The sequence below is a fragment of the Geobacter sp. genome (assembly GCF_030834625.1).
Taxonomy (GTDB): domain Bacteria; phylum Desulfobacterota; class Desulfuromonadia; order Geobacterales; family Geobacteraceae; genus Geobacter.
Window position 1 is genome coordinate 57,672 of the sequence record NZ_JAUQXO010000019.1, and the last position, 55,785, is coordinate 113,456.

The following is a 55,785-nucleotide window of genomic DNA, read 5'->3' on the forward strand; positions in this document are numbered from 1 at the left end:
TGTAAGAAAGTTTGGATAATTTGCAGCGCTGCCATCTAAGAGAAATGTCTTGTTGTGTTCACCCTCAAGATCATCAAATAGTAATAAATGTCTTGGACTAATCGGCAGCTGAATATGAACCCCTCGGGTGCCAATGCCGTATCTCTTTTCTGTGTTGTGGTATGCTACCAAGGGTTTGTCTGACGTTATAAACCTAGTGCCATCTGCAATAAGAAGCGACCATCTCTTGTTGTTTATCACATCAGCAAGAGGTTTTGCAGTTTTAATAATTGAATTCACAAATAGTCTTTGCATCCCGTTTGAATCAAGTGATTCTAATTGATTCAAATGTTCACCGCTAAAAGTATGAGCTCGCCCCTCAATTTCGTACAAGACCCCCGTGCCATCAGATTTCGGTGTTGAGTTGTTTTTTATGTCCTCGCGGAATTCATGGTGAATTCTAATAGTCACTTTATTTCGCATGAAAAGAGTTACTGCAAAGTAAGAGATGAACTTTCTGAAGTTGTGATTTGAGAGATCGGCGCTTCCGTTCAGAATGGAATCAAGGTGTGGTTTGATTTTGTCTTCTAGCTCTGCAAGGTTATTTTCGACTTCAAAAGAACGATTGCCATTCTCATCAAGTGGAGAGTAAAGGTGTTTTCCCGCTGCGATGTTTATAATGTTTGTACAGAATGAGGATTTGTCAGAAAGATTGAATACGGCAATTTGAGGATCTTTTTTGTCTTGAGAATCTGGCGTAGCAAAATTCCTCAAATAAACCCTTGGCACCCAATGCTGCCTCTTTTGATTACTCATATATATTCTCTCACAATATAACTCGTAAATAATAGGTTTTCCTCTATAGGAGACTTACAGCCTCTTGAATTCCTCTGGGACTCTCGCTGCAAGCCGCCAGTTCTATCTCGCTATTTCATCCACCACCGACCCGTCCGGCGCCAGGAGGAGCACCCGCAACGGCATGCGGCCATAGGCATGGGTGGCGCAGGAGAGGCACGGATCATAGGCCCGGATGCCGTGCTCGATCCGGTTCAGAATCCCCTCGTTCACCTTCCCCCCCTTGATATACGCCCCGGCCACCTGCCGGATGGTCCGGTTCATGGCGAGATTGTTCTGTCCGGTGGCGATCAAGAGGTTGAGGCGCCGGATGAGGCCGTCATCGTCCACCTCGTAGTCGTGGAAGAGGGTCCCCCGGGGGGCCTCGCAGAAGCCGACGCCGTGCTGCCGGTTCACCCCGGCCTCGCTCCGGACGTGTGCGTCAAGGATGGCCGGGTCGTCCAGGATCTCGCCTATCCGCTCCAGGGCGTGGAGGATCTCGATGAGCCGGGCGTGGTGGTAGTGAAAGCTGCCGGTGACAACCCCTCCCCCACCCCGGAGCTGCCGGAAAATCCCGAGCTCCCGGTCTGCCTCGGGGGTGCCGGCCCGTTCGCAGACGTTGAGCCGGGCCAGGGGCCCTACCCGGAACATCCCGCCCCCGTCCCGTTCGGCGTGGTTGCGGTAGAAGGGGAACTTCATGTAGCTCCAGGGTTCGCTCCTCTCGCCGATGGCGAGATCGTAGTGGTCGGGGGGGATTTCCTCCACCAGGTTGCCGGTGCTGTCGGTGAAGCGGAGCATGCCGTCGTAGTGATCCAGACTCCCCTCCTCTCCCACGAGCCCGGAGAAGAGTGAGGGAAAGTCCCCGCAGATGCCGATCTCGCCGGCGTGGCGTCCGTAAATCTCGTCAAGAAGATCAAGGGCCGAGCGGACGATGCCGAAGCCGTCGGGAAGGAGTTCCACAATCAGGCGCCGATGGTCGGGATTGAGAGGTTCGCGGACCCCGCCGGGGACGGCCCAGGAGGGATGGACGCTCTGCCCCGCCACGAGGCTCACGATCCGCTGGCCGATCTGCCGCAGCCGTATGCCCCCCCGGGCCACGTCGGGACGGCTCTCCAGGATTCCCCAGAGGTTGCGGCGGGCCGGGTCGTGGTCCATCCCCAGGAGGAGGTCGGCGGCGCAGAGGTGGAAGAAGCTCAGGGCGTGGCTCTGGATGAGGGAGGCCAGATTGGCGATGCGCCGAAGCTGCGCGGCGGCCGGGGGGATGTCCACCCCAAGGATGGCGTCGCCGGCACGGGCCGCGGCAATGGAGTGGCTGATGGGGCAGATGCCGCAGATGCGGGCCGTGATGCCGGGCATCTCCCAGATGCTCCGCCCCGTGCAGAAGGCCTCGAACCCCCGGAATTCGGTGACGTGGAACCGGGCATCGGCAACCCCGCCGGCGTCGTCGAGCCGGATGGTGATGCTGGCGTGCCCCTCGATGCGGGTGACGGGGTCGATGGTTATGGTGCGTGACATGGTAATCCTATCCGAAGGTAAGCATATCTGATTCGAGATGCACCGGCTCGCCCCGCAGGAGACACCCGATGGCAGCCCAGATCCGGTCCGGGTCGGGGGGGCAGCCGGGGATGAAGCCCTCCACCGGTATCACCTGGTGGAGGGGGAGTGCCCGGGGGAGAAGCTCCGGCACGGCATCGTAATCCATGGCGGGAACGCCCCCTTCCCCGTCGTTCAGGAAGGTCGCCAGGACGTCGGCCACCGGGAGGTGGTTCCGCATGCTCGTGACGTTGCCGGTTATCGCACAGTCGCCCAGGCTCACCACGATGCGGCTCCGCTCCCGGACCTTCTCGGCCATGGACAGGTTGGCCCGGTTGGCGACCGCCCCCTCCACGAGGGTCACGTCCACCTTCTGGGGAAACTCCTTCACGTCCATGAACGGGCCGTAGACCAGCTCGGCCTTGCCGGCCAGCTCCACGAGCCGCTCGTCCAGATCGAGGAAGCTCATGTGGCACCCCGAACAGCCGCCGAGCCAGACCGTGGCGAACCGGATCCTTCCCCGCCTACCCATTGCATGGCTCCGCGCCATTCTTATTGTTACGACGGTTAGACATATGAACGGTAGGGGCGGCGCTTGCTCCGCCCAATCGGGGCGCGGCAAGCAGCGCCCCTACACTGGGGTTTGAATGTTTATCCACCCGAACAATCACCATCATTCCTGCCACCCCTTCTTGTCGCGCCCCTCCAGAACCCGCGCGAGCATGGCGGGGTCCTTCACCATCTCCCCCACCGCGGCCCCCTTGGTGAAGAGGGCTCCCGTGGGGCAGACCTGGACGCACTTGCCGCAGCTGGTGCAGGTTTCACTCTTTCCCCAGGGACGGTTCAGATCGGCGATGATCCGGCTCCGGACCCCGCGGCAGGAGATGTCCCAGGTATGCACCCCCTCAACCTCGTCGCAGACCCTCACGCAGCGGGTGCAGAGGATGCACCGGTTATGGTCGATACCGAAGCGCTCGTGGGAAAGGTCCATGGTGAGCCGGGGGGAGAGGTACTCGTAGCGGACATGGTCGACCCCCAGCTCGGCCGCCACCGTCTGGAGCTCGCAGTGGCCGATGGAGACGCAGACGGCGCAGTAGTGGTTGCGCTCGGCCAGGAGGAGCTCCACGATCATCCGGCGGTAGCGGATGAGCCGCTCGGTGGCGGTCCGGACCACCATCCCCTCGCTGACGATGGTGGTGCAGGCGGGGACAGGGCGCGGGCTTCCGTCTACCTCCACGATGCAGAGGCGGCACCCGCCGCGCTCGCTGAGCCCCTCCATGTGGCAGAGGGTGGGAAGCGCCATGCCGTGCTCGCGGATGACCTGGAGGAGCGTCTCCCCCTGCCGGCCGCTCACCAGCTCGTCGTCGATGGTCAGGGTTACGACCGGCATCAGGGAACCTCCTCGGGGGCACCCAGGGCGTGCCGGAGCGCCTCACCACCGAGGCCGGGTGCCGGCGCCAGGGTGCAGACCCCGGCCGCGCAGCGGCGCTGGCCGATGTGTTCCAGATACTCGTCGCGGAAATAGCGGAGCGTACTCAGCACCGGGTTGGGGGCGGTCATGCCGAGGCCGCAAAGGCTCGTGGCCCCCACCAGCTCGCAGAGCTCCTCCAGTTTTGCCAGGTCGTCCATGGTGGCGGTGCCCCCCGTGATCCGGCGGAGCAGCCGGTGCATCTCCACGGTTCCCACCCGGCAGGGGGCGCATTTGCCACAGCTCTCGTCACGGCAGAAGTCCAGGAAGAAGGAGGCCACGTCGGGCATGCAGCTCGTCTCGTCCATGATGATGAGCCCCCCCGACCCCATGATGGTGCCGACCCGCGCCATGCTCTCGTAGTCGAGGGGAGTATCCAGCTCCAAAGCCGGAATGCACCCCCCCGAAGGCCCCCCCGACTGGGCCGCCTTGAAGCGCTTCCCGCCGGGAATGCCGCCGCCGATGTCGAATACCACTTCCCGCAGAGTCGTCCCCATGGGAACCTCGATGAGCCCCGCCATCTCCACCTGGCCGGCAAGGGCGTAGACCTTGGTCCCCTTGCTCCTGGCCGTTCCGTGGCTCGCGTACCACCCGGCCCCCTTCCCCACGATGGCCGGCACGGTGGCCAGAGTCTCCACGTTGTTGATGAGGGTCGGGCACCCCCAGAGCCCCCGCTGGGCCGGATAGGGGGGGCGCTGCCACGGCTGGCCCCGCCTCCCCATGATGGAGGCCATGAGCGACGTCTCCTCACCGCAGACAAAGGCGCCGGCGCCGGTACGGATATCGATCCGGAAGTTGAAATTGCTCCCCAGGACCCTGCTCCCCAACAGCCCCTTGCGCTCCGCCGACCGGATGGCCGCCTCCAGGCGCCTTCCCGCCAGGTAGTACTCGCCCCGCACGTAGATGAACCCCTGCTCGGCGCCGATGGCGAAGCCGGCCAGGGCCATCCCCTCCAGCACCCGGTGGGGGTCCGACTCCATAATGGAGCGGTCCATGTAGGCGCCGGGGTCCCCCTCGTCGCCGTTGGCCACCACGTACTTCCGCTCGCCCGGGGCCTTGCGGGCCAGGTTCCACTTGACACCGGTGGGGTAGCCTCCCCCTCCCCGCCCCCGAAGGCCCGAGGCGGACACTTCGCGGCAGACGTCGTCGGGGGTCATCTCGTGAAGGGCATGGGCCAGGGCGCCGTACCCGCCGGCAGCAACGTAATCCTCGATCCGCTCCGGGTCGATGGAGCCGCTGTTGGCCAGGACCACCTTCTGCTGGCGGGCCAGAAACGGAAGATCCGCCGGCAGGGCCGAAGCCGTGGGTGGCCGGCGCCCCTTGGCGAGGGAAAAGAGTATCTGCCGCGCCAGGTCGGGAGTGACCCGCTCGTAGATGATTTCCTTCTTCCCCTGCTGGCGGACCTTCACGAGCGGTCCCCGGCTGCACGGCCCCATACACCCGCTGGCCACCGCCTCGATCTCGGCGTCGAGGCGGCTCTCTTCCAGGGCATCCCGCAGCGACTCGAGCACCGTCAGGGCACCCGCCGAAAGGCATGGGGTACCGGCGCAGACCATGATCCGGCAGCGGAGCCGCTTCTGCCGCTCCCGCTCCTCCTCGGCCATATGCCTGAGTTCGATCCTGTTCATGGGGTGCCTCCCCCTCCCCGCGTGCGCCGCGCCCGCTCATCCAGGGCTACCGGCGGTTGGCCGCTCTCCAGGAGCACCTTCACGGCGGCGGTGCCCGAATCGGGGGTACAGCGCCCCACGGTCTCGCCGTCGAGGACCATCACCGGGGCCTGGCCGCAGGTGCCGAGGCACCGGACCGTGGAAAGGGTCAGCTGACCATCCTCGGTGGTCTTGCCGGCCTTCACGTCGAACTCCCGCTCCAGGCGCGTCACGATCTCGGCCGAGCGTTTCACGTAGCAGACCGTACCGGTGCAGACGACGCAGGTATGGGCACCGCGGGGCTCCAGGGAAAAGAAGTGATAGAAGGTGGCGACGCCGTAGACACGGCTGAAGGGGATCTTCAACTGGCGGGCCACATGCCCCATCAGCTCGTCGCTCAGGTAGCCGAAGGCCTCCTGGGCCACGTGGAGTACCTCGATGAGGGCGTCGGGGCGGTACTGGAACTGCTTGAGGGTCCGCTCGACCGCCAGGAAACGGGTGTCGGAGGCCAGTTCGGGAGGGATGCCGGCGCTATTTTTCCTCTCTGGGTTGTGCACGATGGTTTCTCTCAGAGACTCGTTGAGACGGGACTCAATAAAAATACTCCCGCCGCGGCGGACGGTAGAGGTGGGCCACATACTCGCCGTAGCCGTTGAAAATCACTGTGGGGCGTCGTTCGCCGGTGCCGAGCATCCGCTCGCTTTTCTGGGACCAGCGGGGGTGGTCCACCTCGGGGTTCACGTTGGCCCAGAAACCGTACTCGTCGGGACCGAGGGAGCTCCAGAACGTGGGTGGCTGACGGTCGGTGAAATGTATCTCCATGATGGACTTGATCCCCTTGAAACCGTACTTCCACGGGGTGACGAGGCGGATGGGGGCGCCGTGCTGCTTCGGCAGCTCCTTCCCGTAGACGCCGACGGCGAGGAACGCCAGCTCGTTGGTGGCCTCGGCGATGGTGAGCCCCTCGTGGTAGGGCCAGAGGTCGGTGGTGAAGAACCCGCCCTGGTTAGGGGCCTGATCCTTGCGGAGAAACGAGAGGAAGCGCACGTGGGTGGCGCCGGCAAGGGGCTCGGCCCGCTTGACCAACTCGGCAAGGGGAAAGCCGGTCCAGGGGACCGCCATGGCCCACGCCTCCACGCAGCGGTGGCGGTAGGTCCGCTCCTCAAGGGGCATGGTCTGGATCAGTTCATCGACATCGAAAACTTGGGGCTTTTTCACCATGCCGGTCACCGCCACCTGCCACGGGCGAGTAATGAACCGCTCCACGGACCGCCAGACATCCTTGCCGGAGGTGAATTCATAGAAATTGCAGTACTTCGCCGCCTCCACCCGGTCGGTGAGGGGACGATCAAGGGGATACCGGTCATTCCTGGGGGCGGGAAGAGTCTTGAGATTGACAAAGGTGCCGCCCAACTCGAGCTTTTCCGACGCAAAGTTGGTGCAGGCGTTCAGGAGGGGCCAGGCGTTCAGCCCCGTAAATCCAAGGGCCTTCAGGAAGGTGCGGCGGTTCCAGAAGACGCTTTCTGCCGTGACTTCCGATGACGGGAGATTGAAACGGTTATTATGTGCCATCTGTTGTGCCTCCTTCTCTGTAGTAAAGCACTACCTGCGACAATTTCAATGGAGACATAAAAAAACCCCCGCCAAAGCGGGGGTTTTTTCTGCATACGCAGGTTATCAACGTCAATTACGGACGAGTTGCAACTCCCGCAACGGCATTGAACCAGGCCGCTGCAGCCGGGTAACCGGCTGGGATGGTAATCGTGCCGTCAAACGTATGATTGTCAAGCCAGTCGATGGAGTCGAAGATCAGGCGCTTGACATAGTAGATGTTGTGGGCATACCCGCCGGGGTCCTCGGAGGTGAGGAGCGAATTCTGGAACGCACCGTAGGTGTTGACATGCGCCGCATTGGCCTGGGCGGTGGTCGTGATAACGATCGGAGCACCGGTATAGTTGGGCACGGTGTTGGCCAGGTAGTCAATCACAAGCTTACCGGCATTCTGGTAGCCGAGGGACTGCTCTTCGAGCGTGGCAGCATTTATGGCGGAAGCGCCGGTGTGGCAGGTGTTGCAGACAGCCTGGGTGTTGATGGCGGTGATGACGCCGCTGGCATTCTTGGTGACGGCATCAAAGGTATGGCTCTTGGTCGACTTCATGTGACAGCTGACACAAGGCCCAGCCCCGGTGGCAACGCCGATGGAGTCGTGGACGTAAGCGGCCGGCTTGGTATAGTCACGTCCAGCGAATTCGAAGCCGAAATGGCTGTTTGCCGCGAAGAGGTCAGCGCCGGTCGCGGCGTGGTGACCCTCAAAACGGGAGGCCCGCTTCGACTGGAAGTTGCCGCGGCCGCCATGGCAGACAAGGCAAAGGTTGGAGTCGCCGACGTCCGGAAGGACAACGGCCGTTTCCGGAGCAGCACCGTTTGCTGTTGCCGGAGCAGCACCGGCAAAGGCATCGGAGCCACCGCCAGGAACGAGGTCCGCGTCATAGGTATACTCCATGGTCCGGGCACCGATGGAACGCCGCTTCCAGCTGTAGTCCTCGTGGCAGGCCGAGCACATGATGGCCTCGTTCTTCTTGTTGTTGCTCATGTACGGACCGGCAGTGATTGTCGACACGCCTGCATTGGTAGTAAGGGTGGTCGTGCCGCCAACGACGTGCTTCAGATAGCCGGTGCTGGTGTGGCACTTGGCGCAGGAGTCACGGCCGGCAGTCGTCCACGGATAGTGGGAGTTGACGCTGCTGGCGCTGGCGTTGCCGGGAACATAGCCGACATTGCCATGGCCGGACTCGGTCCAGTCCTTGTTGTACTGGATGAGGGAGGTGGTATCATGCGGATTGTGGCACTGACGGCACTGCACGCCGGCGGCATCGGTCTGGCTCACGTACTGGGCCGCGAGGCTGGTCGTGTAGTTTGCAAAGTGCGGATATCCCAGCGATGCGACCGTGTGGCAGGTGGCGCACTGGGTATCCTCGACTGCTGCGACGATGGAACCGCCGTTCGGGTGGCCGCTGTTGGTGTGGCAGTCGGTGCAGGCTGCACCGGCATTGGTGTTGTGAACAGACTTCTTCCACTCCTCGACGATAAGAGCGCCGGTAACCGGCGAGGTCTTGTTCGTGGCGTGACAGCTGATACAGGCCGCTGACGCCTGGAAAGTGGCAGTCTGCTGATCAATATTGCTTTCGCGGTTGTCGCTTCCGCAGCCGTACATGGCAAACATGGCCGCTGTTCCCAGCAACATAGTCAAACTTTTGGACAACTTCATGCTGCATACCTCCTTGTGGACTTTTTCTGAGACTAGAGATTGTGGCACTTCCGGCAGGACCGGTCGCTCCGTTCGATAATGTTGTCACCCTTGAACTTTCGGGGGTGAGGGTTGATGCCGGAACCTCCCTTGTTGCTGGTGGCGTGGCATTTGATGCAGACGTCGCCGTCGGGATGACAGGTCTGGCAAGACTGCAGGTTCCTGCGGGCCTCAGTGGCATGGTCACTGTTCCAGATGTAGGACTGGGTGTTGCCGCTTCTCATGTGGGACTTGATCCGCATGGACCCTTTGGGGAACCGGCTGTGGCACTGGTTGCAGTACGACGGCTCGTGGCAGCGGTTGCAGCTCTGGGGATTGTCCAGGGCCTTGATCGGATGGATGCTGATGAAGTCGCTGCGGTGGCTCTTGGGAACGTAGTCGCGGTTGTAGTTGCGGGTTCCGAGATCCCGTTCGATGCCGCCTCCCGCGTGACAGTCGAGACACCACGACTGGGTGTGGCACTGGGCACAGTTGTTCCCCGCCTTGCTGGCGAGCACCCGGTGGTGGCGGAGCCAGTCGCCGTCGTGGTTCGGTGCGACCCCTTCGCCCTTGTGGCAGCTGTTGCAGTCGGCAATGGGAGTCGAGGCGTATTCTTTGTGGGCCACCTTCTCAGCAAGGGCCATCTGCACAAAGAAGGTCGACACGGTCAGAAGCAGCAGTGCTATAAACCATTTCTTCACAGATTACCCCCTTTCTAAAAGTCGTAGTCGAAAACGAAGCGCCCTTGGGTGTCATTTTCGTACTGCGCGTTGACGTTGTTCTCCACGCGAAGCGACGCCTGCATGTTCTTAGCCAGACGGTACTTGCCGCCGAGCCAGTAGACGCGGGCAATCTCGTCGTCTGCCATGCCGTCACGCTGATAGACGTCGTGGGCGAGGCCGGCGGCCACCTGCAGGGCCTTGGTCACGTCGTAGTAGGCATCAACGATGATACCGTTGGTGCTCCCGTTGTAGCCCTGGTTGTTGTCATACTCGACGTTGATCAGAAGAGGCTCCACGGGGCGGACGCTACAGCCGAGCCGATAGATGTGACCCTTGCCGCCATCTTCGAAGAATTGTGCCGTGTAACCGCCGTTGACAGTGATTTTGTCGTTGATGGTGTAGTCGGCTCGGAAAACGGCTTCCTGATAGCGGTCCACCGCGAAAACAGAGTAGATGGAAGTAGTGTCGAAGGTGGGGTAACTCTGGTACCACTCGCCGGTCAGCACCAAGTTCGACATCGGAAAGTATTTGACCCCGGCCAGCACTTCGTTAAAGGTTTCGGTGACCAGATCGAACCGCGTGTTGCCGTAAAGGCGGAGGCTGTTGAACAGGTACTGCTTGAAGCTCGCCCCCAGAATATCGCGGGAAATGTCCCACCGGTCCCACTTACGGAACCAGCTCAGCTCGAGATCGGTTGACTTGAATCCGTGCAGGTAGGCGGCGGCCCCAAACGCATAGGCGCCACTCTGGCTTGATTCATTTTCGAGGCCGAAGATGACGTCACGGCCGCCGAACACCGACAAGGCCACGGGGCCGACGTTTTTCAGGTCAATCTGCCCACCATCGATGATCGCCGTGCCGGCGGCCGAGTTGACGAACTGACGACCCAGCCGGAAATCAACCTTGTCGTAGAAGTCGCGATACTCGCCATAGAGGTAGTACAATCTGCTGTTGAACCCATCGCCGTTGTTCAGGTCCTGTGTGATCCTGCCGTACCCGTAGATCGATGCTTTCCCCTCTTTGTCGAGGTTCGTGACCGACGTGCGCAGGTACTCTCCAAGCTCTACCTGCCTATGGTCGTTGTAGTAGTTGTTGAACCACGAAAGCTGGGTAGAGCTTCTGCCATGGATCTCAGCCGCAATGCCGCTCGATGAACTGAGGACGCCGGCTAGCAGGAGCAGGCGGGTAAACCCTTTGATTCCCATTAAGTGGACCTCCTTTCTTGCTTATTCAGGCACTTCTCCGCTTACGAACCCCCGGTTTCACTTCTCACCTCCCTCGTCCCGGTGTTCGCCCTCTTTATCTCATTAACACGTCAATCGAATGATTCGCTCATCATCTACCCCTGCGTTGCCAGGGTACCGCGGATGAAAAGGCTAACGAATTCACGCACAGCCTTGGTGCGGTCGGTGGGGCGATACTTTTTCCGCCCGAGCAGTTCCTCCATGTTGAAGAAGCAATAAAACATGCTGTGGAAGACCCGCGCGCCAAGGTCGGGATCAAAATTCCTCAGGACTCCCCGCTTCTGCAGTTCGCGGAAATAGGAGGCAAAAATCTCGAGGAGTTCATCGAGAAATGAGTGATAGATAGCGATGAATTTATCCGGTGAACGCTGCACTTCGGCATGCATGACCCGAATCCAGTCCTTAATCTGGACAAGGGTATCGAGGAACATGTCGGCCATCCCGACAAGGGCCTCCTCATAGGGCATTTCAAGCGCCTTGGGCAGAAACGATTTAAGGCCGGGAATGGCCGAGTAATGGGAGATGACCGCCTCAAGAAGCTTTTCCTTGGAAGTGAAATGCCTGAAGAGTGTCACCTCCGCCACCCCTGCCTGCTGCGCAATCTCACGGGTCGTGGCCCCGGAATATCCCTTGGTCGAGAAGAGCCCTATGGCGGTGTCGAGGATCCGCTCGCGGGTAACGGAAAATCTCTCTACAGGTTTGACCTTCCTGACAATTGCCATGGTCAGTCCTCAGCAAACTTTAATGTGTAAGTACTTACTTACATTGATAGGCAAAAAAAATTGCCGCACCCCGACACTCACCGATTCATCTAGTTGCAAGATAAACACCAGAGTGTCACACGGCAAAAAACATCTTGAATTTATATCGACGGGAGAGAAGAAAACTTGAGGGATATTTCGTAGGGAGATGCGATCTAGCGGGGAGGGAAAACGAAAAGGAAAAAACACAACAAATTCAAATCTCTACATTCATATACCTCCTTCAATCATCAGGCTGTTGTTCAACCGGGTTCATGGGCAACCATGTCATTAAATTTGACCGCGAGTGACAAAATTTCGACCCCGTTGGCCATTTAACTGGAATCCGCCACCGGAAAGAAGCGCGTGGCGGCGATACAGGTTGCCCGAACTCTGACAGCGGTCACTGGCAGACGGCGTCGTGCAGCAGGCTCATCCGCGTTTCCGCTTCGATTTCCTCCCACGGGGTCTTGCCGGTCAGGGTGTATTCCTTGATCGTCCCACCCTTGCCGTCCCGGTGGACAACCTTCTCCAGCCGGCTCATGTCGCCGGGGCAGTTGATGGTGTAGTGAAAGCTCGTGGAGGAGAGGTCTTCGAACCCCTTGGGATGGCCGATGGTGTCGAGGGCGTCGGCCTTCCCCTCGTCGGTGTAGACCGCGCTGGTCCAGACGGTGACGAGCCCTTCTTCGCCCTGGGCGATGGAGGTCGAGTCGTAGAAATAATTGGAGGTGGCAGGGTCCTCGTCGATGAGCACCCACTGGGAATCGGCGCCAAAGGCCGGGGAGCCCGCGGCGATCGTTACGGCCAGGACCATCAGCGTCAGTATGCTCCTGAGAGGCTTCATATCAGCCATCCTTTCTGTCACACGTCATGCGGACATGCACGAGGGGGATGACGGATCAGTATCCGGCCTCCCCCTCTGCTCTTACCGACTACCAGGCACTTCCCTGGCGGCCATGGTTCACTTGAAGGTCTTGAGGATGTATTCGGCGATCTTCTTCGCATCCTTGTCGGGTACCGTCTTGGTGTCAAATTTTGTCATCCCCGGCCCGGGATTCCTCATAGTTTTGACGATCCCCTTCCAGTCGGTGATCCCATGGGCCTTGAGGGCCTCCTTGCCGATGGTCTTCTGGGGGTTGACGATATTGCCGCCGTCGGCGTGGCACGACGCACAGTGCTGCTTGAAGAGTGCTTCACCCTTCTTCATGTCCTTCCCCCCGGAGGCGAATGCAAGCCCACTCAGGGCGGACAGCGCTACCGTGGCGGCCAGAATTCTCGATGCTCTTTTCATAGTAATCCCTTTCTTTTCCCTTGTAGTTGTTCCGAACGGCATCCGGCCGTTCAGGACAAATGATAGAGGCAACGCCTGCGTTGTCAAGCGGGCCCGGTCATTCCCGCTCCGGCACCCTCACGAGGGAGAGGAGAAGCACCGCCGCGAGGGCCGCCAGCATCGCCCCGAGCCCGAAAGCCGCCTCCCTCCCCGCCTTCTCCCAGACGACGCCGAAGAGAATGCTCGCCGGGAGCGCCCCTGCTCCCACGGCGAAATTGTACCAGCCAAAGGCGCCTCCCCGCTCCTGGACCGGGGCGATGTCCGCAAGAAGCGCCTTCTCGGCCCCCTCGGTCATGGCGTAAAAGAGTCCGTAGAGGGCAAAGAGGAGCCAGCAGGCGGTCTCGGTTTCAGCCAGGGCGAATCCCCCGTAGGAAAGGGCATAGATCCCCCATCCCACGACGATCACCCCACGGCGCCCGATCCGGTCCGACAGGGCACCGAAGGGGATGGAGCCGGCCATTTTCACGAAATGGAAGAAGGCCCAGAGGAGCGGGATGCGGGCCGGTGCAACACCCAGCTCACCGGCCCTCAGGAGGAGGAAGGCGTCGGAGGAGTTTCCCAGGGTGAAGAGGAAGAGAACGAGGAGGTACCGCCGGAGCTCGCCCCGGGGGACGAGGCGGAGGAAGCTGCCGTCGCTGGAGCGGGTCCGCGCCGTCTCCCTCACCTTCACAATGATGAGGACAACGGCCAGGAGCCCCGGAATGGCCGCAAGCCAGAAGACGGTCCGCAGGTCCTTCACGAACCAGGCAAGGAGCACCGTGGCGATGAGCGGCCCGACGAGGGCTCCGGCGTGGTCCATGGCCCGGTGGAAACCATAGGCCTTCCCCCGAAAGGCGGCATCGGTGGAGTCGGCGATGAGGGCATCCCGGGGTGAGGTCCTGATCCCCTTTCCCACCCGGTCGGCGAAGCGGATGGCGAGAACTGCCCCGGCACTTGTGGCGGCCGCCACCAGCGGGCGCGCAAGGCTCGACAGGGTGTAGCCGGCAAGAACCAGTCCCTTGCGGCTCCTGACCCGGTCGGAGAAGATTCCCGAAGCCAGCTTCAGGAATGCCGCAGTCGATTCGGCCACCCCCTCGATGAGCCCGAGAAACGCCGGTCCCGCCCCGATGACCGTCGTAAGGAAAAAGGGAAGGAGCGGATAGATCATCTCGCTCGACACATCGGTGAGAAAACTCACGACCCCAAGGATCAGGACATTGCCGGAGATGCCTTTGAGCATGGGAGGACGCCCCTAGGAAAACTTCCCCGACGCCGGCACCGCCCGCTTGAAGGCCCAGGCCTCGATCTTCTTGATCTGCTCGGCCATGGTGACCGAAAGGGGGACCGTGCGGCTGATGGCGGCCATGAGGTCCTGCTGGGTCATGGGACGCCGGTCGGCCTGGGCCTCAAAGGCACCGGAGAGGACCGCCTGCTCAATCTCGGCCCCGGAGAACCCCTTGGTGGAACCGGCCAGGAGCGGCATGTCAAAGGGGGCCAGGTCGATCTTCTGACGCGCCAGGTGGATGCGGAAGATCTCCTCCCGGCCCTTCGGGTCAGGGAGCCCGATGTAGAAGATCTCGTCGAAGCGCCCCTTGCGGATGATTTCGGCCGGGAGCATCTCAATGGCGTTGGCGGTGGCGGCCACAAAGACCGGGGCCCGCTTCTCCTGCATCCAGGTGAGGAAGGAGCCGAGGATACGGGAGGCCGGCCCCCCTTCCGCCTTGAATCCCTGGGTGGAGATCCCCGCTTCGATCTCGTCGATCCAGAGAACACACGGAGCCACCGCCTCGGCGGTCTTGAACGCCTTGCGGAGGCTCGACTCGGGGGTCCCATAGCTCCCGTCGTAGACCGCCGCCATGTCGAGCCGGATGAGGGGAAGCCGCCACGTGGCCGCGATGGCCTTCACAAAGAGCGACTTGCCGCACCCCGCTATCCCCATCATCAGCACCCCCTTGGGGAGGTTCGCCCCCGAGGAGATCCCCTCCAGGCCGAAGGCCTGCTCCCGGCGGGTCATCCACTGCTTCAGGTTCTCCATGCCACCCACCTGGTCGGGGGTGACGTCGTTCGCCACGAACTCCATGATGCCGCTCGTGCGGATGGTGGCCCGCTTGGTTTCAAAGATGGACCGGGCGAGCCCGTCGCCGCCAGCCTCACCAGCGGCACGGGCGGCGCGCATCCCCCGCTCCACGTCCACAAGGTCAAGCCCCTGGGCCGCCACCACCAGGTCATCCTGGAGCCCCGGCCGCTCCTGGCAGGCCTTTGCCAGCTGGGGATCCCGCTCCTTCGCCTGCTCGAAGAAGGCCTTGATCTCGTCCATGGCCGGAAGCCCCTGGACGAGGACGACGAACTCTTCGCGAAGCGCCGCCGGAATCGCCTCTCCCTGGCCGAGAACCACGATCGCCTTCGCCTTGGACCGCAGGGCGAAATCCTTCAACGCACGAATGAGGTAGGGGTTGTCGCCCCAGAACCAGGGAAGGTCCTTGAAAATAAAGAGGAGCGGGCCGGGCTGGGCCATGGCAAACCCGAGGGCCGCCACCGGATCGTCAATCCCCTCTACCACGGCGCCGTCGCGGCTGAAGCCGTCGGTGCAGGTCCAGACGTAGGGGGCCCCTGCCCCCCGGAGCCGGGCCGCTGCCTGGGTGGCGATCTGCTCGGTGCGCCGTTCGTTGTCGGTTACCACGTAGATCATGGTGGCCCCGGCCCCGATGAGCCGCACGAGACCTGTTACGGTGAGATTTTCCACAAGTTCCTCCCCTGGTTTCCGCCCCCATGACGTGGGCATATCTGGACAGACAGTTTACCGCACAAATACCACTCCCGCCGCCGGTCGCACAAGCTACCCCGCCAGCCAGGTGTCGACCGGCAGAGCCAGGAATTCCTCCACAGGGACTCCCTGGCCGCCGACCAGCAGTTTCCGCTCCGGCGAGAAGGCGCGGGCAAAGGCCTCCATCCCCGGCAGGGTCTCCCTGGCACGGCCGCTCTTCACCTCGATGGCGACCAGCATCCCGCCACGACGGAGGACGAAATCCACCTCCAAGCTCCCCTCACGCCAATAACAGCACTCGATGTCCGTGCCGACGATGCCGTTCAGGATGTGCGCCCCCACCGCTGATTCCACCAGCCTTCCCCACCAGTCGCGATTCTCCAGGGCTGCGGCAAGATCATAGGGCGCGTGGGCCGACAGGAGCGCCGTGTTGAGGACCTGAAGCTTCGGGCTCGACGCGCGGCGCCGCACGGACTGGCCAGCATACTTCTGCAGCCCGGCGATCATCCCCGCCCCTTCCAGAAGGTCTAAGTAATGGGCAAGCGTCGTGGTATTCCCCACGTCCTGCAGTTGCCCCACCATCTTCTGGTACGAAAGAACCTGGCCCGAGTAGTCGCATCCCAACCGGAACAGACGCCGCAGGAGCGCCGGCTTGTCCACCCGGGTCATCATCAGGATGTCACGGGAGATGGTCGTCTCCATCAGTGAGTCGATGATGTAGCGTGCCCACCGTTGACGGTCGGCCGCAAGCGGCGCGGCTCCCGGATAACCGCCGAAATAGAGGTACTGTTCCAGGGAGAAGCCGAAGGCGTCCGTCATCTCCGGCAGTGACCAGTGGCGAACAGGAATCAGCTCGAAACGGCCGGCCAGGCTCTCGGTCAACCCCTGCCCCAACAGAAGCTGTGAAGACCCGAGCAGCACCACCTTCAGATCGGTGCCGGTTCGCCCATCCTCCTCCCACAGCCGCTTGACCACGTCGGACCAGCGCTGCACCTTCTGGATCTCGTCCAACACCAGCAGGGCTCCGCCATCACCCCGCGCCCGTATCCTGCCGATGTCCCACTGCTGCTCCAGCCAGACACTGCTCCCCGGCGCCGCCTCGTCGGCCGACGCATAGTGACAGGGAAGCTTCAGCTCCGCCATTGCCTGCTGAGCCAGTGTCGTCTTGCCCACCTGGCGGGGGCCGATCAGTACCTGGATGAAACGCCTCGGCTCGCGAAGCCTCTCCAGGAGCGTATTCAAGATAGATCGTTTATACATGGTCGGACTCCATTATGTATTTACTCAGCGTATTGAGTAATTTTGCTCATAACATAAAACAATTCATCATTCCATAAAAAACTCCCGCCAACGCACGACGAGAGCAAGGACTTCGCCGTCATCGACGCCTCGCTGGCGCGCGAATAATTTGATACAGCAACTTGACATCCAATTAATAGGTCTTAAAATTTCTTCACGCATAGTAATTACAGCATGTTGCAATGCACGATTAAGTCGGTCGTCTCCAAGAAAGGAGTCCGCCATGGAACATGCTAACCTCCCCTCAAAACCTTCAATGCTCTTCTGGCGGCTCATACCCCGTATCTTCGGCAAATCGGATGAAACCACGCACCTGTGACTCGAGTGGATATATCTATTTGACAATCTCATAGAAACGAGAAATAGGCATTGATTTGTATTAGCATTCAAGCACATAACAACGAAAAGGAGACACTCATATGTTAAATGTTGAAGAGTATGAAAAAAATGATGCTGAAACTTCTATCGACAATTTCGAAAAATATAGACTTGATAAGGCTTATAATCTAGCCACAAAAGGCATTATAGCCACTGTTATTCTGACATTAGCGGTGTTATTGATGGAATATATATTCAGATATTTCAACAATACTGAATATATCAAGTCTGAAAGTCTAGTAAGTTTGATATCTCCGTTTTTGACACTGATAGGAACTCTCGTAGGCACATTTTTTGGTGTACAAATTGGGTCTGCTGGTAAAGAAAAGTTATCAGAAGAAGCAAAAAATGCAAACCAAAAAGCGATAGCTTTTGCCGCTGCAGCTAATCCAAGTGAGCTTCAAAGAGCTTATGACACTTTACAAAATCTTTCTAAAAAAGTGACAAGATAAATATTTTTCCAGGAGGCTCTTATGCTTAAGCACATTCAAAGCGAAGCTGACGTAGATATTCTGGTTGATGATAATGGCACGTTGTTTGTCTTTTGTGAAAAGGAACAAAAAGCTTGGACCGGGAAATTGACCGCTGTTGAGTGGCCAACCTCTAAAGGAGCAGCATCAAAAGAGATTATAGCTCTGATAAAAATGGCTGACGCAAACCGGAAGACTTTTGAACGAATTGGTGTTAATGCGAATATCCTCGATAATTTACTGAAATAGAAGACTCAGTAGCAATTATGGACCAATAAAGGAGGACAGACAATGGCAGCTCGATACTCAGATGAGGAGCGCAATGAGATTGGAATCCTGATACGTCAATTACGTGTCGAAGGTCATACGCTGGTGGAGTGTTGCAAACAAGCAAAGATATCTCTTACAACATATTATAGATGGAGTAAGGATGGCTCTTGGTCGGGTGGTGACAAGTGGTGAGCGTTGGCCAAAGTAGCTCATTCATGGGCGATTTGAATCGGGTTGCTTTCGGAGGTTATCGAAATGAACAGACTGTTCGTGATTTTGGTATGCACTGTCCTTCAGGCATGCGTCGTAGGACCGACGAACAAAATACCCACCGTACAGCTCAAAAGTCACAATTTAGTCGCGACGGATTCACGTGTTCGTGTGATTACTGATGCTGAGACAAGTATCTATTCTACGCACGGCTTGGTGGACCCAAAACGTATTATTTGTACCGAGCCAAGTCCGGATGTGGCAACTACACTTGCATACTCGCTTGGCATTGCTGGAAACGTAAAAAATTATGCATCAGTTTCGCTTTCATCACAGCAATTAGAAGGACTTGCTCAATTAGGAGAACGTACCGCCGCGATTCAATTACTTCGCGACAAAATGTACCAGAACTGTCTCGCTTATGCCAACGGAGCTATTTCAGGAACTACCTACAGTCTAATTATGGGGCGGCTCGATGATGCAATTGTCACTTTGTCCCTCGGGGATAGTGCTGCCGGTGCTTTCGGACGCAAGTTGGTAAGTATTCAAGGGAACTTTTCGGATAATATAGATGCCACCCAAAAAGAGCAGGCTGAAGGTACCGCCAAGATCGAGAAAAAGGCAGAAGAGCTCGCAACGAACAATAAACAGAAAGAACAAAAAGAAAAAGCACTAAGGGAGCTTAAGGCGTCACAATCAACAAATGGAAACGAAGAAGAACTCAAAAAATTGGAAAGTGAGCTTGCAACCATTAACGCAAATAACGTCGAGATCCTCAAACAGATACAGGAGGCAACTAAAGAACGTGCTGGCGGAGCGGGCAATATCATTCAGTCTCAGGCAGGAAATGGAGTTGTGGGGAGTCCGGAAGCAAGTGTGTTACGCGAGATGCAAGGTGATTTTCTCCTAACTGATCCTGCTCGTGACCTTATTTTTGCCTGCATTGTAGAACTTGGTCTGCGTGAAGAAACAAAGAAAAGTAAACTTGAAAATATGACTGATTATCTTGATAAACTATTCGCAGGAGCGCTAAAACAAGTTGAAGCTTCTCTTGTTAGAGATAATGAGAGTGATCTTGTTAGAGATAATGAGAGTGAATTTGATGTTGCGTTTAAGAGAGCGGGTAAAGTAGCCGCAAATTACGCTGGAGCAATTCTACGTGGCCAACACACCAAATTAGAATCGTTTTGTAGTAGCGAGTTAATAAATTTGATCAATACATCTACAGTCAATTTTCATGACTATCGCAAGCAGCGCGCTCAACTTAACACAAGCAGGCTCACAGCTTATTACGAAAGCGAAAAAGCGAAAGCAAAAGTGAGTTCTCAAGAATTGTTAAACAAATCTATAAAGCTTTGCAACGAAGAATTTAAGGATGATCAAGAGTTGAAGAAGGCATGTCTCAATAAAATATTTTTGCAGTAACAAGGAATATCATAAATCTTAATAGAGGAGGTGCGTTATGGTTAGAATGATATTTATTATATTTATTTTAATTCCGTTCATCGTGCCAAATGTAGCAATAGCTGAGCGAGAGGTTTATGGGACTGTGCTTGACAAGGCAGGAAAACCCGTTGCCGGAGCACGAGTCAACGCATGGGATTCAGACGTTGGCAGTGATCAAAAAATGGGTGAAGCTGTTACTAATCAGAATGGAGCCTATAAAATACAATATAGAGGTGGAGCTTGGGATGGCCGTAAAACATCTTACCACACCCAGTGGCGACCAGATATTTATGTGACAGTTGAAATAAAGGACGAACAAAACTCCCCTTGGTATAAGGCCGCAAGATCAAAAATATATCAAGACCACCATATGAGTGAAAACCTTAAAGTCGATTTGGTTACTTTCACTATGGATTTACCAGAAGGCTGTCTTGGTGACTATGAAATGGAGGTATGGAAAAAAGATGCAATTGTAGAAGGAAACTCATTAGACCACACTGCAACACGCACACGTATTTATCAAAATTGTGGTGGAAAGAAAACTCTATTATCGACAGTTGATAAGTGTAACCATGGCGCCTGTCCTGGTGAAAAATGGATGAGTAAACGGCGAGAATATAAAACTGGCCCAAGACCGGGTGACTTGGTTTTTCCTGTTGGTTGTCACGTGTTTGGTCTGAAGGAATTTGGTCTAGTTGGTGACAACCACGTATGTAACAATGATTCTTTTATGCAAATGGGCATAGTTGTATCAGGCAAAATGCCACACAACAAAACAATTAATCGGATATGCAAGAACAAGAATTACACAGACTACACCGGTCGTGATCCTAAATATATTCCCAGCTTCGATAATGTTAAAGAGTTTATCAGTAAATATGGGTGGGACACCCCTCAAGAAGGAGCGAGTGGTGGCGGAGGAGGAGGAAGCGATAGGCCACCGATAAAGCCAAAATAAACGTCAATCTACATTCTAGGGAGGAGTCGCTTGCACAAGTGGAATTGGCACATAAGCTCCGCGACCCTAAGTTAGAACTTCTGTAATACGACATTTTTTGTCAGCACCGCCGATAGTTCCCCTGCAGCTCTCCCCGGGCAAGAATATGCCCCGCCATGGCCTTCTCGAGAGTGGCCTTGGTGGTGCCGGCGGAAGGGTCAGGGTGGTATCGAGGGCGTAGAGCTTGAAGAAGTAGCAGTGAGTCCCCGATGGGGGGCAGGGGCCGCCGTAGCGGTACCTCTTCCAGTCGTTCAGCCCCTGGACGGCGCCGGCCGGGACGCTGTTCTCGCCGCTCTCCCGCGTCTGGGGCGGGATGTTCCATACCATCCAGTGGACCCATGTCCCCACCGGCGCATCCGGGTCGTCGACGATGAGGGCGAGGGACCTGGTGCCGGCCGGGACGGCGCCGAAAACCAGCTTGGGGCTGATGTCCTGCCCGTCGCAGGTGAAACGGGCCGGGATCGCCCCTCCGTGGTCAAATGCCGGACTTGAAATCTGCAGTTCGCTCATGGTGCGTGCCTCCTTTCCGGCTGCTGCCGGTGGCACCGCGAGGATCGTCGCCAGAAGCCACGTCAGCAGAAAACCTTTTCCCTTTGTTCCCTCCTTGTGGATGATTCCCTGTCCCCGTAACATTGCACATTTATCCCCGGCCGGTCAGTCGGGAAAGTTGAAAACCGCTGCAGCCGATGGGGAAGTCAGTCATGTGATTTTACCGTGTTGGGAAAGTATAACGTAAAAGGGAAAGTGGGAAAGGTTCAGCGGATACTACGTAACCACTACGGAAACTTTTCCCTCAACTTTTCGCAACATATGTCGATACGGTGCATAAGCAGCGATGTACCCAGGGACATGGGAAGGCATTCCGGACACTTTTCCGGAAGAGCGGCGAAAGGAGTCGGCAATGAGAATCACGGGGTCGGACATTACTTTGGCAAGCCAGCACGTATCGGTGGAACGGTACGAACGGAAGGAGTCCCTGAAGCTCTGGGTAGGGGACCAACGGCCCGATTTCGAGGGGAACCGGATCAACGACACCGTCACTCTGTCGAACCGGGGACGGGCCGACGAGGCCCACGCCCGCAACGAGTTGCGCGACGAAGCAGAGGGGACCGAAAAGACCGAGGGGCTTGGTCCCCGGGATGAGGAAAGTCTCGAACCCCGTCTGGAACTCCTCAAGACCCTCATCGAGAAGATGACCGGCAGGAAGATACGCGTGTACAGCATGAAGGACGGCCAGTGCACCGAACCCCTCCCCGAGGAATGCGGCAAGCCGAAGGAGGAGTCTCAGGGAAACCAGCGGGCCGGCTGGGGGATCGAATACGACCTCCATGAATCCAGCTACGAGTTCGAGAGCACCACCTTTGAAGCAAAAGGGGTGATAAAGACCGCCGACGGCAAGGAGATCAGCTTCGACCTAGGGCTCGTCATGGAGCGGGAGCACCTCAGCGAAACGGATGTAAGCCTGAGGGCGGGCGACGCGGTGAAGAAAGACCCCCTGGTCATCAACTTCAACGGCACCGCAGCCGAGCTGTCCGACCTCCGCTTCAGTTTCGACATCGACGCCGACGGCACGGCCGACCAGATCGCCACCCTCGGCGGCGGCAGCGGCTACCTGGCCCTGGACCGCAACGGCGACGGAATGATCAACGACGGGAGCGAACTCTTCGGCCCCACCACCGGCCAGGGGTTTGCTGAACTGGCCGCCTTCGACGACGACGGCAACGGCTGGATCGACGAGGAAGACGCCGTCTTCTCCCGGCTCTCCACCTGGTCGGGGGGGAGCGACGGAACGCTCACGAGCCTGAAGGATTCAGGCGTCGGCGCCATCAGCCTCGGCAACGTTGTTACCCCCTTCGAGTTGAAGGGTTCCGGCAACGCCCTTCTTGGATCGGTCAGGAGCAGCGGTATTTATGTGAAGGAAAACGGGACTGTCGGCACGGTGCAGCAAATCGACCTGGCCGTGTAGAGCGATTCCGGAAGCACAGGACGAAAAAAGGCGCCGTTCCTTTCAGGGGACGGCGCCTTTTCATGTTCTGTGGAGAGGAAATTACTCCCCCAGGTAGGTGTACCCCAGAAGGGTCCGGTCCAGAAGCTCCAGGAAGTGGCTGCTCTCCTCGATGGAGACCTTCCGCAGGGCCACGTCCTTTTCGAGGCTGTCACGGACGTGCTTCAGAATCTCCGGTCCCTTGTACTGGACGTATTTCAGGCTCTCCCAGGTGGCGTCGCCGTTGATGACCGTGTCGATCTTGTAACCGGTCTTCTTGTTGAAGGTGACGTGCACGGCGTTGGTGTCGCCGAAGAGGTTGTGCATGTCACCCAGGATCTCCTGGTAGGCGCCGATGAGGAAGAAGCCCACGAAGTAGTCCTCGTCCTTGCGGATCTTGTGGAGCGGCAGGTACTTCGTCCGCCCGTTTTCCCCCACGAAGCTCGTGATTTCGCCGTCGGAGTCGCAGGTGATGTCGGCGATGGAGGCCATGACATCGGGCTTCTGGTTGAGCCGCTGGATCGGCACGATGGGGAAGAGCTGGTCGATGGCCCAGGAATCGGGAATCGACTGGAAGAGGGAGAAGTTGGCGAAGTACGTCTGCCGCAGGCTCAGTTGGAAGTTCTGGAGCTCTTCGGGGATCGGCTTGATCTTCTCCACGATCCCGTTGATCTTGCGCAGGATCTTGCCGTGGAGCCACTCGGCCATGGCCCGCTCGCTGAGGGTCAGGTACCCCAGGTTGAAGAGGCTCACCGCCTCCTGGATGAGCTGAACCGTGTCGTGGTAGTCCTCCCGCAGGGAATAGCGGTCGATGCTCTTGTAGATGTCCACCAGCTTCTTGACCGTCGGTGCCAGCTTCTCCGTGCCGTTGAGGGTCTCCTCAAAATCGGGCATCAGGTTCTGGGTGTTGGTGTTCAGGAGGTTGGTGACGAGCACCGAGTAGTGGGCCGCCGTGGCCCGCCCCGACTCGGAGATGATGTTGGGGCACTCGACGCCGGCGTCCTCGCAGATGTTCTTGATCTGGTAGATGACGTCGTTGGCGTACTCCTCGATGGAATAGTTGACGCTGGAGAAGTAGCTGGACTTGGAGCCGTCGTAGTCGACCCCCAGGCCGCCGCCGATGTCGAGATATTCGATGCCGACCCCCAGCTTCTTCATCTCGGCATAGATGCGGGTCCCCTCGATGAGGGCGGTCTTGATCTTGTCGATCTTGGTGATCTGGCTCCCGATGTGGAAGTGGAGGAGCTTCACGCGGTCAATGAGGTCATGCTTTTGCAACACGTCTATGGCAGCGATGATCTCCGACATCCGGAGGCCGAACTTGGCGTCCTCGCCGCCGGAGGTGGCCCATTTCCCCGTCCCCTTGGAGGAGAGCTTCACCCGGATGCCGAGCTTGGGCTTGATGCCGGTCTTCTTGGACAGGGCGATGATCTTCTCCAGCTCGAACATCTTCTCCACCACGATGGTGATGTCGTAGCCGATCTTGGTAGCGTAAAGGACCGTCTCGATGTACTCCGTGTCCTTGTAGCCGTTGCAGATGATCGGAATGCCGTTGCCGGTGGCAAAGGAGATACCGATCACCAGCTCCGGCTTGGAGCCCACCTCAAGGCCGATGTTGTACCGCTTGCCGAACTTGGCGATGGCCTCCACCACCTGGCGCTGCTGGTTCACCTTGATGGGGTAGAAGGTCTGGTACGTGGCCGGGTAGTCGTTCTCATCGATGGCGTTCTTGAATACCCGGTTGATGGAGGCGATCCGCCCCTGGAGGATGTCCATGAACCGGAGCAGGATTGGGGGCTTGATCTTGCGCTTAATGAGATCGTCCACCAGCGCCCGCAGGTCGATGGCATACTTCGACGTGGGAGAGGGATGAACGCAGACGTTCCCCTTCTTGTTGATGGAGAAGAGATCGGCGCCCCAGTTGGGGAGGTTGTAGATTTTTGCGGAGTCATTTATCGACCAGCGTTCCATATGCTCTCCTGGCGATGCCATATTCGCGCGCTAACATTGTCGGCTCGTCGTCCTGCTCCTCGACGTAGCGCTGCTACGCCTGCGGGCCGGACTCCTCTCCGCCACTGTTATCATCACGAATCTGACATCGCTGCACTGACAGTGGTTTTTGTAAACGAGATCAGGAAAGCCTGACCTTGAAATCCTTGTACCCGAAACTCCTTACCACCCGCAGTTCGCCGGTCTCCGGCTCAAAGGTGCAGATGGCCGGGTGCTGGATGCCGTTGAAGGTGGTGGTCTTCACCATAGTGTAGTGAGACATGTCCTCGAAGACCAGCCGGTCCCCCGGATTCAGCGGCTTTTCGAAGGACCAGTCGCCGACGACGTCCCCCGCCAGGCACGACGGCCCGGCGAGACGGTAGGTGTGGGCCTTCTCACCGGGGTCGAAGCCTCCGGTGATGCCGGGGCGGTAGGGCATCTCCAGCACGTCGGGCATGTGGCAGGTGGCGGATACGTCGAGGATGGCGATGTCCATCTCGTTGCGCACCACATCCAGTACCTCTCCCACCAGGATGCCGGTGCCGATGGCGATGGCCTCACCCGGCTCCAGGTAGACCTCCACCCCGTATTTCCCCTTGAAGTATTTGATCAGTTCCACCAGGGCGTCGATGTCATACCCCTTGCGGGTGATATGGTGGCCGCCGCCAAGGTTCAGCCACTTCATGCCGGGGAGGAACTGGCCGAACTTCTCCTCGAAGACTTTCGCGGTCCGCTCCAGGGGCTCGAAGAGCTGCTCGCAGAGGGTGTGAAAGTGGAGTCCTTCGATTCCCTCCAGGGATCTGCCGTCGAACTCCCGCCGGGGGATGCCGAGCCGCGATTTCGGCGCGCACGGGTCGTAGATGGGGGTATGCCCCTCGGAGTGCTCGGGATTGACACGCAGGCCGATGGAAACCCTCCCCCGCTCCTTCTCCCACAGGGGGCGGAACCGCTCCAGCTGGTTGAAGGAGTTAAAGACCAGGTGGTTGGAGAGGGAGAGGAGCTCCACCACGTCGCTCTCCTTGAAGGCGGCGGCAAAGCTGTGGACCTCGCGGCCGAACTCCTCGCGCCCCAGCCGCGCCTCCCAGGGAGAGCTGGCGCAGACCCCCTGGAGGGTCTCACGGATGATCGGGAAGACGCTCCACATGGCGAAGGCCTTCAGCGCCATGAGGATCTTGGCCCCGCTCCTCCGCTGCACCTCGTCCAGGATGGCCAGGTTGTGGCGCAGCCGCCCCAGGTCCACCACGTAGGCGGGGGATGGGGCGAGCTTCAGGATTTTTTCAATGTCGATTCCGGTCATATCTTTGTCTTTACGCCGAGATGTCGTGCGATGGCATCGGAAAACAGATGGAAGTCGTCAAGATGTTTCCGCAGGATGAGCACGACGATCTCGGCGTCAACGGCTTCATACTGATGCACCACGACATTCCTGAACTTTGCCATTTTCTCCATGACGGCAGTCTGTTCCGCCGTCAGGATGCCGTTTTCTCCCAGAACACGGAAGGTATCGGCATAGGTTTCCGGAGTCCTCAGGGCCGCATCTGAAATGACATGGCCGGCGATATCGGCGCAGAGTTCTATCATCATCTGCAGGGTTCGTTCGACGATGCGCTGAATTTTCCAGTCGCTCCGAAAACCATCCACCGTGACGGAGGAGAACTCGGAGATCTGCTTCCGGTAATCCTCCAGCGACGCCAGTTTGCGCAGGACAAGCGCCACATCCACCATTACGCAAACCTCCTGAAGAGGATTTCCTGTTCTTTGCGTCTGAAATCAAAAAACTCCCGCATGATGCGAGACTCGAAGGCGTGACGGAGATACGGCTGCTTGTCCGTAATCACCCGCCGGGTGCCGAGGATTCTTCCGACGAGACTCAACGGCGCAGTATTCAGGACCACCAGATCGAACTCATCCGTACCGAGAATGTCCGACAGGAAACCGGACAACTCGGCCTTTGTGTCTCCCCCTGTCATCCCTGGAGCCAGATATACGGCAATATCCACGTCGGAAAGGGGTTTCGGCGCCCCTTTTGCCAAGCCTCCGAAGAGATAGGCGAAGATCACCCTCTCGTCCCGAGCGAGGAAAGCTCCCAGCGGGTCGATGCGGCTGAGAATGTCGTCCGGAAGCTTTTTATTCTTGATCATTCCCGCTCTACCTTAGACGATACAATCTGCTGCTTCACGACGAAAGGGTGCAGGCCTCACAGCTCCGGCCACTCGCCGCCGTCGACGACAACCGTAGGCAGTCCCATGGGGCCAAGCACTTCCAGGAAGGGCTCGGGATCGAACTGCTCCATATTGAAGACCCCTTCGCCGCGCCACTTCCCGGTCAGCATCATGATGCCCCCCACCACCGCCGGAACGCCGGTGGTGTAGCTGATGGCCTGGGAACCGACCTCCTTGTAGCAGGCCTCGTGGTCGCAGATATTGTAGATGTAGACTTGGCGACGCTTGCCGTCCTTGAGGCCGCGGGCCACCACACCTATACAGGTCTTTCCCTTGGTGAGCGGTCCCAGGCTGCCGGGGTCGGGGAGGACGGCCTTCAGGAACTGGAGCGGCACGATCTTCTGACCATTGTACTCCACCTCGTCGATGCGGGTCATCCCCACGTTCTGCAGCACCTCCAGGTGCTTCAGGTAGTTGTCGGAGAAGGTCATCCAGAACTGGGCCTTCTTGATGGTCGGGATGTGTTTGACGATGGATTCCATCTCCTCATGGTACATCCGGTAGATGTTCATGGGGCCGATGCCGTCAGGGAAGTCAAAACTCCGCTTCGTGGCCAGGGCGCCGGTTTCCACCCACTGGCCGTTCTCCCAGTGGCGGCACGGGGCGGTCACCTCGCGGATGTTGATCTCCGGGTTGAAGTTGGTGGCGAAGGGCTGGCCGTGGCTTCCGGCGTTGGCGTCGATGATGTCGATCTCCTGCACCTCGTCCAGGTACTTCTTGGCGGCCAGGGCGGTATAGACATTGGTCACTCCGGGATCGAAGCCTGAACCAAGAAGCGCCATGAGCCCCGCACCCTTGAAGCGGTCCTGGTAGGCCCACTGCCAGCTGTACTCGAACTTGGCCGTGTCCCGGGGCTCGTAGTTGGCGGTGTCGAGATAATCGACCCCCGTCTCCAGGCATGCGTCCATGATGGTCAGGTCCTGGTACGGCAGGGCCACGTTGATGACGAGCTTCGGCTGCTCCTTTTTGATGAGCGCCACCAGCTCGGGAACGTTGTCGGCATTCACCTGGGCCGTATTGATGCTGTTATTCAGCTGGGCGGCGATGGCGTCGCACTTGGCCTTGGTCCGGGAGGCCAGGGTGATACCGCTGAAGATGTCCCTGCGCTGGGCGCACTTGTGGGTAACGACCTGGCCGACGCCACCTGCTCCGATTATCAGTACCTTGCTCATTGGTTGGTCTCCTTCGATTCCCGTTATCAGTAATCAAACGTGGGGGGCGTAACAACCCACAGGATCTTCGCCGGTCCCTTGCCGATATTCTTCACCGTGTGCCGCTTGTCCGAGGTGAAGTAGAAGCACTCATCCTTTTTCACCGTATAGACCTTGTCGTCCAGCCGAAGCTGGATCTTGCCCAGGAGGACAAAGCCGAACTCCTCCCCCTCGTGAAAATTCTGCTCGTCCATCTCCTCGCCGGGGGCCAGCGTCACGAGGGCAGGGTCCATCTCCCGATTCTGGGCGCCGGGAACGAGGAGCTCCACCGTGACGGCGGCGTCGTCAGCCGAGGGCTGAACCCGGGAATCCTTGCCGTAAACCACATCCTCGCCGATGGGGTCACCGAAAAACTCCTGCATGCTCACGCCAAAGACGTCGAGGATGTCCTTCAGGGTGGCGATAGAGGGTGACGTAGCGTCGTTCTCCAACTGGGAGATGTACCCCTTGGTCAGGTCGGCCCGGTTCGCAAGCTCCTCCTGGGTGAGGGAGTTGATCATCCTGAGCCGCTTCAACCGCTCGCCGATCTTCACGCCGATTCTCCTCGTCCCAAAAAGCTAATCATTTTGCCTATACTTGCTGTTTAGCATTTCTAAACTTTCTGTCAAGCAGAGGGTTTAGCATTTCTAAACTTTTGGTTTAATCAGACGCACACAAGGGGTGGTATATAATATAAAGAAAACAGGGTGTCAACGATTTATTAGCGGCCCCGAAAATATTGATAAAGCCGTATCATCCTGGCAAGGGAAGCAGATCACCGGCTTGACTTTTTCAGGCGTATGCCGTAGGAGGGACTATACTTTTTTCAAGGAGGGACAGGGATGCTGCATGGGCGAAAACTCGGATTCATCGGCGGCGGGAACATGGCGGAGGCTATCATCAAGGGACTTCTGGCCGGCGGGGTAACGGCGGCGGAATTGGTGGTGGCGGAACCCGTGGCCGAGCGGCGGGAATTTCTGCGGGGCACCTACGGCATCGATGTCCACACCGACAACGGCGAAGCGGCTGCCGGGGCCGACGCCCTGATCATTGCCGTGAAGCCCCAGGTCTTTCGGGGTATGGCCACGGCCCTAGGGGCAGGCGGCTTCGACGGAAAGCTTCTCATTTCCATCATGGCGGGGATTTCCATCGGCGGCATCGAGGAAGCCTGCGGCGGCTCCTCCCGGGTGATCCGGGTCATGCCGAACACCCCGGCCCTGGTTCTTGCCGGGGCATCGGCCCTCTGCCGGGGAAAGAACGCCACCGACGACGATCTGTTCTTTGCACGGGGAATCTTCGACTTGGTGGGGACCACCTGCGTGGTGGACGAAAAGCTCATGGATGCGGTAACCGGCGTCTCCGGCAGCGGCCCGGCCTACGTGTTCATGTTCATTGAGGCACTCTCCGATGCCGGCGTAAAGAACGGTCTTCCCCGCGACGTGGCCACGCAATTGGCGGCCCAGACAGTGTTTGGGTCCGCGAAGCTCCTCCTTGAAACCGGCGACCACCCGGGGGTGCTCAAGGAGAAGGTCACCTCACCCGGCGGCACCACCATCGCCGGCGTCGCCTCCCTGGAGCGGGATTCTTTCCGGGGCGCCGTCATGGCCGCCGTGGACGCGGCCACCGTTCGCTCGGCGGAACTGGGGAAGAAGTAGCGTCTTCAGCAATTCAAGTTTCTTGCCCCTCTCCCCGGTTCACCTTCTCGAAGAGCTCGATCTGCTCCGCCAGGGAGAGCTTCTTCCCCCGCTTCCGGCCTCCCAGACAGAGGGAACAGCGATCATCCCCGCACCACTGGCAGAACCGGCAGTCAGGGCAGGGATGCTTCTTCGGTGGATCAGTAGACGGCATTCCTCTTACCCCCACGCCCCTCCAGAATCTGCGCGAATGCCTTCCCCTGGTCGCCATTGCTCATCAGATAGCGGGGGAGCGCCATGACGCGGTCGGCCGGGGTCGCGTGACGGGGTTCAACGGTGAAGGTGACCCGGTACCCCAGGGAACCAGCCCGGCGGAGGAGATCGTCGCTGTAGATACCGAAGGGCCAGGCAAGCATATCCACGCTCACCCCCAGTTCCTTCTCTATCCTTTCCCGCGATTTCCGCAGTTGCGACTCCACCAGCTTGTCGTACTCAACCGGATTCAGCTTTTTCCGCTCCTTCCTGAAATTGGGATGCCAGAAGGTGTGGGACTGGAAATCGAAAAGCCCCGTCTTTTTCAGCTCCCGGAGCTGGTCCCACGTCATGGCGTATTTCGCGTTGGAGACAGCCGAAGGGTAGATGAATACCGTCACCGGCACCCGGTACTTTTTGGCCAGGGGGAGCATATCGGTATAGACCGACTTGTGGGCGTCATCCTCTACGATGACCACCGATTTCGGTGGCGGCGGCGGCCCCTTCCTCAGATAGAAATCGACCACCTGACGAAGGGGAATCACCTTGTAGCCGTTATCCCTGAGATACTTCAGGTGCTCCTCGAAGACCGATGTCTTGATGGTCATGCTGTCGGCAACGGTGGTACCAAAGCGGTGGTAGAGAAGGATCGGGACGTTGAATCCCTGGGGCGGGTGACTCGCGGAGACGATGGCGGGAAGAAGCATAAAGACAAGAAAGGCGAAGACAGCACGGAATTTCATACAGTGAAAAGACCTCCGGGTTCAATCATTCAGGGGAACGTTACAGCAAGAAAATTGCCAAGGTTTTATCTCGGGAGAGGAATTTCGGAAAGAGTGGTGCCTACCGGTGGTATTCCCGTTCGCCAAAGAGGGAAGTGCCGATGCGAACCAGCGTGGCCCCCTCCTCGATGGCCGCTTCGAAATCCCCCGACATACCCATGGAAAGCTCGTCCATGGAGACACCGGGAATGCTCTCGGCAGCGACGATGCCGACGAGCCGCTTCAGCTCCCGGAAATAGGGGCGAGCCCCCTCGGGATCGTCGAAGAAGGGGGGCATGGTCATGAGCCCCCGAACCCGCAAGTGCGGAAGGAGCGCCACCTCCCTAATGAGGGTCAGGAGTTCCTCGGCGGTGGTGCCCGACTTGGTCACCTCGCCGGCGATGTTCACCTGGATGAGGATATCGCAGATGGCGTTGAGCTTCGCCCACTGGCGCTCGATCTCCTGGGCCAGGGAGAGGCGGTCCACCGAGTGGATGAGGGTTACGAGTCCGGCGATCTGCCGCACCTTGTTGCTCTGCAACGCCCCGATAAAGTGCCACTCCACCGGCTCCCGCACCTCTTGAGCCTTGGCAATGAACTCCTGCACGTAGTTCTCGCCGAAGAGCCGCTGCCCCGCCCGGGCCGCTTCCTCCACCGCCTCGGCCGGTTTGGTCTTGGAGACCGCCACAAGCCGTACCGACGCCGGGTCGCGTCCGGCCCGCCGGGTCGCGATGGCTATCCGTTCATGGAGATGGGTCAGGTTCGTGGCGATTGACATGGCGTCCTACAGAGCCCCCAGTTTACGGAGATCTTCCACCACCTCGCAAAGCGGAAGCCCTACGACGTTCGTGTAGGAGCCGTCGATACGCTCCACCATGTACGCAGCCCCCCCCTGGATGGCGTAGGCGCCGGCCTTGTCCATGGGGCAGCCGGTGGCCACATAGGCGCTTATCTCATCGTCCCGCAGCCCCTTGAAAAAGACCTTGGTCACCACCGCCTTGCAGAGAAGACCGTCACGCTCCTTGTCGTAGATGGCGTAGCCGGTGATTACCTCATGGGGGACGCCGGAGAGTTTTTTCAGCATCCACGTGGCGTCGATCTCGTCCACGGGTTTCCCCATGATCTCGCCGGCGCAGACCACGATGGTGTCGGCGCCGATGAACCAGCGCCCCTCAACCCGGGCAGCGGTGGCCACGGCCTTGTCCTTTGCCAGGCGCACGGAGAAGTCGGCCGGGCCCTCGCCCGGTATGGGCTCCTCGGGGATATCGCTGGCGAAGACGTCGAACTCGACGCCGGCCGAGGCCAGAAGCTCCAGCCGCCGCGGCGATGCCGACGCCAGGACGATCCTACTGCTTTCCTGCATCATCATTCTCCTTCTGATCCTGGGCCTTCATCCGCTCCTCGTAGCGGCGCTTCGCCCCCTCCATCTCCTCCCAGTGCTTCTTCCAGTCCTTCTTCCTGACGAAGTAGAGGACCACGGCTCCCACCAGAATCATCACCCCCCAGAAGACGCTCATGACCTGGGCATTCACGATCCCGTAGCCGAGGGAGACAATCCCCATGAGAATCAGCAGCGTCTCCATGGAGATGAGCCTGCCAATGAGGGATATTTCCTGTTTTTCCTTTTCGTTCATTGGTACTCCGTAGGGGCGGACCCATGTGTCCGCCCTGTTCATTGAGGCCTCGGGCAAAGGGCGCACACATGGGTGCCCCCTACGCTGTCTCGATCCAGTGGGCCAGTTCCATCAGCGCCCGTTCCGCAAGCTTGCCCCGCCTCTCCTTCTTCTTCACCTTCCCCTCCAGGGGAGGAAAGAGCCCGTAGTTTACGTTCATGGGCTGGAAATGCTTCACGTCCGCATTGGTGATGTGCGTCACCAGGGCGCCGAGGGCCGTGGCCGGCGGCGGCACGACCGGCTCCTCTCCCCGGACGAGCCGGGCAGCATTGATGCCGGCCAGGAAACCGCTCCCTGCCGACTCCACGTACCCCTCGACCCCGGTGATCTGACCGGCAAAGAGGATGCGGGAGTCCCCTTTCAGCTGAAACGTAGGAGCAAGAAGGGCCGGCGCGTTGATAAAGGTGTTGCGGTGCATGGAGCCGAGCCGGACGAACTCGGCGTTCTCCAGGCCGGGGATCATCCGGAAGATCCGCCGCTGCTCGGGATAGGTGAGCTTGGTCTGGAAGCCGACCAGGTTGAACATGGTCCCTTCCCGGTTCTCGGCCCGCAGCTGCACCACGGCATGGGGCTCCTCCCCGGTGCGGGGGTCCGCAAGCCCCACCGGCTTCAGGGGGCCGAAGCGGAGCGTTTCACGACCCCTTTCGGCCATTTCCTCCACCGGCATGCACCCCTCAAAGTGTACCACCTTTTCGAAATCCCTGGCAGCAACCTTTTCGGCGGCAAGGATCTCGTCCACGAATCGCTCATACTCTTCCAGACCCAGGGGACAGTTGAGGTAGTCGTCGCCGTCCCCCTTGCCGTAGCGGGAGGCCCGGAAGACCCTGGTCATGTCGAGGGATTCGGCGGTCACGATGGGCGCAATCGCGTCGTAGAAATAGAGGTTCGGCCCCGTGAGCGCCCTGATCCTTTCGGCCAGGGCATCGCTCGTGAGGGGGCCCGAGGCAACAACCACGATCCCCTCGGGAGGGATATCCGTCACCTCACCCCGCACAAGGTCGATGAGGGGATGGTTCTCGATCCGCTCGGTGACCCAGGCGGAGAAGAGTTCCCGGTCCACCGCCAGGGCTCCGCCGGCAGGCACCCGGGTGGCGTCGGCAGCCGCCATGAGGAGGGAGCCGGCCCGCCGCAGCTCCTCCTTGAGGAGCCCCACGGCATTCTCCAGGGACTCTCCCCGGAGCGAGTTGGAGCAGACGAGCTCCGCGAGCCCCGGCATCTGGTGGGCCGGCGAGTAGCCGTTGGGTTTCATCTCGTGAAGCGTGACCCGCACCCCGCGCTTCGCCGCCTGCCACGCGGCCTCGCACCCGGCGAGCCCCCCGCCGATGATGGTGATGGCCTCCGTCACGACGCGCTCCCTTCATCGTCGGGAATCTCGTAGCGCTGCAGCGGATGCCCGGCCACGAGCCGCGCCTTGCCCCGCTCCTCGTCCCAGATGGTGAGGTACCCTTTCCAGCCCCGGTCCAGGAGTGCCTGGATGTGTCTCACCACCTCCGGGGTCGGCGGTTCGTGGAAGGCATTGTAGCCAGAGAACCCGCCGGGAGGGATCAGGCGGTAGGCGCCATGGCCCCGCTTGACACTCCTCTTGGTGATGGCGGCCGGAGCATCGCCCGACGAATGTTCTTCGTATTTGGTCCAGCCGCAGATGGGACACATGACCCTGCGGGCCCCCTGGTCACCCCAGCACTCGGTATCGATCCGCGCGTAGGCAAAGCGGCACTGCTCGCAGGCTTCGTGCAAGTCGTTCATCATCATGGGTTCCTTCGTTTGCTAAAAAGGCGGGGATCGCTCCCCGCCTGGTCAGTCTCGCGGCTACTTCTTCCCTTCGGTCCGGTAGTCGCACCCTTCTTTCGGGCACTTAAGGAACTCCCCTTCCCGTTTGTAGACCTTTTTCACCAGGAGCGGGAAGCCGCATGTGGGGCACGGCCCCGGCTGGGGAGGATCCCAGAGGGCGAACTTGCATTGGGGGTATCGGTTGCAGGAGTAGAACATCTTGCCGTAGCGGGACTTCTTCTCGGTCAGCTCCCCTTCCTTGCACTCGGGGCAGGTTTGGCCGGTCCCCTTGGGCTTCACGAGGGGCTGGATATTCTTGCAGGCGGGATAGGCGGAGCAGGCCAGGTACTTGCCGAAGCGGCCGTCCTTGATGAGCATGGGGCTGCCGCACTTTTCGCACTTCTCCTCGGAGAAGACCGGCTCGGCCGACTCCTGCTGCTCACCCTGGGCGATGTTGCGGGTGTAGGTGCACCCTTCCTGGTAGCCGGAGCAGGCGATGAACTTCCCCCGCTTGCCGAGCTTCACCACCAGGGGCCGGCTGCAGTCGGGGCAGAGCTCGTCGGTGGCCTCGGTGGTGAGGTCCGCCTTGCTCACCTCCCCTTCCTTCTGTTTCAGGAGGGAGCTGAACGGCCCCCAGAACTCGTGGAGGAGGGGCTTCCACAACTTCTCCCCCCGGGAGACCCGGTCCAGCTCCTCTTCGAGGCTGGCGGTGAAGTTGTAGTCCACGTACTGGGTGAAATGGTTGGTGAGAAGGTCGTTCACCACCATCCCCACGTCCTCGGGGAAAAAGCGCTTGCTGTCGAGGCGGGCGTATTTCCGCTCCAGGAGCGTGTTCATGATGGATGCGTAGGTGGAGGGGCGCCCGATTCCGTACTCCTCCAGGGTCTTCACGAGACTTGCTTCGGTGTAGCGCGGCGGCGGCTGGGTGAAGTGCTGCTCCGGAAGAAGCTTCTGGAGCTTCAGGAGTTCCCCTTCCGTGAGAGGTGGCAGGGTCCCCTCCTTCTCCTCGGTCTGGTCGTCGACCCCTTCGATGTAGAGTTTCATGAAGCCGGGGAAACGGATCACGGTGCCGGCGGCCCGGAAGCGGTAACCCTTGCCGGCGCCGATGTCGACGGAGGTCTGGTCCAGGAGCGCCTCAGCCATCTGGCAGGCCACGGTCCGCTTCCAGATGAGGTCATAGAGCTTGAACTGGTCAGAGGAAAGGTATTTCTTCAGCTCCGCGGGAGTGTGGGCGATGGAGGTGGGGCGGATCGCCTCGTGGGCTTCCTGGGCGTTCTTGGCCTTGTTCTTGTAGAAGCGGGGCTTGGCCAGGGCGTATTCCTTGCCGTAGAGGGAGGTGATGACCTCCTTGGCCTCCTGGAGGGCCTGGTTCGACAGCACCACGCTGTCGGTACGCATGTAAGTGATGAGACCCACCAACCCCTCGTCGATGGCGACCCCTTCATAGAGTTTCTGGGCCGTGGACATGGTCTTCTTGGCCGAGAAACCCAGCTTGCGGGCCGCCTCCTGCTGGAGGGTAGAGGTTGTGAAGGGCGGCGCCGGGGTCCGCTTGCGCTCGCTCCTGGTGACCTTGTCGACGCTGTAGGCGCCATTTTCAAGGGCCTTCACGAGCTTATCGGCGGCTTTGTCGTCGGGAATGTCGAACTTGCCGAGCTTTTTCCCCTCGGCCTCCACCAGATTGGCGGTGAACTTCTGCCCCTTGCCGGTGGCAAGCTCCGCGCCGATGGTCCAGTACTCCTGCTCCTGGAACGCCTTGATTTCCTTCTCCCGCTCGCAGATGAGCCGCAGGGCCACCGACTGGACCCGGCCGGCGGAGAGGCCGTAGCGGATCTTCTTCCAGAGGAAGGGGGAGAGGTTGAAACCGACGAGATAGTCGAGGATGGAGCGGGCCTGCTGGGCATCCACCAGTTCCAGGGAGATATCCCGGGGGTTTTCCACGGCGTGGACGATGGCGTCCTTGGTAATCTCGTGGAAGACGACGCGCTTCACCGGCACCGACTTCTTCTTGCTGTCCATGCCGAGAGCCGCCAGGAGGTGCCAGGAGATGGCCTCCCCTTCGCGGTCGGGGTCAGTGGCGAGGAGGAGGATGTCGCTCTCCTTCAGCTCCTTCTTGATGGCGTCAATGTGCCGCTTGCTCTCGGGGAGAACGGCATACTTTGGTTCGAAATCATTGGCAACGTCCACCGACCCCTGCTTGCTGGGGAGGGCGCGCACGTGGCCGTAGGAGGCCATGACCCGGTAGTCCTTGCCGAGGAATTTCTCGATGGTCTTGGCCTTGGCGGGTGATTCGACGATGACGAGGTGTTGTGGCATAGGAGTTATCCGATTTAAATGGGTAACGCCGGGGGTCCCGGACGTGTCAGTTTGTGCAAAAATACTTGCCAGGAAGCTGAGTTACAGCCCCCTTGAGTTCCAGGCGCAACAACATAGCGGAAAGCTCCCCCACTGTCAACGCGCTTTTGGCAATGATCTGGTCGATGTGGAGCGGCTCGGCGGCAAGGAGCGCGAAGACCGCCGCCTCGGCCGGAGGGAGGTCTGGCGCCGGCGCCGGCATCCCCCTGCGGGCCACTCTCCCGCCGGGGAGTTCCTCCAGGATATCCTCAACGCTCTCCACCAGCTTCGCCCCCTCGCGGATGAGGCGGTTGGCGCCCCGGCTCCCGTCGCTGGTGATATTACCGGGTATGGCGTAGACGTCGCGCCCCTGGTCCAGGGCGATGCGGGCCGTGACCAGGGAACCGCTGCGCTCAGCCGCCTCCACCACCAGAACGCCGTGGGAAATGCCGCTGATGATCCGGTTGCGGCGGGGGAAGTTCTCGGCCAGGGGGCCGGTCCCCTGGGGGAATTCCGACACCACCGCCCCCCGTTCGGCCATCTCCCCGAAGAGCTGGCGGTTCTCCGCGGGATAGACCACATCCACGCCGCAGCCGAGCACCCCGACGGTCTTTCCCCCACCCTTCAGGGCTCCCCGGTGGGCCGCGGTGTCGATTCCCCGGGCCAGACCGGAAATCACCGAAACCCCGTGCCGGGAAAGCTCCTCGGCCATGCGCTCGGTCACGGTCCGGCCGTAGGCCGAGGCCCGGCGGGAACCCACCACCGCCACGGCCGTGCCGATGCCGGCAAGGCTTCCCCGAACGTAGAGGAAGGGGGGTGGATCAGCGATCTCCCGCAGAAGCGGCGGATACTCGTCGTCGAGCAGAGTAACTATGCGGCACCCCACGCGCCTGACCGCCGCCCGCTCCCTCTCGGCAAAGGGGTGCGGGTCATGGCCCCGCAGAGAGGCAACGACCGTCGGGCTCACTCCTTTTACGGAAACGAGTTCGGCGTCGGACGCCCCGAAGACCGCTTCGGGCGAGCCGAAGCAATCCAGCAGGCGCCGGAAGAGCACATTTCCCACCAGGGGGACGGATTTGAGGGCAAACCAGTGGTAATGATCCATGGGCACGAACGAGAAGCGGGGACCGGCGGACCGATCCCCGCAAGGAAGGGGCTACCTGGTTTTTCTGACTTCTACCCGGTCTCCCCGGTAGATGGTATCAATGCTCTTCACCACGAGGGCCGTGGAAGTATTCTCTCCCGACTGCACCACCACGAGGGCGCCGACCACTTCCGAGGGCAACTTCTCCACGGAGATGTCGGCGTACTGCTGGTCAGGCACCACATCCCGCAGAATGTAGAGGAAATACCCCGGCTCGATCCCCTGCTTTTCCCCCAGGTCGATGAAGGCGATGTCCCCCTCGCCGATGGCGGTGTTGCCGGTCTGGGTCTCGACAATGTAGCCGGCGAGGTCGTGGTCGGCTGCCCTGAGGGGGATCTGCCGGCGCTTGTCCCGGTGGGGGAGGAGGAAGGAGCCGGGACCGATCTCCTGGTACGACTTGGTGACGATGGCCTTGGAAACCTTCTCCTCCACGTCGGTGAGTTGCAGCGTGCCGAGGGGGATCACCTTTTCACCGAGAATCACGTTGGACACGGGGTGGCTGATGGCGTCAAGCTTCTTGTAGATGGAGAACCGGTCCCCCACCCTTGCCCCGTGGACCGTACCGATGTCGGTGTAGACGATGTCGTCCTCGCCGACGATCTGGCGGTTCTGGTTGGTGGTGATGATACGGCCGGAGGGCTTGAGCCCCTTCTCCATGAGGAACCCTTCGCTGCCGCTCACCAGGAAGCTCCGCTCTGGAACCGGCTCCTCGGAAAGGCGCTGGACGGCGGGAGTGCCTGGCGAGACGGGGGTTCGGGGCTCGATCTCGATCCGGTCGGGGTAGACGCGGACCCGCTGACCGGGATAGATGAAGTGGGGATTGCCGATGGCAGGGTTCCTGGCCCAGAGGTTCGGCCAGTAGAAGGGGTCCTTCAGGAAGCGGTCCGAGAGCCCCCACAGGGTGTCGCCCTTCTGGATGACGTAAATTGTCGGCTCCTCCGACGCGGCCCGGACGGTGCCGACGGTGAGAAGCGCTCCGGCAAGGAGCATGCAGCCGATGGAGAACACTCTTTTCATGGTCGCCTCCCGTTCAGACACGCGTTAATCGTTCGGATACTAAGGTCCGTGTACGTTTTTTGTCAAGGACAAACAGGCCGCGGGGGTTTCATTCAACCAACGGATATGCTAGGATTTCTGCGGCCGGAAGCACCTTCGTGCCCCGAGGGCTCCCCGTGCCGCCCATTGAACCTTTACTAGAAAGCATGCATCATGCCAAGAGGCCTCCCATGAAAATCCCCGAACTCCTCGCGCCGGCCGGCAACCTGGAAAAACTGAAGGTGGCCATCCACTACGGCGCCGATGCCGTCTACCTGGGGGGACAGAAGTTCGGGCTCCGCAGCCTCGCCGACAACTTCACCCTGGCCCACATGGCCGAAGCGGCTGCCTACGCTCACGACCGGGGGGTGAAGGTCTACCTGACAGTCAACGCCTTTCCCGACAACCACGAGCTGGCGGACCTGGACCGCTACCTGGAAGAGGTGGCGGCGGTCCCCTTCGACGCCTATATCGCCGCCGACCCGGGGGTGATCGCCGCCATCCGCCGCATCTCACCCCACCGCGCCATCCACCTCTCCACCCAGGCCAATACCACCAACTGGCGCAGCGTCCTCTTCTGGCAGGAGCAGGGGATCGCCCGGGTGAACCTGGCCCGTGAAATGTCCCTTGAAGCGATCCGCGAGACGCGGGAACGGGTCACGACCGAGCTGGAGGTCTTCGTCCACGGCGCCCTCTGCGTCTCCTACTCGGGGCGCTGCCTTCTCTCCAGCGTCATGACCGGCCGCAACGCCAACAAAGGGGAGTGTGCCCACCCCTGCCGCTGGAGCTACGCCTTGGTGGAAGAGACACGGCCGGGCGAATACTTCCCGGTGGTGGAGGATGATCGGGGGACGTTCATCTTCAACTCCAAGGACCTCTGCCTCATCCGCCACATCCCCGAACTGGTGGGGGCCGGCGCCGATTCCCTCAAGCTGGAGGGACGCATGAAGGGGATCCACTACGTGGCATCGGTGGTCCGGGTCTACCGGGAGGCCCTCGACAGCTACGCCGCCGATCCCCGGGACTGGCGCGTTCGACCCGAATGGCTCGCAGAGCTCTCCAAGATCAGCCACAGGGGATACACCACCGGCTTTTTCCTGGGGAAGCCCGTGGATGTGGACCTGGAATTCGACTCCCGCTACCGGCGCAGCCACGAGTTCGTCGGTGTGGTGGAAGAGGCGCACCCCGACGGCACTGTCGTCGTGGAAGCCCGCAACCGGATAGTGGCCGGCGCCACGGTGGAGGTGATCGGCCGGCGGATGCGCTCGACCCTCCACCGGCTCGACGACTTCACCGACACGGACGGGAACCGTCTCACCGAGGCCCACCCGAACCAGCGAATCCGCCTGCGCCTTCCCGTGGCGGCGGAACGCTACGACCTCATCCGGCGGGAACGCTAGGCCGCCCCGGAACGAGCCCCCATGACCCCGCCCACCATCGCCCTCAAGATCGACGCCAACACCTACGTGGGCACCCGCGACGGTATACCTCGGCTTGTCGAAATCCTTGGCCGCCGCGGCATCAGGGCCACCTTCTACTTCGCCATGGGGCCCGACAACACGGCGAAGGCAATCCGCCGCATCATCACCCAGCGGGGCTTCCTCCGGGCCGCGACCCGGCTGGGGACCCCCGCCCTCTACGGGATGCGGACCCTCCTCTCGGGCATCCTTATCCCTTCGCCCCTCATCGGCGTTAAGCGTGCCGACACCATCCGCCAGACTGTTGCAGCGGGCCACGAAGTGGGCACCCACGGATGGGACCACGTCAAGTGGCACGACCTCCTCCCCTGGATCCCGAAAAACATGCTGGCCCTGGAACTGGGCAGGGCCTGCGCCCTCTTCGAGGAGGTGCTCGGCCGGCGCGTCAAGACCGTCGCCGCGCCGGGGTGGCAGGTATCGGCCGACTCCCTCGAGATCCAGGACGCCATGTATCTCGCCTATGCCAGCGACTGTCGGGGGATCGCACCGTTCCTTCCGGTGATCGAGGGGCGGCGCTTCGCCACCCTCCAGGTGCCGACGACCATGCCGACCCTGGACGAGCTGATCGTGCGCCGCGAAGCCACCCGCCAGAACGTGGCGGAGCGCCTCATGACCCATCTCCGCCCGGGTCTCAACGTCCACACGATACAGGCCGAGATTGAAGGCGGGAAGATGGCGCACTGCTTTGAGGAGTTTCTCCATCGCCTCCAGAGGATCGATGCCCGCTTCGTGACCCTTGGCGAGGCGGCGGAAGAGGCACAGCGGGCAGGAGCCCCCCGCTGCGAGCTGACCATGGCGGAACTCCCCGGTCGCCCCGGAAAGGTGGCGCTGCAAGGGGCAGAAGTCAGCAATGGGCAGCGGGGGAGAGGAGGCGAGCACCCATGATCGAATTCACCGCCTATGCCCTTTCGGGGGAGCTGGATCTGAACCGGTTGGCAGGGGGCCTCGGCTTTCCCCGGCGCTACCGCTGGGAGGAGCCGATGGTGCTCGACCAGGCGAGCCTCAGGCCCCTCTCGGGAGATATGGGGGACGCCAAGCGGGTTTACCTTTACTACTTCGGGGGGGTGGTGTTCGTGAACTGCGCAGAGGAGGAGGTCAGTTCCTTCTTCTTGAGCATGGGGCACTACGCGGACCAGTTCAAGGAATATCCGGCAATCCGGTACCGGGACGAGTACTCCCTGAAACGGGGGGAGGGGGAACGGCTGGAGGTGACCAACGACGTGGCGACCATGCCGGGGTACGACCCCGCCTGCGTGGACACCATCTGCTTTGTCATCGCCAAATCGGTGGCCCTGGAGCGGATCGAGGAGCGGGTGGACCAGGTTCTCGACGAGATGGAAGCCATCATCGCCCTTCTCGACCGGGGAAAACTGGGGATCTCGGACCGGCGCCTGGCGAAGCTGGCGGCCAACGTCCTCACCTACAAGTACCAGTCCATCTCCCACATCATGGTCCTGGAGAAACCGGAATTCACCTGGGAGAACCCCGTGGCGGACCGGCTCTACCAGACCATGGCCAACATCTTCGAGCTGAACCAGCGCTACAACGAGATCAAACACAAGGGAGAGACCCTGCTGGACATCACCGGGGTTTTCACGAGTCTCGCCCACGCCCGCCGCGCCTCGCGCCTTGAGTGGATTATCATCATCCTCATCTTCATCGAGATCGTGATCTACATCTTCGAGCTGATGCGCTAGGGACTTAAAATCGCCCGCACAGGGCGAAACGCTCGTCCTGCCCCTCGCAGGCGTGGGGGGTGAAATGCTTGTGACAGGCCCCGCAGGTTACGGTGCCGGTCGCGAACTTCTGCTGAAGGGTCAGGTTGCGGGTATCGCACCAGTCGCAGTACCAGGCGTAGTAGTCACCGAGCGGTATGATGTTCATGGGTAGGCCTCCTGTAAATGGTTTTGCCCCCATCATAGCGTGTCGATGTTGCGGCGACGTTACGACTGCCTTAAACCTTGGACAACTCCCTGAATATGTCAGCCTTCTAGCCGTGCGCCAACGAGCACCAGTTTGTCAGATCAGGCATGTGACTATCCTCGATTTCAATACCCAGCAACGTTATGATTTTTCGACTCTGGCTGCCAGCTCCTCGGCCAACGTTCGCAGGGAGGCGGACTCTTCCAGGCCGTCCAGAAAACGTTGTGGTATCCGCGAAAAACCGACCTGAGCGCCAACCAGAGCACCGGTCAGGATAGCGCGTGCCTGGTTCTGCCCACCCCCATTGACCGCATGCAGCAGGGCGGATTCAAAGTCATCGTGAAAACGGGCCGCCAGGTAATAGGCCGCCGGCAACTGGTGGTAGATGGCACAGGGCATGCCATAAACGATTGACACTTTCCAGGCCGGTTCGATACGAATGTCCGGGTCCGCAGCGGCTGCAGCCATGTGGGACGGGGTCAGCAGGGCATCCGGAGAGGCAAACCTCCCGGCGCGAGGCGGGTCGGGATCACCGGGGCGCGGTGGCTGCAGATTGTCGCTGGTCACCGCGTGGAAGGGAAGTACTCCCTCATGCACCAGCTTCATCAACCTGCCTGACAACCGGGTATCCAAAGGGTGCCCCTGGACCAGCAGCCCCAGAACTGCTCCGAAGGCCACCGTCATTGACACCACCGTATCATCGTTCTGGGTCAGGATGGTGTTACTGGTGACCGTGCCGGCCAGTCGGGCCGGGTCAAGGGCATAACGGACCGCCAAGGCCAGGGTGCGTTCGATAGCCTCGGTTGTGTCGGCGTGGCCTCCGGTTTGCCCCCAGGGGAGTTTCTGCCGTACCCTCAACCGCCACAGGTCGCGAATCGACTGACTGGTATAGCCGCCCGGTCCATTTAAGGGAGTGCCATCCAGTAATGGCAACAACTCTTCATCCATTCTGCGACAAAAGTCCGCTTCATCATACTGTCCGCACGCAACCAGTGAACTGAGCGTCAACTTCAGGATATAACCGGCCTGGGAAGATTGCCCCGCCTTCAGCCCGGCGTGGTAGCGGCCTGGCCGGGGATCGGTATAGCCGTTGATCCACTCGCCGTAGTCGCGGCGCAACTCGGCAAGATCGTAATACCAGTGCGGTCCAAGCCCCAGTGCATCACCGATAAAGGCGCCCATGATCGCACCGGCCGCCCGGTCCTGGATAGTTGTGTCTGGCATAGTGGCCTCCCGCCATCTCCTCAGCCTGCTGGTTAGCGCCCAAACTCACCTGCTGCCGGAATGCGATCAAAAGTCATGCTCTGCGTGCCACGATAAACAATTCCAGGCTGATCATGTCATGTACCAGATGCATGCCAAGATGCTCGAACAGCCTGCACGACCCGTAGCAGACATTCCAGAGGGTACGGTCGATGTCGAAGGCCGCATGGGCCTGGATGCTGCCATCCTGCTGCGGAGCGACTGTGGCCGGGAAACTGATTGGCCGGGTCACGTCCCTGATTGTCAGCTCACCCGTAACAATCCCCTGGGGCGCTTCCGGTGAAGCCTCTGCCTGTGCTTCCCATCCGTTCAGTGTGAACGAGGCGGTCGGGTACCGTTCAGCCCCGAAAAAGTCATCTGAAATGAGATGTCGTATCAGCATGACACGCCAGTCAGGGTCCTGCAGATCAGCATTGGAAATCGTCGTCATATCCAGCACGATCGTTCCCGCTGACAGTTTCCCGTCGGCAATAACCAGCTCTCCCGTCTGGACGGAGATGCTGCCATTGTGACGTTTGTTGAGGTTGCGGCCGATCCACTCCAGTGTGCTTTTTTCGATGTCGATCCGGTAGGTGCCGTCCCGCAGCTCCGCTTCGGTCACAATAGCCTGCTGATCGCCCTCCACCGGCAGACCTGCGCCGCGCCAGGCCGCAAGCCCCCCGGCAAGAACGGAAACATGGCTATAGCCGGCCTGAAGCAGCCGTTCCCGGGCCAGCTCGGCCGCCCGTGTTGTGCCGGTGGCATCGTAGACTATCAGTTCAGTATCACGATCAGGGACCTGTTCGGCCATATGGTCGAGAAACACCATCTCGTAGATACAGGCATTTTTGGCGCCTGCCACATGGCGGATGGCGTACTCTTCCGGCGTCATCACATCGATGACCACCGCACCTGCATCGATGCGCCGTATCACTTCGTTGCAGGACACGATTGCATTCATTGTGATCAACTCCTTTTCCCACCCCCCCATGTGGGAATGGTGTTTTTTCAAAACGCGAAACAATCGCAGCCAAAGCCCCAGAAGTCACTGTAACGGGGAGCCCCGGCTTTACAGCCGACCTCGAGCTGGTGGGCGGCATGGTGACAACCGTGCGAGTGGCACTCGGAGGAATGCTGGTGCTGGGGGACCGGGACGCCGTGCCGGGCGGCTTTGCGCATATCCAATGGCGCCCCGTACCCGCCATACACCTTGATGGGTGACCATTCCGGCAGTACCGGCAGCGGAGCCGGGTCGAGGCTGGAAAATTCCCCGGCAGCATAGACAACCTTCCCGTCAACAATGGTCAGGACCGACTCGATACTTTTAATGTTCTCTTCCGGTACGGAGAAGTAATCTTCGGTGAGCGCAGTGACATCCGCCAGCTGGCCGACGGCGATGGTCCCTTTCCTGCCTCTTTCTCCCGAAAACCAGCTGCTTCCGTGGGTATAGAGCTGCAATGCCTCCTCCCGGCTGAGGCGGTTTGCTCCTGAATACAGGGAGGCGCCGCCGACTGTCTTCCCGGCAACCAGCCAGTAGAGGGCCAGCCAGGGGTTATAGCTGGAGACGCGGGTGGCATCGGTGCCTGCTCCCACGGGGATGCCGAGATTGAGCATCTTGCGAACCGGAGGGGTCTGCTCCGCCGCCTGCTTCCCGTAACGGTCCAGGAAATACTCCCCCTGGAAGGCCATGCGGTTCTGGATGGCGATGCCGCCCCCCAGCGCCTTGACCCGTTCCAGGCTGCTGTCGGAGATGGTTTCGCAATGGTCGAAGAACCATTTTGTATCGCCGAAGGGGACTTCGCGGTTCACCTCTTCAAATACGTTCAACATGCGCGAGATGCTTTCGTCATAGGTGGCGTGAATGCGGAACGGCCATCTGTTGGCGGCCAGCAGCGAAACGACCTCTTTCAGGTCCTTCTCCAGGTTGGACGGGAGGTCGGGGCGGGGTTCCAGGAAATCCTCGAAATCCGCCGCCGAGTAGACCAGCATCTCTCCGGCGCCGTTGCAGCGATAGAAGTCATCACCATTGCCGGGCACGGTCAGCTTCATGCAGCGCAGGAAATCCTCTTTTTCCTCTTGGGGCTTTTGCGTGAAGATGTTGTAGGCCATGCGTACAGTCATTTCGCCCCGCTTGTGCAGTTCCTCGATGATCGCGTAGTCATCCGGGTAGATCTGCGAACCGCCCCCCGCGTCCACTAGGCTGGTGAGGCCAAGGCGATTCAACTCGCGCATGAAATGGCGTGAAGAATTCATCTGATGTTCGGGCGGCAGCTTGGGTTGCTTGCCGACGGTGGCGTAGAGAATGCCGGCATTGGGACGGGCTATGAGGAGCCCGGTAGGATTGCCGTGTACATCGCGCTGGATTTCACCGGCGGGTGGATTCGGGGTGTCTTTCGTGTAGCCGCAGGCCCGCAGCGCGGCCTGGTTCAGCATCCCGCGGCAATAGAGGTGCAGGACGAAGACCGGGGTATCGGGGGCGACGGCGTTGATTTCATCGAGGGTGGGCATGCGCTTTTCTGCGAACTGGAATTCACTCCAGCCGCCGATAACCCGCACCCATTGGCCTGGAGGCGTGCGCAGCGCCTGTTCTTTCAGCATGCGCAAGCCGTCGGCGAGAGAGGGGACGCCGTCCCAACGCAGCTCCAGGTTGTAGCTGAGACCGCCGCGGATGACATGCATGTGCGAATCGTTGAGCCCAGGGATGACTCGCCGTCCCTTGAGGTCGATCCGTTTAGTTTTGTCGGCTGCACTGTCGAGGAGTTCCTCCCCCCCAGTGGCGGTTATGCGACCTCCGGTCATGGCCACGGCCGAAACCTGGGGGTTGGAAGGATCGAGAGTGGTGATCGTGCCGTTATGCAGAATCAAGTCGGGTGCGTTCATGGTAGTACCTCCGTCTAATGGCACCTTCCGTCAACAGCCCGGTTTCGTGTACGAGCCTGCTGGTCATTTCCGCGGGGCCTTGCGACTGGCTGGTGCGCCATGCACCATGGTGTAGGCATACTCCACGCCCTGGCCGTAGGCGCCGCAGTGCTCCTTGACCGTCTGGATGACAGCGTCGTAGGTGTCCTTGCGGGCCCAGTCACGCTGGTACTCAAGGAGAACCTGCAGAGCGGTCATGGGCACCGCACCAGCCTGTTCGACGCGCCGCATGGCGGCGTTGTGGGCGGTAACGCTGGTCCCTCCCGAGGCGTCTTCCACGGCATAGACATCATAGCCGGCTTTAATTGCTTCCAGAGCCGGGAACGCCAGGCAGACCTCGGTCCAGAGGGCCGCCATGACCAGTTTCTTGCGCCCGGTGGTCTTTACCGCCGCCACGAATTTCTCGTCCTCCCACGAGTTCATGGAACTCCGCTCGACCGGTTCCTGGTTGGGAAAGATGTCGAGAATCTCCGGCCACATGTTGCCGGAGAAGCTTTTCGTCTCCACCGTAGTGAGGATGGTCGGCACATTGAAGATCTTTGCCGCCTTGGCCAGGAGCAGGACGTTGTTGAAGAGGGTCTGCCGGTCGATGTTGGCGACACCGAAGGTCATCTGGGGTTGAAAGTCGATCAGGATAAGGGCTGAGTTCTGAGGATTGAGCAGTTCCGTGTAATTCATGATATGACTCCTTTTTTTGGATTTTGCATCTTCGTACTACTAGGTAAAGTGTACCCCAGCAATTCATCTGATCAATGTACTGTTTACGCGCTTGAGCCTGCCTGATGTGTCAGGCCAGGTCAAAAAGAAGCACTTCCGCCTTTTCCCTGCCGGTGACAATCAGCTGATTTTCGTCGCTGGCTGCGGCACCGTCTCCCTGACCTAGATGGTGACCAGGTAGGGGATGCCCATGTTCTCGGTAAAATGGTATGGTTCCGCTAAAACCATGGCCACCGAACCATCCCAGCAATTTCTGGGCACGTGGGGAAGCATTACCACCCCCAGGGTCACGCGCAGGATGGTAGTGGAAAATTCATCCTTTGTAGCGAGTAGTTTGTTCAGCATCGTTCAACTCCTTAGAGGTTTGGCGTCCGACCGGACATCAGGATCAAGACCGGGAGGAGATGGAAACTGCCTCCCGGCCTTGGCAGATGGCAGGTGCCGTTACTTCCTGATCATCTCGATTTCCAGGGTGATCGTGATTTCGTCACCGACAAGCACCCCACCGGTTTCAAGCCCCTTGTTCCAGGTAAGACCGAAATCCTTGCGATCGATTTTGGTTGTGGCTGTGGTGCCGCGACGGATGTTGCCCCACGGGTCCTTGCTTTCCTTGGAGATCGGTTCCACATCAAGGACCACCTGACGGGTAACGCCATGCAGGGTCAGGTCGCCCGTAACCTTAAGTCTGTCCTTGCCGGCCTTGGCAACGTTCTTCGACACAAAGGTCATGGTGGGGTATTTGGCCACATCGAAGAAGTCGGCGCTGCGCAGATGCTCGTCACGCTTCTGGACATTGGTGTTGATGGAATTGGTGTCAATGCTGACTTCCACCTTGGACTTGGTGATGTCCTTGTCGTTGATCTCAACAGTGCCGGTATGCTTCTCGAAACTCCCCTTCACGTTCGCCACCATCAGGTGTTTGACCTTGAAGCCGATATTGGAATGATCGGGGTCAATGGTCCAGGTAGAGGCGAAAGCAAAGGCCGGAAGGGCCAGGCCGACGATGGTGGCGATTGATGCGATGATCTTTTTCATGATGGTTTCTCCTTAGTTTTTAAATGATTTGACATTAAACTATTTACTTAAAAAAACACGACTGCCTCTGCCTTACCCTCCTTTCAATCCCAGTTTTTTGCACAGATTTCCCAGCACTTCCTGTTCGCTCTCCGTAAGGGAAGCCATTTCAGTGACGATTGACGCCTCGACATCTGCAAAGACTTTGGCAATGAGCGCTGCCCCCGTTTCTGTGAGATGAATGGTCAAATAGCGCCGGTCTTCCATATCACGCTCTCGTCTTACCAGACCCTGCTTCTCAAGGTTATCGATCACCAGGGTGATGTTGCCGGTACTCTTGAGGATTTTGGCGGCGATGTCCTTCTGGCACAGGGGGCCTTTATGGAATAACGCTTCGAGTACGCCAAACTGGCTAATGGTAAGTTTTGGGGCCGACAGGACGCGATGTACCCTGCTGGTTACCGATTCCGCGGCCCGCATCAGCTTGGTGTAGGTATTAAGGGCTCGGTATGTTGGGGCATTTTGAGTTTTCATGTCAGGTCCTGTTTAGTTTTAAATGATATGATTTAACATCAAACTATATCAACCCAATCAAACTGTCAAGCACAGTTTTTCCTGTTTATTTCTCTGAAGATTGAGGGTTGGGAGAGAGGGGTAAGTTCAAATCTGGGGCTGCTCCGCCACAAGGAGAAGCCGCTTCTTGAACGCCTCCTCGAAGAGATCCCCCTTGATCTTCCCACCGAAGAGCTCCACCGAAATATCCTCGCTGCTGGCGATATTGACGATGACCGTGCCGTTGGAGAGGGAGCAGGTGACGCCGGAGACGACGGCGCTTCGGCGCCGGTCAAGGCCGTCGGCCAGCCGCAGGATGGCCCCCAGTCGGCTCACCAGCTGCCGGTCAGACTCGGCCAGCCGCACGTAGGCATCGTGCTTTTTCTTGGGGAGAGCCTTGCGGTGGTAGCGGGCCACGTTGGCGATGATTTCCCGCTCCCGGGGGGTGAAGCCGAAGAGATCGGCGTGGCGGATGAGATGGTAGGAATGCTTGTGGTGACTGGAGTAGTTGATGAAGTACCCCACATCGTGGAGGATGGCGGACGCCTCCAGTATCCGGCGGGCTCCCGCCCCCATCTTGCTGGCCGGCTCCAGCGAGTCGAAGAGCTGCAGGGCCAGTTTCGTCACGTGGAGGGAATGCTCCTCGTCCATGTGGCAGGAGCGGCCGAACTCCAGCACCGAGTCCCGCCAGGTGCGGGGTTGTTCAGCGCCGGGGATGAGACCGTGGGTCCGGAGCGCCTTGACGATGAGCCCCTCCCGGATTCCCCGCTCGTTCACCCGGAGGATGTTCGCGTCGAAAAAGCGCATGAGCTCGTCCACCACCGTGACCCCGGCCACGATGATGTCGGCCCGGTCGGGGTTGAGGCCCGGCACCTCGCGCCGCTCCTTCATGGACTTGCGCGTGAGCATGGCAAGAAGGTGTACCACCTCTGAGCGGAGTACTTCGTAACGATGGACCGAGCCGTATCCCTCCCCCCGCATGGCCATGGCCATGGCAGCGATGGAGGTGATGGTGCCGCCGGAGCCCACGAGGCACTGGAACTGGGCCCGCTCGCCGGCAAATACCTCCTTGAGGCTTGAGCGGACGTGCTTGCGGAGCTTGTCCTCGTCGGCCTGCCGCACGGAATCGCCCGCCATGAATTTCTCGGTGAGGAAGACCGCCCCCAGCTCCAGTGAATAGATCTCCTCGATGTGGGAGCCGAGGGCCGTCACCACCTCCAGGCTCCCGCCGCCGATGTCGACCATGGCGTAGCGGACCCCTTCCATGTCGAAGTGGTTCCGCACCGAGAGGGCCGCCAGTTCCGCCTCCTCCTCGCCGCTGATGACCACAACCGCCACTCCCACCTGGTCGGCGATGGCGGCGATGAACGCCTCTCCGTTGGCGGCCTTTCGAACCGCGCTCGTGGCCACCGCCTCCACGGCCTTCACGCCATAGCCGTCCACGATCTTCTTCATCCGGGCAAGGGCGGTCATGGCCCGATCCCAGGCAGCCGGGGAAATGGAGCCGCTGGTTGCCAGCCCCTCACCCAGGCGCACCGTCGCCTTCTCGTCGTCCAGGACGCGGAATGAGCCGTTTTTCGTCACCTCCACCACGATGCAGCGGATGGAGTTGGTCCCTATGTCGATGGCCGCAAGCCGGTTTTTCTTCACAGCGCCCCCCTCACCTGTTCTCCGATCAGCTCGAAGGGATGCTCCCCGAGCAATTCCGTGAAGCGGGCAAAGCACATTGTCCGCTGCTCCGCGATAGCATTCAGGATGACACACTCGACTTCCGGAGACAACCCCTCGCGCCGCACCATCTCGGAGAAAACATCCAGGTCGTGCATGGTCCCCAGGCATTCCTGGTAGGCCTTGACCGCAGCATGGATATCCTCGTACCCCGTGGCAATGAGGAAGGAGAGGATCTCGATGCGGTAGCGGTAATGCTTGACGGCGATCCGCAGGGTGTGCTGGGCCGCCGCCTCCCCCTCCCGGCACGCCGCCGGCACGAGGGCGAGGAGATGAGTGAAACGCTGCTCTAGGGCTGCGGCGGCAAAGGAACCAAGGGGTGTAAAGGGATCGACGGCGAGGTCGGGTCGCGGAAACACGAAAGGCCTCGCCATGGTCAGGGTAAAGGCGGAGCGGGTCTTACCGGAGTCAAGATTTTTGAACCGCTCTGCGAGCCGCTGCCGCTCGTTTTCCCTGAGAACGTCCTGGCGGGCGATGAGGACGCCGAGCCCCTCCCCGCACGGCTCTGGAAGCGCGGCAGCCAGCTTCCGGAAAAAGAGGAGGGCTTCGTCGGTATTGCGCAGGGCTCCCAGGAGTCGGGTCACCTTCCGCACCCGCCGGCCGACCCCGGAGAGGTTGCCCGGGTAAACGGGGGCGAAGAGGGCACATCCTTCCCGCAGCCTCCGGGATGAAACCCGCAGGTCGTGGATATCCTCCAGGTCGAAGCTCTTCAGCACCTTGCGCCACCGGCCGAAGAAATCATCGCTCCGGGCGGCCAGAAGGGCCGGTGCGGCGACCCAGAGGGGTGTTCGGGCCGTGATCGTCATGGTACGGCTCCAGGGTTCAGGAAAGGACCCTTTTGAGGGATTTGCGGGCTTTTTTCAAACCCTTGCCGACCCCCTTGACCCCCTGTTCGGCGAGACCGGCGAGACGCTCCTCGGCCTTGGCAAGCCCCTTGCCGGCCCGCTTGACCCGCTTGCCGAGCTTCCCTTCCACCCGATCCAGGGCCGACACCATCTTGAGGAGCTCTTTCTCAACCTTTTTGCCGCGCTTGCCCTGGAGCTCATCGGTGAAGCGGTCCCTGACGCTGCGGGCAATCCCCTCCACCTGGTCCTTCAGGGTCGCCGCCGCAGCCTTCAGTTCCTCCACCCGCTTTGCCCGCGCCTTGCCCCCCTCATCGGCAAATCCGGCTGCCTGGGAGATGATGGACGAAATCGCCCGAGGATTGATCCCCTTGATGGCCTTCAGGGCATCCTCCCCCGCCTCAGCCACCTTTGCAGCGGTGTCGTACCCTGCCTCCACGAAGCGACGGGCCAGGATCTCGCCGATCCCCTTGATTTTCTGAAGCTCTTTCATCCTATCCTTCATATCGTTCCCTCCCCTGTGATCGGTCATCCTTGTTCATTTCATCCGGCCTTACCGTGACCGGGAAGCTCACTGAGCTTTTTACCCTGCTGGATCAGCCACCGGAACCGGGCCGGCACAGCGGGGAGCCCAGGGTCCAGCTTCAGGGCCACGATGACCCCTTTCTTGAGGGGGAGCGACCCGTCAATCCCAAGAAGACGGGCCACCACCTCCCCCAGGTCGGGCTCGTGCCCCACGACCGCCAGGCTCCGAGGCGTTCCGTTAGCGTCCGCCAGGCGAAAAAGCCCCTCTACGCCAAACCCCGGCGCCAGTTCCTGGGATACGCGAATCTCTCCGCCAAAGCCGAGAACATCCGCAAGAATGTCAGCGGTCTGCACCGCGCGCACCAGGGGGCTTGTAATGATGCAATCAGGAACGATCCCCTTTTTCGCCAGGCATCGCGCGTTTGCGCGGAACTCGTCCCGCCCCGACGGGGTAAGCCAGCGGTCCTCCTCACGCACCGCGGCGCTCCGTTCGATGGCCTCCCCATGACGGATCACATAGAGCTTCACCCTCTCCTCCTTCCCGGTGGATATCCCGCGGCGGTTTTTGCACTGAAATGTCGCACGTCGCGCCGTTTCTGTGAATAAGTTAACCAGACAGTGGGGCGTTTTCAATCTCCCCTGGGCTCCCTGCTGCAGATTGGCGAGAAATTTACACAGCTGTAACATAGTGTACCCGGTAATGGCGTCATCACCACCGGTTAAGAGCCAAGATCCCGAAGGATCATCCGTTGACAGGCCGGCAACCGTTCCGGTATCCTCACCCCCATGAAAGAGACTACCGACCACGACGATGCCTGGGAGTCCCTCTGCGAGCAATGCGGCCTCTGCTGCTTCGAAAAGATCGAGGATGACTCCGGCACTGTCTTCTTCACCGCAACCCCGTGCCGCTACCTGGATGTGGCCACCCGCCGGTGCGTCATCTACGACCGCCGCTTCGACATCAACCCCGAGTGCATCAAGCTGACCGAAGAGCTGGTCAGGGAACTCCACTGGCTCCACGACGACTGCGCCTACCGCAAGGCGCTGGGGGTAAAACGGTCACGGATCAAGATGGAAACGCGGCCAAAACGAAAAGGAAAAAAGGAGTCTTCACATAATGGGAAATGAACCCGAACGTTCCACCGTCGTAAGTCTTGACAGCGAGAGGCGGAAACGGGCCGCCACTGCCGAGGGTTTCGCATCGCTTCCCCTGGCCGCCAAGATCACCACCCTGCGGGAACTGCCGGCAAAACAGCGGATGGACCTCATCCTCAACGATCCGGCGGCGAAGGAGCTTGCCCGGGCGCTCCCCGAGCAGGAACTCTACTGGCTCATCAAGGAGATCGGCGAGACCGACGCCCTGGAGCTCTGGGAACTGGCTTCGCCCGAACAGCGCACCTTCATGCTCGACATGGAGCTGTGGGACAAGTGGAACTTCACCGCCGAAAAGTCCTACGAGTGGCTCGGACACCTGCTGGAGGCGGGAGAGACGGCGCTCGTGGAGCAGCTCCCCCACCTGGACCTGGAGCTTCTCCTCCTCATGCTCGAGAAGGAGATCAGCGTCGGCGGCGGAATCGGAGAGCTCCTCCCCGATGAGGAGCGGGTCGCCGACTGGGACCACTCCTTCGACAACCTCTACTTCATCACCTTCAAGAACAACAAGCACGCCAGGACCGTCGGCAGCTTCATCGACATCATCTTCCGCAACGACCGCAGGCTTTACATGGGTCTCATGGAGGGGATAAAGGGAGAACTGGAGGACGAGCTCGAAGACCTCGCCTTCCGCTTCCGCTCGGGGAGGCTCGCCGACCTGGGGTTCCCGGAACTGGAGGAGGCCCAGTCCCTCTACGCCCGCTTCGATCCGGCATCCTTCGCGCTGGAGGGGGGAAAGAAGCTGTTCGCCGCGGCGACACCACGGCACCTCCCCGCCCGGGCGGGCGCTGCCGACTCGCTCCTCAATCGCCTCCTCTCCCGACCGGACACCGAGGAGATCAACCAGGAGCTCACCTATCTGGTAAACAGCGCCCTGGTGGCCGACGGTGCCGCCCTCCACGACCAGGAAGCCATGCAGAGAATCTTCGAGCGGGTTCACGGCTATCTCACCATCGCCCTCGAATTCCTGACCGGCGACGACGAGGAGAAAGCCGCCGCCATCCTGGCCAGTGAGCGTCTGAAGCGACTCTTCCAGTTAGGCTTCAGCATCGTGATGGGACTGGTGAAGCAGGCCCAGGGGCTCACCAGCGACGACTACGCCACCGGCAAGGCGCTGCGCGCTCTCCACACCACCCCGCCCCGCTACTACCGGGCCTTTGATCCGGACGGTGTGGACGGTTTCCGGGAGTTCCACGACATGGCGGACGTGGAACGGGTCAGGGAGTTTCTGGCTCGCGTCTGAGTCTTCCTCTCCCTCGCCTGGTATAATCTCCAACTAAGAATCACCTTGGCGGACCTTCCGGGGAGATGAAAGAGAATGCCGCAGCGATCCGGCACCATATTTACGGGCAGCATCGCCATTTTCACCGCCCTGGTCATTGTCGTCGTCTCCATCCTGGGAGTCTTCGCGGTCACCACCGTGTCCAACCGGCGTATTTCCATCGAAACGGCGGAGCGACAGACCCACAACCTCTCCTCGGCCGTCGCCATGCACGCAGAGCAACTGTTCCAACGTATCGACGCCGCCCTCCAGGGGGTCGAGAGAGATGTGGCGCCGCTGCACCCCATTGACGCTGCTCCGCTGAAAGTTTACGACATCCTCGTCGCCCGGTTGCAGGTTTCCTCGAACGTTCTCGCCTTTGTGATTCTCGACCGCAACGGCCGTGTCGCCTTCACGTCGCGGACTCCCTCGGCCGAAAAGGTCGATTTGAGCGACCGAGAATATTTCAGCACCCACAGCAGGGGCGCCGGCGCCGGACTTCACATAAGCGCCCCGGTCATGGGGAAAGTGGGGTTTTCCCAGGGACGCTGGATAATCCCCGTCAGCAGGCGCCTTTCCTCACCCGACGGCAGCTTCGCCGGCGTGGTGGCGGCAATTGTCGATGCGTCTGCCCTTGCCCGTTTTTACGACACTATCCATGTGGGGAAAGAGGGAGAGATTTTTCTTGCCCGGCGGGATGGGATCATACTTGCACAAGGATCGCAGCCAACGAAACGCATCGGCGCATCGCTGGCACCAACGAGTCTCTTCCGCGACCTGGTGCCGCGCATGGGGGAGGGTACGGTCCACGGGGCGCTGTTCGAGGAAAACGTCCCTCTGATTGCATCTTTTACCGCCACCCCCTCCTATCCGGTGGCGGCCGTGGTCGCATTCTCCCGCTCCACGGCCCTGGCCCCCTGGAAAACGGCAGCCCTTGAGGTGGGAACGATCACCTTTCTTCTCACGGGGGGACTGTGCGCGGCAGGGCTCTACCTCATGAGGCTGTCCACCCGCGAAGAGGCGGGCCGACGGGAACGCGAACGGCTCGCGGCCGAGCGTGACATGCTCATGAGGCGCCTTCAACTCCAGTTTGATCGTATGCCCGTGGGCTGTGTTATTATGACCCACGACCCAACCGTCATCGATCTCAACCCGGCCGCCGAGCGGATCTTCGGCTACGGGAAAAGCGAACTGGCGGGGAAGGATCCCTACGGTCTCATTATACCGGAATCGGTCCGACCCCACCTTGACGCTCTCCTGGCCTCGCTCGATGCCGATCAGACCGTGCACGGCATCAACGAGAACATAACGAAGGACGGCCGCACGATCACCTGCGAATGGTTCAACACCCCCCTCAGAGACGACAAGGGGGAATCCGTCGCACTCATGGCCATGGTTCGGGACATCACCGACGAGCAAAAGACACTTGCTGCCCTTCGGGAGAGCGAAGCGCGGTACCGGAGCTTCTTTACGGGCAATCACGCTGTCATGCTGCTTATCGATCCGCAGGACGGCAGCATTGTGGACGCCAACCCGGCGGCGTGCCGCTTCTACGGTATCCCCGCCGAAGAGCTGGCTCGGATGAATATCTCGCAGATCAATGTGGCTGAACCAACGGTCATCGCCTCGGAAATGGCCCGCGCCAATACCTGGGAGTGCTCCAAATTCACCTTCAAGCACCGGCTTGCCGACGGAATCGTCCGCGACGTGGAGGTCTTCTCCGGACCCATCGTAATGGAAGGGCGCAATTTTCTTTATTCCATTGTCATCGATATCACCGAGAGAATAGCGGCCGAGGCGGAAATCCTCCGACTCACCGCCCAACTGGAAGACCGGGTCCGGGAGCGGACTG

The 55,785-nt window shown here is 60.1% G+C and carries 57 protein-coding genes and 1 pseudogene (2 of these 58 running past the window's edge); 12 read left to right on the top strand and 46 right to left on the bottom strand.

The window, feature by feature from the left end; all coding sequences use genetic code 11:
• The 16 genes from RCH91_RS04395 to RCH91_RS04470 all read right to left on the bottom strand — a co-directional run.
• Positions 1-795, bottom strand: the 5' portion of a protein-coding gene (locus RCH91_RS04395) for a DUF4238 domain-containing protein (RefSeq protein ID WP_306533339.1). It extends 87 nt beyond the left edge of the window; only the first 795 of its 882 coding nucleotides appear in the window; it begins with the start codon at positions 793-795; the stop codon falls past the left edge of the window.
• A gap of 102 nt (positions 796-897) precedes the next feature.
• On the bottom strand, positions 898-2,328 hold the full coding sequence (locus tag RCH91_RS04400; protein ID WP_306533340.1) for a Ni/Fe hydrogenase subunit alpha: 1,431 nt from the start codon (positions 2,326-2,328) through the stop codon (positions 898-900).
• A 7-nt stretch (positions 2,329-2,335) separates the two neighbouring features.
• Entirely contained in the window at positions 2,336-2,878 is a 543-nt protein-coding gene (locus RCH91_RS04405) for an NADP oxidoreductase (RefSeq protein WP_306533341.1), read from the bottom strand.
• Positions 2,879-3,019: 141 nt separating this feature from the next.
• Complete coding sequence (gene hoxU, locus RCH91_RS04410) at positions 3,020-3,736, bottom strand: bidirectional hydrogenase complex protein HoxU (RefSeq protein WP_306533342.1); 717 nt, start codon at positions 3,734-3,736, stop codon at positions 3,020-3,022.
• Positions 3,736-5,442, bottom strand: coding sequence for a NuoF family protein (locus tag RCH91_RS04415; RefSeq protein WP_306533343.1), 1,707 nt, complete (start codon positions 5,440-5,442; stop codon positions 3,736-3,738). The genes hoxU and RCH91_RS04415 overlap by 1 nt, the downstream gene beginning before the upstream one ends.
• Positions 5,439-6,017, bottom strand: a complete 579-nt coding sequence (hoxE, locus tag RCH91_RS04420) for a bidirectional hydrogenase complex protein HoxE (RefSeq protein WP_306533344.1) — start codon at positions 6,015-6,017, stop codon at positions 5,439-5,441. The genes RCH91_RS04415 and hoxE overlap by 4 nt, the downstream gene beginning before the upstream one ends.
• A gap of 34 nt (positions 6,018-6,051) precedes the next feature.
• Entirely contained in the window at positions 6,052-7,032 is a 981-nt protein-coding gene (gene msrP / locus RCH91_RS04425; protein WP_306533345.1) for a protein-methionine-sulfoxide reductase catalytic subunit MsrP, read from the bottom strand.
• Positions 7,033-7,147: 115 nt separating this feature from the next.
• A complete protein-coding gene (locus tag RCH91_RS04430) occupies positions 7,148-8,728 on the bottom strand; it encodes a cytochrome C (protein WP_306533346.1) in 1,581 nt (526 codons plus the stop codon).
• A gap of 32 nt (positions 8,729-8,760) precedes the next feature.
• On the bottom strand, positions 8,761-9,447 hold the full coding sequence (locus RCH91_RS04435; RefSeq protein ID WP_306533347.1) for a cytochrome C: 687 nt from the start codon (positions 9,445-9,447) through the stop codon (positions 8,761-8,763).
• A gap of 14 nt (positions 9,448-9,461) precedes the next feature.
• Positions 9,462-10,673, bottom strand: coding sequence for a hypothetical protein (locus RCH91_RS04440; protein ID WP_306533348.1), 1,212 nt, complete (start codon positions 10,671-10,673; stop codon positions 9,462-9,464).
• A gap of 134 nt (positions 10,674-10,807) precedes the next feature.
• A complete protein-coding gene (locus RCH91_RS04445; RefSeq protein ID WP_306533349.1) occupies positions 10,808-11,434 on the bottom strand; it encodes a TetR/AcrR family transcriptional regulator in 627 nt (208 codons plus the stop codon).
• A gap of 421 nt (positions 11,435-11,855) precedes the next feature.
• Entirely contained in the window at positions 11,856-12,296 is a 441-nt protein-coding gene (locus RCH91_RS04450; RefSeq protein ID WP_306533350.1) for a surface-adhesin E family protein, read from the bottom strand.
• A gap of 117 nt (positions 12,297-12,413) precedes the next feature.
• Positions 12,414-12,743, bottom strand: a complete 330-nt coding sequence (locus RCH91_RS04455; protein WP_306533351.1) for a c-type cytochrome — start codon at positions 12,741-12,743, stop codon at positions 12,414-12,416.
• 97 nt (positions 12,744-12,840) lie between these two features.
• Positions 12,841-14,001, bottom strand: coding sequence for an MFS transporter (locus RCH91_RS04460; protein ID WP_306533352.1), 1,161 nt, complete (start codon positions 13,999-14,001; stop codon positions 12,841-12,843).
• A 12-nt stretch (positions 14,002-14,013) separates the two neighbouring features.
• A complete protein-coding gene (locus tag RCH91_RS04465; protein WP_306533353.1) occupies positions 14,014-15,504 on the bottom strand; it encodes an AAA family ATPase in 1,491 nt (496 codons plus the stop codon).
• A gap of 93 nt (positions 15,505-15,597) precedes the next feature.
• Entirely contained in the window at positions 15,598-16,785 is a 1,188-nt protein-coding gene (locus RCH91_RS04470; RefSeq protein ID WP_306533354.1) for an ATP-binding protein, read from the bottom strand.
• 458 nt (positions 16,786-17,243) lie between these two features.
• Between RCH91_RS04470 and RCH91_RS04475 the strand changes: the two genes are divergently transcribed.
• The 4 genes from RCH91_RS04475 to RCH91_RS04490 all read left to right on the top strand — a co-directional run bounded on the left by RCH91_RS04475 (position 17,244) and on the right by RCH91_RS04490 (position 20,556).
• Positions 17,244-17,654, top strand: coding sequence for a hypothetical protein (locus RCH91_RS04475; protein WP_306533355.1), 411 nt, complete (start codon positions 17,244-17,246; stop codon positions 17,652-17,654).
• A 21-nt stretch (positions 17,655-17,675) separates the two neighbouring features.
• On the top strand, positions 17,676-17,921 hold the full coding sequence (locus tag RCH91_RS04480) for a hypothetical protein (protein ID WP_306533356.1): 246 nt from the start codon (positions 17,676-17,678) through the stop codon (positions 17,919-17,921).
• A 276-nt stretch (positions 17,922-18,197) separates the two neighbouring features.
• Positions 18,198-19,577 carry a hypothetical protein gene (locus RCH91_RS04485; protein ID WP_306533357.1) on the top strand — a complete coding sequence of 460 codons (1,380 nt, stop codon included), beginning with the start codon at positions 18,198-18,200 and terminating at the stop codon, positions 19,575-19,577.
• A 37-nt stretch (positions 19,578-19,614) separates the two neighbouring features.
• On the top strand, positions 19,615-20,556 hold the full coding sequence (locus RCH91_RS04490) for a carboxypeptidase-like regulatory domain-containing protein (RefSeq protein ID WP_306533358.1): 942 nt from the start codon (positions 19,615-19,617) through the stop codon (positions 20,554-20,556).
• A gap of 100 nt (positions 20,557-20,656) precedes the next feature.
• Here the strand turns inward: RCH91_RS04490 and RCH91_RS04495 are convergent.
• A pseudogene (locus RCH91_RS04495) lies at positions 20,657-21,228 on the bottom strand (YbhB/YbcL family Raf kinase inhibitor-like protein).
• A 268-nt stretch (positions 21,229-21,496) separates the two neighbouring features.
• Between RCH91_RS04495 and RCH91_RS04500 the strand changes: the two are divergent.
• Positions 21,497-22,561, top strand: a complete 1,065-nt coding sequence (locus RCH91_RS04500) for a hypothetical protein (protein WP_306533360.1) — start codon at positions 21,497-21,499, stop codon at positions 22,559-22,561.
• Positions 22,562-22,642: 81 nt separating this feature from the next.
• Here the strand turns inward: RCH91_RS04500 and speA are convergent, their stop codons facing one another.
• The 6 genes from speA to RCH91_RS04530 form a co-directional block, all read right to left on the bottom strand.
• Entirely contained in the window at positions 22,643-24,550 is a 1,908-nt protein-coding gene (gene speA, locus RCH91_RS04505; RefSeq protein ID WP_306533361.1) for an arginine decarboxylase, read from the bottom strand.
• A gap of 160 nt (positions 24,551-24,710) precedes the next feature.
• Positions 24,711-25,865, bottom strand: a complete 1,155-nt coding sequence (gene nspC, locus RCH91_RS04510; protein WP_306533362.1) for a carboxynorspermidine decarboxylase — start codon at positions 25,863-25,865, stop codon at positions 24,711-24,713.
• On the bottom strand, positions 25,862-26,293 hold the full coding sequence (locus RCH91_RS04515; protein WP_306533363.1) for a DUF86 domain-containing protein: 432 nt from the start codon (positions 26,291-26,293) through the stop codon (positions 25,862-25,864). The genes nspC and RCH91_RS04515 overlap by 4 nt, the downstream gene beginning before the upstream one ends.
• A complete protein-coding gene (locus RCH91_RS04520) occupies positions 26,293-26,709 on the bottom strand; it encodes a nucleotidyltransferase domain-containing protein (RefSeq protein ID WP_306533364.1) in 417 nt (138 codons plus the stop codon). Before RCH91_RS04520 ends, RCH91_RS04515 begins: the two co-directional genes overlap by 1 nt.
• A 56-nt stretch (positions 26,710-26,765) precedes the next feature.
• Positions 26,766-27,962, bottom strand: coding sequence for a saccharopine dehydrogenase family protein (locus tag RCH91_RS04525; RefSeq protein ID WP_306533365.1), 1,197 nt, complete (start codon positions 27,960-27,962; stop codon positions 26,766-26,768).
• A 26-nt stretch (positions 27,963-27,988) separates the two neighbouring features.
• On the bottom strand, positions 27,989-28,534 hold the full coding sequence (locus RCH91_RS04530) for a helix-turn-helix domain-containing protein (RefSeq protein WP_306533366.1): 546 nt from the start codon (positions 28,532-28,534) through the stop codon (positions 27,989-27,991).
• Positions 28,535-28,822: 288 nt separating this feature from the next.
• Here RCH91_RS04530 and proC point away from each other — a divergent pair, with 288 nt between their 5' ends.
• Complete coding sequence (gene proC, locus RCH91_RS04535; RefSeq protein ID WP_306533367.1) at positions 28,823-29,635, top strand: pyrroline-5-carboxylate reductase; 813 nt, start codon at positions 28,823-28,825, stop codon at positions 29,633-29,635.
• Positions 29,636-29,648: 13 nt separating this feature from the next.
• On the opposite strand, the gene RCH91_RS04540 is transcribed toward proC, so the two are convergent.
• The 10 genes from RCH91_RS04540 to RCH91_RS04585 form a co-directional block, all read right to left on the bottom strand.
• Positions 29,649-29,828, bottom strand: a complete 180-nt coding sequence (locus RCH91_RS04540) for a hypothetical protein (RefSeq protein ID WP_306533368.1) — start codon at positions 29,826-29,828, stop codon at positions 29,649-29,651.
• Complete coding sequence (locus tag RCH91_RS04545) at positions 29,815-30,609, bottom strand: polysaccharide deacetylase family protein (protein ID WP_306533369.1); 795 nt, start codon at positions 30,607-30,609, stop codon at positions 29,815-29,817. Before RCH91_RS04545 ends, RCH91_RS04540 begins: the two co-directional genes overlap by 14 nt.
• 100 nt (positions 30,610-30,709) lie before the next feature.
• Positions 30,710-31,405: a YggS family pyridoxal phosphate-dependent enzyme gene (locus RCH91_RS04550; RefSeq protein ID WP_306533370.1), complete on the bottom strand. Its 696-nt coding sequence runs from the start codon at positions 31,403-31,405 to the stop codon at positions 30,710-30,712.
• Positions 31,406-31,411: 6 nt separating this feature from the next.
• Entirely contained in the window at positions 31,412-31,990 is a 579-nt protein-coding gene (locus tag RCH91_RS04555) for a Maf family nucleotide pyrophosphatase (protein WP_306533371.1), read from the bottom strand.
• Complete coding sequence (locus RCH91_RS04560; RefSeq protein WP_306533372.1) at positions 31,974-32,261, bottom strand: hypothetical protein; 288 nt, start codon at positions 32,259-32,261, stop codon at positions 31,974-31,976. Before RCH91_RS04560 ends, RCH91_RS04555 begins: the two co-directional genes overlap by 17 nt.
• Positions 32,262-32,340: 79 nt before the next feature.
• Complete coding sequence (gene trmFO, locus RCH91_RS04565) at positions 32,341-33,645, bottom strand: methylenetetrahydrofolate--tRNA-(uracil(54)-C(5))-methyltransferase (FADH(2)-oxidizing) TrmFO (RefSeq protein ID WP_306533373.1); 1,305 nt, start codon at positions 33,643-33,645, stop codon at positions 32,341-32,343.
• On the bottom strand, positions 33,642-34,052 hold the full coding sequence (locus RCH91_RS04570; protein WP_306533374.1) for a hypothetical protein: 411 nt from the start codon (positions 34,050-34,052) through the stop codon (positions 33,642-33,644). Before RCH91_RS04570 ends, trmFO begins: the two co-directional genes overlap by 4 nt.
• A gap of 57 nt (positions 34,053-34,109) precedes the next feature.
• Positions 34,110-36,383 carry a type I DNA topoisomerase gene (gene topA / locus RCH91_RS04575; RefSeq protein ID WP_306533375.1) on the bottom strand — a complete coding sequence of 758 codons (2,274 nt, stop codon included), beginning with the start codon at positions 36,381-36,383 and terminating at the stop codon, positions 34,110-34,112.
• A gap of 46 nt (positions 36,384-36,429) precedes the next feature.
• Positions 36,430-37,506, bottom strand: coding sequence for a DNA-processing protein DprA (gene dprA / locus RCH91_RS04580; RefSeq protein ID WP_306533376.1), 1,077 nt, complete (start codon positions 37,504-37,506; stop codon positions 36,430-36,432).
• Between the two features lie 51 nt (positions 37,507-37,557).
• Positions 37,558-38,562 (bottom strand): LysM peptidoglycan-binding domain-containing protein, encoded by a 1,005-nt coding sequence (locus RCH91_RS04585; protein WP_306533377.1) that lies wholly within the window; start codon positions 38,560-38,562, stop codon positions 37,558-37,560.
• Positions 38,563-38,771: 209 nt separating this feature from the next.
• Here RCH91_RS04585 and RCH91_RS04590 point away from each other — a divergent pair, with 209 nt between their 5' ends.
• From RCH91_RS04590 to RCH91_RS04600, 3 genes are read left to right on the top strand one after another with little or no spacing between them, the layout of a single operon-like run.
• Entirely contained in the window at positions 38,772-39,980 is a 1,209-nt protein-coding gene (locus tag RCH91_RS04590; protein ID WP_306533378.1) for a U32 family peptidase, read from the top strand.
• A gap of 21 nt (positions 39,981-40,001) precedes the next feature.
• On the top strand, positions 40,002-40,943 hold the full coding sequence (locus RCH91_RS04595) for a polysaccharide deacetylase family protein (RefSeq protein WP_306533379.1): 942 nt from the start codon (positions 40,002-40,004) through the stop codon (positions 40,941-40,943).
• Positions 40,940-41,755 carry an RMD1 family protein gene (locus RCH91_RS04600; RefSeq protein ID WP_306533380.1) on the top strand — a complete coding sequence of 272 codons (816 nt, stop codon included), beginning with the start codon at positions 40,940-40,942 and terminating at the stop codon, positions 41,753-41,755. Before RCH91_RS04595 ends, RCH91_RS04600 begins: the two co-directional genes overlap by 4 nt.
• A gap of 4 nt (positions 41,756-41,759) precedes the next feature.
• On the opposite strand, the gene RCH91_RS04605 is transcribed toward RCH91_RS04600, so the two are convergent.
• The 13 genes from RCH91_RS04605 to sixA form a co-directional block, all read right to left on the bottom strand.
• A complete protein-coding gene (locus RCH91_RS04605; RefSeq protein ID WP_306533381.1) occupies positions 41,760-41,942 on the bottom strand; it encodes a hypothetical protein in 183 nt (60 codons plus the stop codon).
• 180 nt (positions 41,943-42,122) lie between these two features.
• Positions 42,123-43,205, bottom strand: coding sequence for an ADP-ribosylglycohydrolase family protein (locus tag RCH91_RS04610; RefSeq protein WP_306533382.1), 1,083 nt, complete (start codon positions 43,203-43,205; stop codon positions 42,123-42,125).
• Positions 43,206-43,278: 73 nt separating this feature from the next.
• Positions 43,279-44,184 carry a YceI family protein gene (locus RCH91_RS04615; protein WP_306533383.1) on the bottom strand — a complete coding sequence of 302 codons (906 nt, stop codon included), beginning with the start codon at positions 44,182-44,184 and terminating at the stop codon, positions 43,279-43,281.
• A 47-nt stretch (positions 44,185-44,231) separates the two neighbouring features.
• Entirely contained in the window at positions 44,232-46,103 is a 1,872-nt protein-coding gene (locus tag RCH91_RS04620) for an amidohydrolase (RefSeq protein WP_306533384.1), read from the bottom strand.
• Between the two features lie 63 nt (positions 46,104-46,166).
• The gene (locus RCH91_RS04625) at positions 46,167-46,820 is read right to left on the bottom strand and encodes a hydrolase (protein WP_306533385.1); all 654 of its coding nucleotides are present in this window, start codon (positions 46,818-46,820) and stop codon (positions 46,167-46,169) included.
• Between the two features lie 109 nt (positions 46,821-46,929).
• Complete coding sequence (locus RCH91_RS21405) at positions 46,930-47,106, bottom strand: hypothetical protein (RefSeq protein WP_373694365.1); 177 nt, start codon at positions 47,104-47,106, stop codon at positions 46,930-46,932.
• Positions 47,022-47,204, bottom strand: a complete 183-nt coding sequence (locus RCH91_RS04630) for a hypothetical protein (RefSeq protein ID WP_306533386.1) — start codon at positions 47,202-47,204, stop codon at positions 47,022-47,024. The genes RCH91_RS21405 and RCH91_RS04630 overlap by 85 nt, the downstream gene beginning before the upstream one ends.
• Before the next feature lie 99 nt (positions 47,205-47,303).
• Positions 47,304-47,894: a YceI family protein gene (locus RCH91_RS04635; protein ID WP_306533387.1), complete on the bottom strand. Its 591-nt coding sequence runs from the start codon at positions 47,892-47,894 to the stop codon at positions 47,304-47,306.
• A gap of 72 nt (positions 47,895-47,966) precedes the next feature.
• On the bottom strand, positions 47,967-48,407 hold the full coding sequence (locus tag RCH91_RS04640) for a MarR family winged helix-turn-helix transcriptional regulator (RefSeq protein WP_306533388.1): 441 nt from the start codon (positions 48,405-48,407) through the stop codon (positions 47,967-47,969).
• A gap of 126 nt (positions 48,408-48,533) precedes the next feature.
• Positions 48,534-50,075 (bottom strand): Ppx/GppA phosphatase family protein, encoded by a 1,542-nt coding sequence (locus RCH91_RS04645; RefSeq protein ID WP_306533389.1) that lies wholly within the window; start codon positions 50,073-50,075, stop codon positions 48,534-48,536.
• Positions 50,072-50,959 (bottom strand): CHAD domain-containing protein, encoded by an 888-nt coding sequence (locus tag RCH91_RS04650; RefSeq protein WP_306533390.1) that lies wholly within the window; start codon positions 50,957-50,959, stop codon positions 50,072-50,074. The genes RCH91_RS04645 and RCH91_RS04650 overlap by 4 nt, the downstream gene beginning before the upstream one ends.
• 16 nt (positions 50,960-50,975) lie before the next feature.
• Entirely contained in the window at positions 50,976-51,500 is a 525-nt protein-coding gene (locus RCH91_RS04655; RefSeq protein ID WP_306533391.1) for a helix-hairpin-helix domain-containing protein, read from the bottom strand.
• Between the two features lie 38 nt (positions 51,501-51,538).
• Complete coding sequence (gene sixA, locus RCH91_RS04660) at positions 51,539-52,048, bottom strand: phosphohistidine phosphatase SixA (protein WP_306533392.1); 510 nt, start codon at positions 52,046-52,048, stop codon at positions 51,539-51,541.
• Between the two features lie 258 nt (positions 52,049-52,306).
• On the opposite strand from sixA, the gene RCH91_RS04665 reads away from it, so the two are divergent.
• The 3 genes from RCH91_RS04665 to RCH91_RS04675 all read left to right on the top strand — a co-directional run.
• Positions 52,307-52,648 (top strand): YcgN family cysteine cluster protein, encoded by a 342-nt coding sequence (locus RCH91_RS04665; RefSeq protein WP_306533393.1) that lies wholly within the window; start codon positions 52,307-52,309, stop codon positions 52,646-52,648.
• Positions 52,638-53,915 (top strand): DUF6178 family protein, encoded by a 1,278-nt coding sequence (locus RCH91_RS04670; RefSeq protein ID WP_306533394.1) that lies wholly within the window; start codon positions 52,638-52,640, stop codon positions 53,913-53,915. The genes RCH91_RS04665 and RCH91_RS04670 overlap by 11 nt, the downstream gene beginning before the upstream one ends.
• Before the next feature lie 75 nt (positions 53,916-53,990).
• Positions 53,991-55,785, top strand: the 5' portion of a protein-coding gene (locus RCH91_RS04675) for a PAS domain S-box protein (protein WP_306533395.1). Its footprint extends 707 nt past the window's final position; only the first 1,795 of its 2,502 coding nucleotides appear in the window; the start codon lies at positions 53,991-53,993; the stop codon falls past the right edge of the window.

What these genes read in the sequence shown, in the direction of transcription:
- RCH91_RS04400 (WP_306533340.1), bottom strand. Translation starts at nt 2,328, where the DNA reads ATGTCACGCACCATAACCATCGACCCCGTCACCCGCATCGAGGGGCAC.
- RCH91_RS04405 (WP_306533341.1), bottom strand. Translation starts at nt 2,878, where the DNA reads ATGGGTAGGCGGGGAAGGATCCGGTTCGCCACGGTCTGGCTCGGCGGC.
- hoxU (WP_306533342.1), bottom strand. Translation starts at nt 3,736, where the DNA reads ATGCCGGTCGTAACCCTGACCATCGACGACGAGCTGGTGAGCGGCCGG.
- RCH91_RS04415 (WP_306533343.1), bottom strand. Translation starts at nt 5,442, where the DNA reads ATGAACAGGATCGAACTCAGGCATATGGCCGAGGAGGAGCGGGAGCGG.
- msrP (WP_306533345.1), bottom strand. Translation starts at nt 7,032, where the DNA reads ATGGCACATAATAACCGTTTCAATCTCCCGTCATCGGAAGTCACGGCA.
- RCH91_RS04430 (WP_306533346.1), bottom strand. Translation starts at nt 8,728, where the DNA reads ATGAAGTTGTCCAAAAGTTTGACTATGTTGCTGGGAACAGCGGCCATG.
- RCH91_RS04440 (WP_306533348.1), bottom strand. Translation starts at nt 10,673, where the DNA reads ATGGGAATCAAAGGGTTTACCCGCCTGCTCCTGCTAGCCGGCGTCCTC.
- RCH91_RS04445 (WP_306533349.1), bottom strand. Translation starts at nt 11,434, where the DNA reads ATGGCAATTGTCAGGAAGGTCAAACCTGTAGAGAGATTTTCCGTTACC.
- RCH91_RS04450 (WP_306533350.1), bottom strand. Translation starts at nt 12,296, where the DNA reads ATGAAGCCTCTCAGGAGCATACTGACGCTGATGGTCCTGGCCGTAACG.
- RCH91_RS04455 (WP_306533351.1), bottom strand. Translation starts at nt 12,743, where the DNA reads ATGAAAAGAGCATCGAGAATTCTGGCCGCCACGGTAGCGCTGTCCGCC.
- RCH91_RS04460 (WP_306533352.1), bottom strand. Translation starts at nt 14,001, where the DNA reads ATGCTCAAAGGCATCTCCGGCAATGTCCTGATCCTTGGGGTCGTGAGT.
- RCH91_RS04470 (WP_306533354.1), bottom strand. Translation starts at nt 16,785, where the DNA reads ATGTATAAACGATCTATCTTGAATACGCTCCTGGAGAGGCTTCGCGAG.
- RCH91_RS04475 (WP_306533355.1), top strand. Translation starts at nt 17,244, where the DNA reads ATGTTAAATGTTGAAGAGTATGAAAAAAATGATGCTGAAACTTCTATC.
- RCH91_RS04480 (WP_306533356.1), top strand. Translation starts at nt 17,676, where the DNA reads ATGCTTAAGCACATTCAAAGCGAAGCTGACGTAGATATTCTGGTTGAT.
- RCH91_RS04485 (WP_306533357.1), top strand. Translation starts at nt 18,198, where the DNA reads ATGAACAGACTGTTCGTGATTTTGGTATGCACTGTCCTTCAGGCATGC.
- RCH91_RS04490 (WP_306533358.1), top strand. Translation starts at nt 19,615, where the DNA reads ATGGTTAGAATGATATTTATTATATTTATTTTAATTCCGTTCATCGTG.
- RCH91_RS04500 (WP_306533360.1), top strand. Translation starts at nt 21,497, where the DNA reads ATGAGAATCACGGGGTCGGACATTACTTTGGCAAGCCAGCACGTATCG.
- speA (WP_306533361.1), bottom strand. Translation starts at nt 24,550, where the DNA reads ATGGAACGCTGGTCGATAAATGACTCCGCAAAAATCTACAACCTCCCC.
- nspC (WP_306533362.1), bottom strand. Translation starts at nt 25,865, where the DNA reads ATGACCGGAATCGACATTGAAAAAATCCTGAAGCTCGCCCCATCCCCC.
- RCH91_RS04515 (WP_306533363.1), bottom strand. Translation starts at nt 26,293, where the DNA reads ATGGTGGATGTGGCGCTTGTCCTGCGCAAACTGGCGTCGCTGGAGGAT.
- RCH91_RS04520 (WP_306533364.1), bottom strand. Translation starts at nt 26,709, where the DNA reads ATGATCAAGAATAAAAAGCTTCCGGACGACATTCTCAGCCGCATCGAC.
- RCH91_RS04525 (WP_306533365.1), bottom strand. Translation starts at nt 27,962, where the DNA reads ATGAGCAAGGTACTGATAATCGGAGCAGGTGGCGTCGGCCAGGTCGTT.
- proC (WP_306533367.1), top strand. Translation starts at nt 28,823, where the DNA reads ATGCTGCATGGGCGAAAACTCGGATTCATCGGCGGCGGGAACATGGCG.
- RCH91_RS04540 (WP_306533368.1), bottom strand. Translation starts at nt 29,828, where the DNA reads ATGCCGTCTACTGATCCACCGAAGAAGCATCCCTGCCCTGACTGCCGG.
- RCH91_RS04545 (WP_306533369.1), bottom strand. Translation starts at nt 30,609, where the DNA reads ATGAAATTCCGTGCTGTCTTCGCCTTTCTTGTCTTTATGCTTCTTCCC.
- RCH91_RS04550 (WP_306533370.1), bottom strand. Translation starts at nt 31,405, where the DNA reads ATGTCAATCGCCACGAACCTGACCCATCTCCATGAACGGATAGCCATC.
- RCH91_RS04555 (WP_306533371.1), bottom strand. Translation starts at nt 31,990, where the DNA reads ATGCAGGAAAGCAGTAGGATCGTCCTGGCGTCGGCATCGCCGCGGCGG.
- RCH91_RS04560 (WP_306533372.1), bottom strand. Translation starts at nt 32,261, where the DNA reads ATGAACGAAAAGGAAAAACAGGAAATATCCCTCATTGGCAGGCTCATC.
- RCH91_RS04570 (WP_306533374.1), bottom strand. Translation starts at nt 34,052, where the DNA reads ATGATGATGAACGACTTGCACGAAGCCTGCGAGCAGTGCCGCTTTGCC.
- topA (WP_306533375.1), bottom strand. Translation starts at nt 36,383, where the DNA reads ATGCCACAACACCTCGTCATCGTCGAATCACCCGCCAAGGCCAAGACC.
- dprA (WP_306533376.1), bottom strand. Translation starts at nt 37,506, where the DNA reads ATGGATCATTACCACTGGTTTGCCCTCAAATCCGTCCCCCTGGTGGGA.
- RCH91_RS04585 (WP_306533377.1), bottom strand. Translation starts at nt 38,562, where the DNA reads ATGAAAAGAGTGTTCTCCATCGGCTGCATGCTCCTTGCCGGAGCGCTT.
- RCH91_RS04590 (WP_306533378.1), top strand. Translation starts at nt 38,772, where the DNA reads ATGAAAATCCCCGAACTCCTCGCGCCGGCCGGCAACCTGGAAAAACTG.
- RCH91_RS04595 (WP_306533379.1), top strand. Translation starts at nt 40,002, where the DNA reads ATGACCCCGCCCACCATCGCCCTCAAGATCGACGCCAACACCTACGTG.
- RCH91_RS04600 (WP_306533380.1), top strand. Translation starts at nt 40,940, where the DNA reads ATGATCGAATTCACCGCCTATGCCCTTTCGGGGGAGCTGGATCTGAAC.
- RCH91_RS04605 (WP_306533381.1), bottom strand. Translation starts at nt 41,942, where the DNA reads ATGAACATCATACCGCTCGGTGACTACTACGCCTGGTACTGCGACTGG.
- RCH91_RS04610 (WP_306533382.1), bottom strand. Translation starts at nt 43,205, where the DNA reads ATGCCAGACACAACTATCCAGGACCGGGCGGCCGGTGCGATCATGGGC.
- RCH91_RS04615 (WP_306533383.1), bottom strand. Translation starts at nt 44,184, where the DNA reads ATGAATGCAATCGTGTCCTGCAACGAAGTGATACGGCGCATCGATGCA.
- RCH91_RS04620 (WP_306533384.1), bottom strand. Translation starts at nt 46,103, where the DNA reads ATGAACGCACCCGACTTGATTCTGCATAACGGCACGATCACCACTCTC.
- RCH91_RS04625 (WP_306533385.1), bottom strand. Translation starts at nt 46,820, where the DNA reads ATGAATTACACGGAACTGCTCAATCCTCAGAACTCAGCCCTTATCCTG.
- RCH91_RS04630 (WP_306533386.1), bottom strand. Translation starts at nt 47,204, where the DNA reads ATGCTGAACAAACTACTCGCTACAAAGGATGAATTTTCCACTACCATC.
- RCH91_RS04635 (WP_306533387.1), bottom strand. Translation starts at nt 47,894, where the DNA reads ATGAAAAAGATCATCGCATCAATCGCCACCATCGTCGGCCTGGCCCTT.
- RCH91_RS04640 (WP_306533388.1), bottom strand. Translation starts at nt 48,407, where the DNA reads ATGAAAACTCAAAATGCCCCAACATACCGAGCCCTTAATACCTACACC.
- RCH91_RS04650 (WP_306533390.1), bottom strand. Translation starts at nt 50,959, where the DNA reads ATGACGATCACGGCCCGAACACCCCTCTGGGTCGCCGCACCGGCCCTT.
- RCH91_RS04655 (WP_306533391.1), bottom strand. Translation starts at nt 51,500, where the DNA reads ATGAAGGATAGGATGAAAGAGCTTCAGAAAATCAAGGGGATCGGCGAG.
- RCH91_RS04665 (WP_306533393.1), top strand. Translation starts at nt 52,307, where the DNA reads ATGAAAGAGACTACCGACCACGACGATGCCTGGGAGTCCCTCTGCGAG.
- RCH91_RS04670 (WP_306533394.1), top strand. Translation starts at nt 52,638, where the DNA reads ATGGGAAATGAACCCGAACGTTCCACCGTCGTAAGTCTTGACAGCGAG.